This window comes from Lysobacter sp. Soil_C_59, from assembly GCF_057656415.1.
The window spans coordinates 55919-110013 of the sequence record NZ_JBDGKK010000012.1 but is presented as its reverse complement, the minus strand read 5'-3'; the positions used below and the strand labels follow the sequence as shown (position 1 = coordinate 110013).

Here is a 54095-nt window from a genome sequence, read left to right as displayed (position 1 = left end):
GGGACATGGATGTCCCGCGCCCCGCATCGGACAGGATGTCCGACTAAGGGGCGGAGCAATCCCCGGCCCGGCGGACGGCGCCCTTCCGAAGACCGATGCCTTACGCCGAACAGACGTCAGGCTTCGTCGGAGTTGTACAGGGCCTTGCGCGGGGCGCCGCTCAGTTCGGCGGCCAGTTTGGCGGCCTGCGAGGGCTTGAGGTGTTCGCTGAGCTTGGCGTACAGGCGCCGGCCCTCGGCGATGCTGGCGTCGGCGTCGTCGCCGGCACCTTCCACTATTACGACGAACTCACCCTTGCGCTGGTTGGGGTCGGCTGCCACGCGCGCCTTCAACTCGCCCAGGTTTCCGTCGAGGACGGTTTCGAACAGCTTGGTCAGTTCGCGACCCACCACTGCCACGCGCTCATTGCCGAACGCCGCCGCCAGGTCCTCGAGCGACTCCTCGATGCGGTGCGCCGACTCATAGAAGATGAGCGTGCGCGGTTCCCCGACCAGGCGCGACAGTCGCTCGCGCCGCGCCGATGCCTTCGCCGGTAGGAATCCCTCGAACACGAAGCGATCGCTGGGCACGCCGGCGACGCTGAGCGCGGCGATTGCCGCGCAGGCGCCGGGCACGGGCGAGACACGGATTCCGGCCGCGCGCGCGGCACGGACCAGGCGGAAACCCGGATCGCTCACCAGCGGCGTCCCTGCATCCGACACCAGCGCCAGGGATTCACCGGTACGCAGCCGCGCCACCAGCTGCGCCGCCTGCGCGTCCTCGTTGTGCTGGTGCAAGGCCAGCAACGGCCGGTCCAGGCCGAAGTGCGAGAGCAACTGGCGGGTGTGGCGGGTGTCCTCCGCACAGATCGCGCTCACCGTCTTCAGGGTCTCCAGCGCGCGCGCCGACAGATCGCCAAGGTTGCCGATCGGCGTAGCCACGACATGGAGGATTCCCGGAGGTGGGAGATTTGCTGCTTGGGACGTAGGCATCGTGCGTCTGCGGTGGGGCCGGGTAGAATCCTAACCGGTCCCTCAGGAACGCCGCGTCGCGGCGAATGCATGCCGATGAGCCTAGCTTCGAATCGATGGGCGATGAAATGGATCTTCGCCGCGGCAATGAGCACTGCCCTGCTCGCCGGTTGCGCCACGGTGAGCCATACCGGCACGACCTCGCAGGCCAGCCGCAACGCCACGATCATGCAGGCCGGCGAACTGGCCCGTAGCGGCGCCGCCCTGGTGGGACCGGCCCGCAGCGCCAACGATCGCCAGATCGAGCGCCTGCTGGCCCAGCTCGACAACGCCACCCTCACCCGCGAAGCCGCGGCCCTGGCCGCCGGCGACCCGCTCTACAACTACGTCGGGCAGGCGCTGATGCGCCGCGGCCTGCCGCTGCCGCGCCCGTTCGACCGCAGTGCGTGGCACTTCGACGCCGCCAACCGCCCGCCGGCCGACAGCGATGGCTACCGCCCGCCGGTGAAACTGGCGGTGCTGCTGCCGATGTCGGGCACCCTCGCCGTCCCGGCCACGCCGGTGCGCGACGGACTCCTCGCCGGCTACTACGGCGAAACCCGCCGCCGCCCCGACATCAGCTTCTACGACACCGCCGGCACCACCGGCGGCGCACTGGCCGCCTACGACCAGGCCGCCGCGGAAGGCAATGACTTCGTGATCGGCCCGCTCGGCCGCGACGAGGTCAACGCGCTGTTCGGCAAGGCATCGCTGCCGGTGCCGGTGCTCGCGCTCAACCGCGGTGATGCCTCCCCACCCGGCGGCAATGCCAGCTTCTCGCTCTCGCCGGAAGACGAAGGCATCGCCGCCGCCGAATACCTGTTGAGCCGAGGCGCGCACCGCGTGCTGGTGATCGCCAGCAGCGACGACACGCAGCAGCGCGCCGTCACCAGCTTGCGCGATCGCCTGGCCGAACGCGGCGGCGAAGTCACCGACGTGGTCAGCGAAGGCATCGCCGACCTGGGCCCGTATGCGCAGAAGGCCGGCGGCGTCGATGCCGTGTTCCTGGCGATCAAGGGCAGCAATGCGCGCACGCTGATGCCGAAGCTCGCCCTCGCAGGTCTCGCGGGCAAGCCGCGCGTCGCCACCTCGCAGGTGTTGTCGGGCACCGGCAAGCCGGAAGAGGATCGCATCCTCGATGGCATCGCCTTCCCGAGCGACATGTGGTCCACGCGCGGTGTCGCGGGCCTGCCGCCTGCGAGCAACGTCGGCGCGCAATTGAACAGCGCCAAGGGCCCGGCGGCACGACTGTTCGCCTTCGGCTTCGACGCATGGCAGATCACCGCCTACCTGCAGCGACTGGCGACCAGTGCCGACGGCAAGATCGACGGCGCCACCGGCACCCTGCGCCTGGATGGCTTCGGCAACGTCCTGCGCACGCCGGCCTGGTCGACGTTCAGCGCCGGCGTCGCCGTGCCGCTGACGAGCGCATCCCAGCGCTGACCGACGCTGATGCGGCCCAGCGCTGATCAGCGCAGCCGTGGCGCGGCGGTGGAAGCCGCCGCGCGCCAGTACCTCATCGATGCCGGGCTGCGCGACGTAGCCGCGAACGCCAACTACCGCGTTGGCGAACTCGATCTGGTGATGCTTGATGGCAGCACGCTGGTCTTCGTCGAAGTCCGGTTCAGGCGCAGTTCGCGCTTCGGCGGCGGCGCCGACTCGGTCGACGTGCACAAGCGCCGCAAGCTCGTTCGCGCGGCGATGGCCTTCCTGGTCCGGAACCGGCGCTTTGCCGATGGCGCCTGTCGCTTCGACGTGATCGAGGCCGAGGGCGACCCGCACGCACCGACATTCAACTGGCTGCGCGACGCGTTTCGCGCAGACGACTGCTGAAAGCCCGCTAGTTTTCCAGGGCCGGCCGCTCGCACGCGGCGACAGTTTCACGGTGCGATGGCGATGCCGATCGCGCCTGCCGGACTGCGTGCAGCAGGCCAGGCACATCCTCTTTCAACAGATAGGCGTGCACGCGCGATGCGGCGGCGAGCGCGGCCACGTCTTCCTCGAACGCTCCCGGCACGAGCACGAACGGGATCGTCGCGTCGAACTCGCGCACGATGGCCAGGGCGTCGAATCCGCTGAAGGCCGGCATCGACATGTCGGACAGGACCAGGTCTGCGCCGGACTGCATCGCGGCTCGCAGTTCCGGCGCTGATTGCACATGCACGAAGCGTGCGCGGATGCCGCCGTCGGTCAATTGCAGCGACACCAGTTCGGCATCGTCGGCATCGTCCTCCACCAGGACGATGCGCAATGCATCGGCGTTCGGGTCGGCAACCGATCCCATGTCAGTCCATCGCCGGCGGTTCGTTGATCACCGCCCAGAACTTGCCAAGCACCTTCACCGCCTGGAAGAACTGGTCGCCGTCGACGGGCTTGACCACGTAGGCGTTGACGCCCAGGTTCCAGCCGGCCGCCAGGTCGCTTTCCTCGCGCGAGGACGACAGGATCACCACCGGCAGGTTCCTGAGCTTTTCATCGCCGCGGATCTGCTGCAGCACTTCCAGTCCATCCATGCGCGGCATCTTGATGTCCAGCAGCAGCACCGCCGGATGGCCTTCGGCCCGGTCGGCAAAGCGACCCCGCCGTTGCAGGTAGTCCATCGCTTCGACGCCATCCTCGACGTGCACGATGGGGTTGACGAGCTTGGCATCGCGCAGCGCGTCGATGGCCATTTCGGCATCGGCGTGGCTGTCTTCTGCGAGAAGGATGGTGCGGAATTCGGTCATTGCATGGGCCCGGTGGTGGACGGCAACGCATCGAGCGCGGCCGGCAGGGTGAATCGGAAAGTGGCGCCCTGGTCGGGCTCGGATTCGGCGCTGATGCTGCCGCCGTGGCGTGCCAGCACGCGCTTGACGCTGGCCAGGCCGATGCCCGTGCCGGGGAACTCGCTGGATTTGTGCAGGCGCTGGAATACGCCGAACAGCTTGCCGGCATAGGTCATGTCGAAGCCGGCGCCGTTGTCGCGCACGCTGAACTCGTGGCTGCCATCCTCCAGGCGCCGATGCGACACCTCGATCTGGCTGCGTTCGCGGTGGCCGCTGTACTTGACCGCGTTGCCCAGCAGGTTGAGCCAGACCTGACGCATCATGTTCTCGTCGGCGAGCACGACCGGCAACGGCTGGATCTGCCAGGAGACCTGCTGCGAACTGCCGTCCGCGGCCAGGTTCGCATCGAGCATCGCCCGCGTCTCGGCGACCGTGGACTGCATGTCGACCGGCTGCAGGCGCAACGCGCTGCGACCCAGGCGCGAATACACCAGCAGGTCATCGATCAGCTGCGACATGCGCTTGGCGGAATTGCCGATGATGCCCAGGTAATGCAGGCTCTTCTCGTCGGCGTCCTCGCCCAGGTGGCGGGCGAGCTTGTCGGAGAAGCCCGCCACGTGGCGCAGCGGTGCGCGCAGGTCATGCGACACCGAGTAGCTGAATGCCTCCAGCTCGCGGTTGACCTCCGAAACCTGGTCGACCTTGCCTTCGAGCTGACGGTTGAGCTGGTTGATCTTGCGCTGCGTTGCCTTCTGCGCGGATACGTCGCTGACGGTCAGCAGAGCGACCTCGTCGTCGCGGTCAGGCAGGGCCATCCGGCTGGCGTTGATCAGCACGGTGCGCACGACACCGTCGGTCGTGGTCTGCACCTGCTCGAAATCCCACAGCTCGCGCCCACGCGCAAGCACATCGCCCAGGCGCTGCTGCAGGATGGGATCGGTCCAAGCGGCATTGACCGACAGCTCCTCGCCATCACCTGTCGTGCCATAGAGCTGTTCGAAGGCGGCGTTGTGCATGACCACACGCTGGTCCGCGTCGATCAACGCAATGGGTTCGCGAACCGTCTGCAATACCGCCAGGGCGCGCGCACTGGCCAGGCGCGACTGCCGCTCGGCGCTGATCCGCTTGGCAATCTGTCGCCCCAGCAACCACGTCACCAGTGCCAGCAGCAGCACCTGCACCAGCATCGAGCCCCAGCCCAGCCAGCGCGTCCAGGCACGCTGGCGCTCGGCGCTCCTGATGCGTTCGTCGAGCAGCACCTGCTCGTTGGCCAGCAACTCGCGAATGACGTTGCGGATGGGAAAGCGGGTAACCAGCGGGGTGACCACCGGCCCGGCGTCGGCGGCGCCGGTCCTGAGCAACTGATCGACCACTTCCAGGCGGCGTTCGATCAACTCGCTCAGGCGGCCGATGAGCAACTGCTGGCGCGGGTTGTCGGCAGTCAGTGCCGCCAGCCTGCTCAGTTGGCCGGGGATCTGCGCGCGGCCTTGGGCGATGCGTTGCCGGGTCAGCGGCAGGTCGGCGCCGAGCACCACCACCATCGACGCCGATTCGACCTCGCGCACGTTGAGCGCGAGGCCGGTGACGGCCGATTCCACTTCGTGCGTGTGCGCCACGGCATCGGCCGCGTCCAGGTTGTCCTGCGACAGGTTCTGCAGGAACAGGAACGGGACGACCACGATCACAAGAATGCCCGCGGCGATGGCGGGCACCCGCCATCGTCCCAAGCTGTCCCGGGTATCGGAAACGTCCATTTGCCCCCTGGTGCCAATTCCGCGATGGCCGGCGAAACATGCCATGACCGGCGGCGGCTGCCCCGGTCCAGCGGCCGATGCTATCCGATTTGCCGCGGCGAGCGGACGCGGGCACCAACATGAACGACCGAAGTGCGGCAGCGCGTCCCGCGGGGACTGAACGCCAAACGAGGACTGGAATGACTGGTGGTGCGAGCGGGCATGTTGTCGGCCCGCGCCGACCCGCATAGGCTCCACGCATCGCCGCCAGCCCTCCCCTGCACACTCAGAGGCATCCGCATGATCCGCATCCAGATTGGCACCCTCTCCGCCGCTCTTGCGTCCGCATTGCTGCTCGCCGGGTGCTCCAGTCCGCAGCCGGCCACTACCGACACCGCCGTTGCCACCGCACCTGAAGCTGCCACTCCATCGGTGGCAGTCCAGCCCGAGGCGAATCCGGATGCCTTCCGCTTCAGGATCGGCGCGCTCGACGCGGTCGCGCTGAAGGACGGCGACATCGACGTCGCCAACGACGGCAAGACGTTCGCCATCGGCCAGCCCAGTGCCGACGTCGCAGCGCTGCTGACCGCGGCGGGCGTGCCGACCGACACCCTGCACCTGAGCATCCAGCCGCTGCTGGTTCGCAGAGATGCGCGGATCATGCTGTTCGACACCGGCGCCGGCGGTGTGTCCTGGGCGCGCGCAGGACGCCTGCCGGCCTCACTGCGCGCCGCGGGCGTCGAGCCGTCGCAGGTCACCGACATTTTTCTGTCCCACCAGCACCAGGACCATACCGGTGGCCTGCTGGCGCGTGACGGCAAGCTGGCCTTTCCCAACGCTGCCATCCACCTCTCGGCTCCCGAGTGGGAATCACTGAAGAAGGACAAGGATGCTGCCGCGCTGGTGGCGGCGATGACGCCGAAGGTCGTCGCCTTCGTGCCCGGTGCCGCAGTCGTGCCGGGCGTGGTCACCGCCGTTGAAGTCACCGGCCACACGCCCGGGCACAGCGCCTACGAGATCCAGTCAGGCAACGAGCGCCTGCTCTATGTCGGTGATGCCGCGCATCACCATGTGATCTCGGTACAGCGACCGGAATGGACGGTGCAGTACGACCAGGACGCGCCAACGGCCCAGGCCAGCCGGCGTACGCTGCTGCAACGCGCCGCCGCCGGCAACCTGCGGATCTATTCGGTGCATTTCCCCTTCCCGGGGCTGGGGCACTTCACGGCCCAGGGCGACAGCTTCGCCTGGGTGCCCGAGGGCTGAACTCATTACGAGCAGTCATCAAAGCTGGCACGACGACCCGTCGTAGTCGGCAAGGCGTGCGCCGTCCACCTCGACCAGCCGGTCCAGGCGCAGCAGCTCGCCGCTGCCGATCAACAGGAATTCCTCGCCATTTCGGGCAAAGACATCCGTGATCACGGCATCGCATTGCTGATCGGCGCCGCTCTCGTCGCGAAAGCGGATATGCACGGACTTGCGCAGGGTCGCGAGGTCCTCGAGCCGGTCATGGAACTCGCAGCTGATGGGGTTATAGCGGTTGTCGTTGCTCATGGCGGTTGCCTCGGCGTTTGTTTCGAGCCCTAAGGGATGCCGGGCACGGCCGACCCAATGCGGGTCGGCCGGCCGGACGGTGGGTCACGACGTGATGACGTTCACGGCGACTTCGATGTTGCCGTGGACGGCCTTCGAGTACGGGCAGATCTCGTGTGCCGTGTGCGCAAGCTTCTCGGCGACGTCCTGCGCCAGGCCGGGGATGCGGACATCGAAGCGGGCGCCCAGCAGCCAGGCAGCGCCGGTCTGTCCGAGCACGATCTCGATGTCGACCGACAGGTCCTCAGGCAGCTTCACGCGCTTCTGCGCGGCCACCAGGCCGATCGCGGTGATGTAGCAGGACGACCACGCGCCGGCGAACAGCTGCTCGGCGGTCGGGTGCGGAGCCACGTCGGGGAACTCGAAGCCGGAGTGGCCCGGAGACGTCAGGGCCAGGTTGACGCTGCCGTGGTCGGCACCGGCCGCCGGGGCGTTGACGGTGGTGTGGGTCTTGCCGGTGAAGAGGACCTTGTCGATCTTGCTCATGGTGATTGCTCTCGTTCTGGATGAGGGGGATATCAACTGCATGCGTCCAGATCACATGCGCCGTATAAAGAAGGAATGTCGTCCAACTGCCTTGGGAAGTGCCTCAGTCCCTGGGCTCATTTCGTCTCGCATTCGATTGCATCGCATGCGATGGAGCGCACTGTAGGGAGATGCCCCGGGGGCGTCAACCGGCGAGATGAGCGTGATTCAGACTTCGTTCATCGCATGCGATTGCCTCGCACGCGATTGTTAAGCCTGAATGGGGATTGGAGATGGGACCTGCGGCCAGGACTTGAAGTTGGCGATTCCGACCGGCCTCCGACATCCCCGACCGCAGACTTCCGGCTTTAGCGTCTTCAGGCGATTTCCGCGGTGGTTTCCTGGACTTCGATCGATCTGGCCCGGTACCTGGCGACCACCGTGTGCCTGGCATGGATCGCATTTGCGATCGCGCGATCGCACAAGCCCCTGCTTGTGTCCGGGCACGGCTGGCTGTGGGTGGCGCTGACGGCCGCCACCGCGCTGTGCCACTGGCCGATCAACTTCTGGCTGAGCAATCCGCTGATCTGTCCGATCGTCGTGTCACTGCTCTACCTGGTGTCACTCGTCGGCCTGGCGCCTGACGACACCGTCATGACCGCGGAGGCCACGCCTGTCTCCCGGTGGTTCCAGCGCGGCCTGGTGGCAGCCATGGCGGGAACCGCCAGCGGCGTGATGGTCTGGGCGCTGCTGCTCTAGGCCGGCTTCCCCTCGTGTTGGCGATGTGAACGTCGCCGCCTGCGCGAAGCCTATGATGGCGACCGAAGCCCGCCCACACCGGCCACCATGGCCGGCGGCGAACCCGGACGTCTTGCGATTGGAGTACACCAATGCGCATTTCCGCACGTCACGTTCCACTGGCCTTGCTGCTGTTCGTGGCCGCCGCCGGCGCCACCCCCCAGGCCGTTGCGCCAACCGCACTACAGGTTGCCTCCACTGCATCCTCCGATGCCTTCAGCGCCGAACAGCTCGACCAGATGATGGCGCCGCTGGCGCTGTACCCGGACTCGCTGCTCGCCCAGGTACTGATGGCATCCACCTACCCCGGCGACGTCGCCGATGCGGTCAAGTGGTCCAAGGCCCATCCCGACGCCAAGGGCGACGACGCCGTCCGCCAGGTCGGCAGCCAGTCCTGGGACCCGAGCGTGCAATCGCTGGTGGCGTTCCCGCAGGTGCTGGACACACTGGGCAAGGATCCGGCCTGGGTGCAGCGCATGGGTGATGCATTCCTGGCCCAGCCCGATGAAGTCATGGACTCGGTGCAGCGACTGCGCCGGCAGGCGCAGTCCGCCGGCAACCTGAAGTCGAACGAACAACTCAAGGTCAGCACCGAACCGGCAGCGGCCACGACGACCACAGCCGCGCCGGCCTCGTCGACGATCATCATCGAACCGGCCGACCCGCAGGTGGTGTACGTGCCGGCCTACAACTCGACCACGGTCTACGGCCCCTGGCCGTATCCGTCCTACCCGCCGTACTACTACCCGCCTTCGCCTTACTACTACCCCGGCAGCGCGCTGTGGGCGGGGTTGGCGTTCGGCACCGGCGTGGCGATCACCGCTTCGTTGTGGGGTAACTTCAACTGGGGCCACGGCGACATCGACATCGACGTCAACCGCTACAACAACATCAACAGCAACCGCCAGATCAACCGCGGCGACAACACGTGGCGCCACAACTCGGCCAACCGCGACGGCGTGCCCTACCGCGACCGCAGCAGCCGCGAGCAGTTCGGCCGGCAGAAGGATGGCGCCGCGCAGCGCGACAACTTCCGTGGCCACGATCCGGCACGCTCCGCCGATCGCGAACGCGCGCGCCAGTCGATGTCGCAGCGCGGTTTCGACACACCCGCCGCGAGCAACCGCGAGGCGCGCGATCGCGCCGGCCAGGCCTCGCGGCAGATGGACCGGCAACAGGCAGGCACGCGCGATGCCGCGTCGCGCCAGGGCGCGCAGAACCGCGCCACGCAAGGCAGTACGCAGCGCAATGCGCAGGCCCGCCAGGGCACGCGCCAGCAGTACCAGGGCAACCGCGGTGGCCAGAACAACGCGTTTTCCGGCGCCAGCAATCCGGGCCAGGCGCGCGCATCGTCCAATCGCGGCCACGGCAGTTATTCCGCATCCCAGCGGCCATCCAGCGCACGCGGCGGTGGCCGGCAGATGTCGCGCCCGGCGCGCTCGGGTGGCGGTGCACGGCGTCGTTGAGAGGAGACGAAGATGATCACCGCCGTCCGCTTTGTCGCGATGACATTCGCGATGACCTGCCTGGCCCTGTTCGCTCCGCTGGCGAGCGCGCAGGAAGCGTTCCCGACCAAGGAAGCCGCCGCGGAGGCGCTGGTGGCCGCGCTCGGCACGACCAAGGCCGACGAGGCGCGCCTGGGCGCCGTCCTCGGGCCCGACTGGCAAACATTCGTGCCCACCGGCAGCGTCGACCGCAGCGACGTCGATGCCTTCCTCGCGCGCTACCGCGAGAAGCATTCGTTCCAGACGCCAGCGGCGAACCGCGCCATCCTTGCCGTCGGCAAGGACACCTGGACCCTGCCGGTGCCGATCGAGAAGAAGCCGGGGGGCTGGGCATTCAACGTCAAGGCAGGCGAACCGGAAATCCGTGCACGCCGGATCGGCCGCAACGAACTCGATGCGGTCCAGGCCGTCCTCGCCTACCACGACGCGCAGATGGACTATGCCTCGGTCGACCGCGACGGCGACGGCGTGCTCGCGTACGCGCAGAAGTTCCTCAGCACAGACGGCGAGCACGATGGCCTGTACTGGCCCGAGGAAGACGGCGTCGACGACAGTCCGCTGGGACCGCTGTTCGGTGACGACACGCCCGACGGCGTGTGGCACGGATACAAGTACCGGATCCTCACCGCACAGGGGCCTTCCGCGCCTGGCGGCGAATACGACTACATGCTGGGCAAGGCGATGAGTCGCGGCTTCGCCGTGATCGCATGGCCGGCCAAGTACGCCGACACCGGGGTGATGAGCTTCATGATCAGCCACGAAGGCGACGTGTTCGAGAAGGACATGGGGCCCGAAAGCGAGAAGCTGGCCGAGGCGATGACGCGCTTCGACCCCGACAGCAGCTGGAAGGAAGTACCGACGGACGCATCGGCGGCAGCACCGAAGGCGTCGGCCAGGTAACGGCGCATGACGCGCGGCCGGGAGGGTCGCGATGAGGAAGGCGGTTGCCGTCGCAGTGTTGATCGTCGCAGGGTGCAGCTCCACGCCGTCGAAGGTGGAGCCGCCGCCCGCCACGCAATCGGAGGCGGACAGGGCCGTGGATGCCGGACGCGGCGAGTTCACCGTCGCAGCAGGCATGAACGACACATGGAACGCGGTGGGACAGATCCTGATCCGCCTGGAGGGTGTCAACTACGAGATGCGCGCGCAGATGCTGGGCATCTACACCGTGCGCTACCGTGGCGAGCGTTTCATCATCCTCACCCGTGCGCTGCTGGCGACGAACGATCGCAAGAGCCTGGCCACCGAAGTCGGCGCGCTGTGGCTGGACGGCAAACCCAACAACAGCGCTGCAGCACGTGACCTGCTCAAGCAATTGCAGCAGCGACTGCCGGCCGAGCTGGCACTGATCGCGGCCGGTGGCCGGGGCAAGCCGAAGCATTGAACGCCACCGGTGCCGGCCAGGCAGCCGCGTTATCCTTCGCAGCGATGAGCACCCTCCCGACGAGCCTTGCCAGCCTCGATGCCGACATGACGGCGCTGCTGGGCGATGGCTGGCGCACCGATCCCAGCGAACGCCTCGCGTACGCCTACGACAACTCGCGGCGGCAATCGCTGCCCGATGCCGTGGCGCTGCCGACGACACGCGAGCAGGTCGTCGCGCTGGTGCGCGCCTGTCGTGCCCACCGCGTGCCGGTGGTCGCACGCGGACGCGGCACCAACACCACCGGCGCAGCGGTGCCGGTCGCAGCCGGCGTGGTGGTTTCGTTCGAGCGCATGAACCGCATCGTCGACATCCGTCCCGGCGATCGCTGCGCGGTGGTCGAACCCGGTGTCCTCAACGGCGACCTGCAGGCGGCGTTGAAGCCGCATGGCCTGTTCTGGCCACCCGATCCCACCAGCGCCGGATGCAGCACCGTCGGCGGCAACCTGGCCTGCAATGCCGGCGGTCCGCGCGCGGTGAAGTACGGCGCCAGCCGCGACAACGTGCTGGCATTGACCGCGGTGACGGGCACCGGCGAACTGATCCACTGCGGCACCGCCACCACCAAGGGCGCGACCGGTTACGACCTGCAGCGCCTGCTGGTCGGCAGTGAAGGCACCCTGGCGCTGATCGTCGAGGCCAGCCTGCGCCTGACGCCGGCGCCGAAGGCACGGCGGGCATTGCGCGCGATCTACCGCGACGTATCGAGCGCGGCGCAGGCCGTTGCGCGACTGATGGCGCAACCGGTGACGCCTTCGATGCTCGAGTTCATGGATGCCGACGCGGTGCGGCTGGCGCGCGATGTCGGCGGCGCCGACCTGCCTCACGAGGCCGGTGCGCTGCTGATGGTCGAGGCCGATGGCGATGCGCAGACGCTTCCGCACGACATCGAAGCCCTGATGCGCGCCGCAGAAGGCAACGGGCTGATCGCGATCGACGATGCCGCCGACGAGTCCGCGCGCGAGAAGCTGTGGGCCGCGCGCAAGGCGCTATCGCCGTCGTTGCGCACGCTTGCGCCGGGCAAGATCAACGAGGACGTCGTCGTGCCGGTGTCGCGCATCCCGCAACTGGTCGATGGCGTGCAGGCGCTGTCGCGCGAGTTTGCATTGCCGATCGTCTGCTTCGGCCATGCCGGCAACGGCAACCTGCACGTCAACCTGCTCTACGATCCCGCCGACGCATCGCAGAACGAGCGCGCGCACGCGGCGATGGGACGGGTGTTCGCGCTGACGCTTTCGCTGGGCGGCACCTTGTCGGGCGAGCACGGCATCGGCCTGGCCAAGCGTGAGTTCATGCCGCAGGCGATCGATGCGCCGACGCTGGCGATGATGCGGGCGGTGAAGGCGGCGTTCGATCCGGACGGGATACTGAATCCGGGGAAGTTGTTGCCTGACGGGTAATCGTCATCCCGGCGAACGCCGGGAACCAGGCCCGTGAGCAGTCCGCCCTATCTCGTCATCCCGGCGAAAGCCGGGATCCGTTGGTTTTGCGTTTGGGTGGCGCAACGACGCTGGGTCCCCGCCTGCGCGGGGATGACGGGGCAAGGACGGGAACCGGGGGATCTGTGAGCGTGAGGGCCTGGGTCCCGGCGTTCGCCGGGACGACGGGGGCTATCCGAAGTGCTCGTAGCCCTTGCGCGGCGGTTGCCATTCCAGTGCATCCGCGTCGAAGGCGCGCACGCCTTGCTTCGCGGTGATGCGGCCGACCCAGCTGAGTTGCACGCCGACGCTGTCGGCCAGGCGCTGGACGTCCTCGAGGCGGTTGGACGGCGCGGTGAAGCACAGTTCGTAGTCGTCGCCACCGGCCACCTGCAACGACCTGCGTGCGTCACCGTCGGCGAATGCCATCAGTGCATCTGAGGCGGGCAGCGAATCCAGGTCGAGGTCGGAACCGGTGCCACTGCCGCGGCAGACGTGGCCCAGATCGGCAAGCAGTCCGTCGGACAGGTCGATGCAGGCATGCGCCATGCCGACCAGTGCCCGGCCCAGCGCGACACGCGGCACCGGGCGGTCGAGCCGGGTGCGCAGTCGTGCATCACCTGCTTCCCCCGCACGCCATTGCTCCAGTGCTGCTGCGGCATCGCCGAGCGTGCCGCTGACCCAGACGTCGTCACCGACTCGCGCAGCATCGCGGCGCAATGCGCGTCCCGGCGCGATGAAGCCATGCACGGTCACGCTGATCGAGAGCGGGCCGCGCGTGGTATCGCCGCCGACAAGCGCGATGCGGTGCTGCGAGGCCAGGTCGAGGAAACCATCGAGGAAACCGTCGAGCCAGGTTTCATCGTTGTCCGGCAGCGACAGCGACAGCGTGCACCACGCCGGCTCCGCGCCCATCGCCGCCAGGTCGGAGAGATTGACGGCGAGCGACTTCCAGCCGATGTCGGCTGGGGTGGTTTCCGGCGGGAAATGCACGCCTGCATTGAGCGTGTCGGTGGCAACGACGAGTTGCATGCCGGCCGGGACCTGCAGCACGGCGGCATCGTCGCCAATGCCGAGGATGACGTCGTCGCGATGGGCGACGCGCGACTGGATGCGGGCAATCAGGTCGAACTCGGCCATGGTGTTGTCCCTGCACTCATCCCGACCCTCTCCCGCATGCGGGAGAGGAAGCAAAGCCTACTTGCCGCGCGGCGCCTGCACTTCGGTCGCGCGCCATGCCGCGGCGGCATGGTCGAGCACGCCGTTGACGTAGGTGTGGCCGTGCTCGGCGCCGAAGCGCTTGACCGACTCGATGGCCTCGTTGATCACCACGCGGTACGGCACGTCCGGACGCAGGCGCAGCTCGTAGGCGGCGATGCGCAGGGCTGCGCGCTCGATCGCGTCGACCTGGTCGATCTCGCGGTCGAGGAACGGCTGCAGTGCTTCGTCGAGGTCGTTGCAGTGCTGGTCGACGCCACGCACCAGGTCCTCGAAGTACTCCAGGTCGGCGACTTCGTGTGCCTGCTCGTGGGCGAACTGCGAGATCACGTCCGGCGCGGTGGCGCCCGACATCTGCCAGGCATACACGGCCTGCAAGGCGCGACGACGCGCACGCGAGCGGGCTACGGGATCGATTCCATCGTTGCGACGGCGGTTCATGGCAGTTGTCCCAGCAGGTGACTCATTTCCAACGCGGCCAGTGCCGCCTCTTCGCCCTTGTTGCCATGGCTGCCGCCTGCGCGGGCCTCGGCATCTTCGTGGCGCTCGACCGCGAGCACGCCGTTGGCCACGGGCAGGCCGTAGTCCAGCGATACACGCATCAGGCCGTCCGAACAACCGTCGGCGACCTGTTCGTAATGACGCGTGTCGCCGCGCACGACACAACCCAGCGCGACCACGGCGGCATGCTGCCCGGCGGCGCCCAGGCGCGCGGCGACGAGCGGGATCTCCCAGGCGCCGGGGACGCGGATCACGTCGACCGCCGTTTCGGCGACGCCGTTGTCGGTGAACGTCTTGCGCGCGCCGGCGACCAGCGTATCGGTGATGCGCGGGTTCCAGCGACTGGCGATGATCGCGAAGCGCGCGCCCTCGGGGCTGCGCAGGTCGCCTTCGTAATGGGGCATGGGGGATTGTCCGGAGTGGGCGGGCATTTTAGCGCGTTAAGGGTGTGCCCTCCCCCTGCGGGCGGGGGGAGGAGCCAAGCGTCAGTGCGGCAGCTCGACGTACTCGACCACTTCCAGGCCGAAGCCGGCCAGGCCGACCTGGCGGCGCGGGGTGCCGAGCACGCGCAGCTTGCCCAGGCCGAGGTCGGCCAGGATCTGGCCGCCGGCGCCATTGCGACGCCATTCGGCGAGGGCGTGACCCGCAGTCGCCGCGGCCGGCGTGGCGTCAGCGTCGGCATGCAACGGCTCGCGCACGCGTGCCAGCATCGCCTCGGCGTCGGCACCGTCGGCCAGCAGCACCAGCGCGCCGCTGCCCTGGCTGGCAATCGCCTTGAGCACGTCGCCGACCGCCGGGCCGAAGTCCGGACGACGCCAGTGCAAGGCATCCGCCAGCGGATTGAGCATGTGCACGCGCACCAGCGTCGGCTCTGCCGGATCGGGCTCGCCGCGACGCATCGCGAAATGCAGGCCGTGGCTGAGGCGGTCGCGGTAGGTGAACAGCTGGAACGGGCCGTGCTCGGTCTCGATCTCGCGCTCGTCGATGCGCTCGACGGTGTGTTCGGTTTCGAGGCGGTAGCGGATCAGTTCTTCGATCGAACCAATCTTCAGGCCGTGCTCGGCGGCGAACTCTTCCAGCTGCGGGCGACGCGCCATGCCGCCGTCGGGGTTGAGGATCTCCACCAGCACGCCGGCCGGCTCCATGCCGGCCAGCAGCGCCAGGTCGGCAGCCGCCTCGGTGTGGCCGGCGCGGTTGAGCACGCCGCCGGGCTGGGCCTGCAACGGGAAGATGTGGCCGGGCTGCGAAAGATCGCTCGGGGCCGCGTCAGGGCGCACCGCGGTGCGGATGGTGTGCGCGCGGTCGTAGGCCGAGATGCCGGTGGTGACGCCTTCGGCCGCCTCGATGCTGACGGTGAAGTTGGTCTGGTAGGGCGAGGTGTTGTCGCGGACCATCGGCGGCAGGCCGAGCTGGCGGCAACGTTCGCGCGTGAGCGACAGGCAGACCAGGCCGCGCGCGTGGGTGACCATGAAGTTGATGTCCTGCGGGCGCACGAGTTCGGCGGCCATGATCAGGTCGCCTTCGTTCTCGCGGTCTTCGTCATCGACGATGACGACCATGCGGCCGTTGCGGATTTCTTCGAGCAATTCGGGGATGGGGCTGAAAGGCATGGGTGTTCCTTATTTCGCCAGCAGGCGCTCGACGTAGCGCGCGACCAGGTCGATCTCGAGATTGACGGCATCACCGACGCCGGTTTGTGCAAACGCGGTGTTGGCCACCGTGTGCGGGATCAGCGCGACTTCGAAGCCATCGGCATCGACTTCGTTGACGGTCAGGCTGACGCCGTCGACGCAGATCGATCCCTTCCTGGCGATGTAGCGCAGCAGCGGCGCCGGTGCGTTGAAGCGCCAGCGTTGGGCGCGCGCATCCTCGGTGACGGAAGCGACGCTGCCGAGCCCGTCGACGTGGCCGCTGACCAGGTGACCGCCGAGGCGATCGGTCGGGCGCATCGCCCGTTCCAGGTTCAGCACCGCGCCAGTCTTGAGCGCGCCGAGCGTGGTCAGCGACAGGGTTTCGTTGGAGGCGTCGGCGGCGAACGAGTTCGCGTCGAACTCGACCACGGTCAGGCACACGCCGTTGACGGCGATGCTTTCGCCCAGCTTGACCGAATCGAACGCGAGCGTGCCGACGTCGACGGTCAGGCGAACGTCGCCGCCGCGGCTCTCGGAATGTGCGAGGCGGCCGACGCCTTCGATGATGCCGGTGAACATCAGCGCACCTCCGGCAGGGAGGCGACGCAGGCAGAAATGAAGATGGACATGAAACGTTTCCCGCAAAGGTGAGCGAAAAACGCCTCAAGGCATGAGGCAGGCACACGGCCGCGAGACCGTGGGCAGCTGTCTTCTTTCATCCGGACTGTGAGCGGCGCCATGGCTGGCTCCGCTGGACCGTCGGCTCCGGCATCTGACCGGATCTGCTGACCCTCCGGTGTGGCCGGAGGCGCTCGCGGGCTCGTGCAGACTGGCCTGGGCTGGCCTGCACCTACCGCCGGTGGGGAATTTCGCCCCGCCCTGAAGACGTCGTGTTGTGGTTGCCGGTGGGTTGGCGCGGCGATTCTAGCATCCGGGTCCGCAGCGGCCTCCGGGCCGTGCGGCGGACGCAGTGTTCCACCGGTTCGGGTTGGCCTAAGCCTTGCGGCGCAGGTGCAGGAACAGCGGCCACTGGATCAGGCGGGTGTCGCCCTCGCCGCCCCAGGCCGCGGCCAGCGCCGGACCGTGGCGGGCGACCGGGTCCTCGCCGGTGTCGGCGGCGCAGCGGGCCACCGCCGACATGCTCGACAGGTAGCGCAGGAACTGGCCCAGGCCCCACTCGACCTCCAGCCACAGCTCCGGCGCCGGCAGCGCCGGGAAAGGCCAGTCGTAGCCGGCGTAGCGGGCATCGATCTGCGCGCGTTCGGGCGGCCAGTACGGTTCGATGCGGGCGCGGAAGGCTTCCACGGCATCGATCATCCCTTCCGGCGCGATGAAGTCGCCGTAGCCCCAGGCCGCCAGCACGCCACCTTGGGTGAGCACGCGCTCGCACTCGCGGAAGAAGGGTTCGCGATCAAACCAGTGCAGCGCCTGCGCGACCGCCACCAGCTGCACGCTGCCATCGCTGAGCGTGGTGCGTTCGCCCGGCTCGATCGCGAGGCTGACATTGCCGTGCCCGCCCTGCGCCCAGTGCTGGGCCAGCTGCCTGGCGCTGGGTTCGGTGGCATGCACGTGGGCGAAGCGGGCCGCCAGTCCGCGCGTGGCCTGGCCACTGCCGCAACCCGGCTCCCAGACGTTGGCGCTGGCGGGAACCACTGCGGCGATCGCGTCGAACAACGCGTCTGGGTATTCCGGACGGGCCTGCGCATAGGCGTCGGCGACGCCGGAGAAGTGGTCCTTGAAGGTGGATTGCGTCGATGCCGGGTCCGTGGTCATGACTGCCTCCGCCGCGTGGAGTGTTTCGCTAGCCGCCTGCTGCGGTCGCCAGTTGGGGCCGCATCAGCAGCCGCACGTCCTGGCCAATGTAGCGCGACTCGACAATGGCCATGTTGAGCTTCTGTGACATCGTGTCGATGGCGAGGCCGTCGAACATCGGTCGCGCGCGCTCGCCCAGCAGCACCGGCGCGACGTACAGCAGCACTTCGTCGACCAGCCCTGCAGCGAGGAACGCGCCTGCCAGCGTGGCGCCGGCTTCGAGCTGGATCTCGTTGACGCCGCGCTCCGCAAGCAGGCGCAGCACCGCTTCGAGGTCGAAACGCCCTTCGCGCACGGTCACGGCAGCCAACTGGGCCTGGATGCCGCGCGGCGGTTTGGCATCGGGCGCGTGGATGTAGAGCGTCGGCGCGTCGCCTTCGCGCACGCGGCCGCGCGCGACCGTGGCCAGGCCCGGATCGAGCACGACACGCAGCGGTGCGACGAACGGCGTGTCGTCTTCCAGCCGCGCCGTCAGCGACGGGTCGTCGGCGAGCACGGTGCCAGCGCCGGTCACGATCGCGCCGGCGCGGGCGCGCCAGTGCTGCACGTCCAGGCGCGAGGCTTCGCCGCTGATCCACTTCGACTCGCCACTGGCCAGCGCACTGCGTCCGTCGAGGCTGGTCGCCAGCTTCACGCGCAGCCACGGCCTGCCGCGCTCGACGCGCGACAGGAAGCCGCGGTTGAGCGCGCGCGCCTGGGTTTCCATCAAACCAGATTCAACCGCTATCCCGGCGGCCTTCAGGCGTTCGAAACCGGCGCCGTCGACCTGCGGAAACGGATCGCGCATGGCCGCCACCACGCGCGCGACGCCCGCGGCAATCAAGGCATCGGCGCACGGGCCGGTGCGTCCGGTGTGTGCGCATGGCTCAAGCGTTACATAGGCGGTCGCACCGCGGGCGCGCTCGCCCGCCGCACGCAAGGCGAATACTTCGGCGTGCGGCTCACCCGCACGCTGGTGCCAGCCTTCGCCGACGATTTCGTCGCCGTGCGCGACCACACAACCCACCATCGGGTTCGGCTTGGTGGTGTAGGCGCCGCGTTCGGCCAGGCGCAGGGCCTGGGCCATCATCGCGTGGTCGGTCGCGGTGAATGCCATCAGCGTTTCCTGCCGCGTGGCGCCGGCTCGGGTTCGCCTTCCAGCAACGGCAACTGGCCTTCGGCGGAGCTGTCGCTTTCGAGACGGTCGAGTTCCTCGCGGAAGTCGGCCACGTCCTGGAACGCACGGTAGACCGAGGCGAATCGCACGTAGGCGACGTGGTCGAGCTTGCGCATCTCGGCCATGACGAACTCGCCGACCCGGCGCGACTGCAACTCGCGCTCGGCGGTCATGCGCAGCTGGTGCACGACCGCGCGCACCGCCGCTTCGATCTGCTCCTCCGCCACCGGTCGCTTCTGCAGCGCGCGGTCGAAACTGGCGCGCAGCTTGCGCGCGTCGAACGCCTCGCGGCGACCGTCGCTCTTGATCACCAGCGGCAGCTTGAGTTCGATGGTTTCGAGCGTGGAGAAGCGTTCGCCGCACGCTTCGCAGACGCGACGCCGGCGAATCGTGGCGCCATCGTCAGACACCCGCGAGTCGATCACGCGGGTGTCGTTGTGTTGGCAGAAGGGGCAATGCATGGCGCTATTGCCTGACCATCCTCAGCCGTACACCGGGTACTTGCGGCACTGCACGGTGACCTTCTCGCGAACCTCGGCGATGACCTTGTCGTCGCCCGGTGCATCGAGCACGTCGCAGATCCAGTTGGCCAGTTCGATGCAGTCGGCTTCCTGGTAGCCGCGGGTGGTCACGGCCGGGGTGCCGATGCGCAGGCCCGAGGTCACGAACGGCTTTTGCGGATCGTTCGGCACGGCGTTCTTGTTGACCGTGATGTGGGCCTTGCCAAGAGCGGCCTCCGCGTCCTTGCCGGTGACGCCCTTGCCGATCATGTCGATCAGCATCAGGTGGTTCTGGGTGCCGCCGGAGACGATCTTGTAGCCGCGCTTGATGATGGTCTGCGCCATCACCTGGGCGTTCTTCACGACCTGCTGCTGGTAGGTGGTGAACTCCGGTTCCAGCGCTTCCTTGAAGGCAACCGCCTTGGCCGCGATCACGTGCATCAGCGGACCGCCCTGGATGCCCGGGAAGACGATGCTCTGCAGCTTCTTGACCAGGTCCTCGGACGGGTCCTTGGCGACGATGATGCCGCCGCGCGGGCCACGCAGCGTCTTGTGCGTGGTCGAGGTGACCACGTGCGCGTGCGGTAGCGGGTTCGGGTAGACGCCGGCGGCGACCAGGCCGGCGACGTGGGCCATGTCGACGAACAGGAAGGCACCGACCTTGTCGGCGATGGCGCGGAAGCGCGCCCAGTCGATGTGCTGCGAGTAGGCCGAGAAGCCGGCGACTACCATCTTCGGCTTGTGCTCCAGGGCGAGCTTCTCGACTTCGTCGTAGTCGATCATGCCCTGGTCGTTGACGCCGTACTGGACGGCGTGGAACAGCTTGCCGCTGGCATTGACCTTGGCGCCGTGGGTGAGGTGGCCGCCGTGGGCCAGCGACATGCCCAGGATGGTGTCGCCCGGGTTGAGCAGGGCGAAATACACGGCCTGGTTGGCCTGCGAGCCCGAATGCGGCTGGACGTTGGCGTAGTCCGCGCCAAAGAGCTGCTTGAGGCGGTCGATGGCGAGCTGCTCGGCCACGTCGACGTACTCGCAGCCGCCGTAGTAGCGCTTGCCGGGGTAGCCTTCGGCGTACTTGTTGGTCAGGACGCTGCCCTGGGCCTCCATGACGCGCGGGCTGGCGTAGTTCTCCGAGGCGATCAGTTCGACGTGATCTTCCTGGCGGCGGGCCTCGTTGGCGATGGCCTGGGCCAGTTCATCGTCGTAACCGGCGATACGGGCAGAGCTGGGGAACATTCGCGAAAACCTCGAACGGTGGGGTCAGGGACCAGGGAGGGGTGGCGCAATCAGACCCCGGATGGTAGCCCAGGGCTTAAAATGCAGCCAGCAATGTGCCCCCTGACCCCCAGGTGGCCTGACCTGCCCTCCAATTCCCCACCCCACAGGGAACCCGATCGTGAAATGGCTTTTCGTCTTCCTGTTCCTCGCCAGCGCGGTCTACGTGCACTTCCGCGGCAAGGTACGGCACCGCCTGGGCCGGCAGCTGCTGGACCATTCCACGTTCATGGCGCCGGTCAACGTGCTCATGTACGCGTTCTCGCGCGTGCCGACCACGGCCTTCATCCCTGAACCGGGCGACCACTTCCCGGAGCTGGAACCGCTGCGCGCCAACTGGCAGACGATCCGCGAGGAGGCCCGCCGCCTGCGCGAGCTGCAGCACATCAAGGCCGCCGAGGGCTACAACGACGTCGGCTTCAACTCGTTCTTCCGCCGTGGCTGGAAGCGCTTCTACCTGAAGTGGTACGACGACGCCCACCCCTCCGCGGCCGAACTGTGCCCGCAGACGACGGCCCTGCTGCGGCAGATCCCCAGCGTCAAGGCGGCGATGTTCACCGAACTGCCGCCGGGCGGCGAGCTGCGCCCGCACCGCGACCCCTTCGCCGGCTCGCTGCGCCTGCACCTGGGGCTGGAGACGCCCAACGACGACGCCTGCTTCATCGAGGTCGACGGCAACCGCTACAGCTGGCGCGACGGCCAGTGGACGATGTTCGACGAGACCTTCATCCACAGTGCCCGCAACGACACCCAGAGCAACCGGATCATCCTGTTCTGCGATGTCGAGCGGCCGATGAAGTACCGCTGGGCGCAGGCGCTGAACCGCTTCATCGCGCGCAACCTGATCGCCGCCGGCGCCTCGCCGAACATGGAAGGCGACAAGACCGGCGGCATCAACCGGCTGTTCAAGTACTTCTACGTGCTGCGGCTCAAGGCCAAGGGGCTGAGGGAACGCAACAAGAGCCTGTATTACGGGCTGAAGTACGTGGCGGTGGTGCTGGTGGCTGCGTTCATCATCTGGATCTGAGCCGCCCCCCTCTCCCTGGCTGCCTTCGGCAGCCTGTCCCTCCCCCACAAGGGGGGAGGGTTCATGCGTTTGCCCTCTCCCCTTGTGGGAGAGGGACAGGCCGCGCAGCGGCCAGGGAGAGGGGGGAAGCAGTCGCCCCGAACCCGTATAATCACCGCTTCCCCGCCCTGCCCCAGGCCTCCCGGCCCGGCTCGGCGCGTCCCGCGTTCCGGAGTGCCCATGTCGCAATACATCTACACCATGAACGGTGTCAGCAAGACCGTTCCGCCGAAGCGCCAGATCATCAAGGACATCTCGCTGTCCTTCTTCCCCGGCGCGAAGATCGGCCTGCTCGGCCTCAACGGCGCGGGCAAGTCGACGGTGCTCAAGATCATGGCCGGCGTCGACACCGACTTCGTCGGCGAAGCGCGTCCGCAGCCGGGCATCAAGGTCGGCTACCTGGCCCAGGAGCCGCAGCTCGATCCGACCCACACCGTGCGCCAGGCCGTCGAAGTCGGCGTCGGTGACGTGCTCAGCGCGCAGGCCGCGCTCGATGCCGTCTACGCCGCCTACGCCGAGGAAGGCGCCGATTTCGACAAGCTCGCCGCCGAGCAGCAGCGCCTGGAGGCGATCCTCGCCACCGGCGACGCGCACATGCTCGAGCAGCAGCTGGAAGTGGCCGCCGACGCGCTGCGCCTGCCGCCGTGGGACGCGGTGGTCGGCAAGCTGTCGGGTGGCGAAAAGCGCCGCGTCGCGCTGTGCCAGCTGCTGCTGCAGAAGCCGGACATGCTGCTGCTCGACGAACCGACCAACCACCTCGACGCCGAGTCGGTGGAATGGCTGGAGCAGTTCCTCGCGCGCTACACCGGCACCGTGGTGGCCGTCACCCACGATCGCTACTTCCTCGACAACGCAGCCGAGTGGATCCTCGAGCTCGACCGCGGTCGCGGCATTCCGTGGAAGGGCAACTACACCGACTGGCTGACGCAGAAGGAAGAGCGCCTCAAGCAGGAAGAAGGCCAGGAGAAGGCGCGCCAGAAGGCGATCCACAAGGAACTCGAGTGGGCCCGCCAGAACGCCAAGGGCGGCCGCTCCAAGGGCAAGGCGCGCCTTGCCCGCCTCGACGAGCTGCAGTCGGTCGACTACCAGCGCCGCAACGAGACCAACGAGATCTTCATCCCGCCGGGCGAGCGCCTGGGCAACTCGGTGGTCGAGTTCAAGAACGTCAGCAAGAAGTTCGGCGATCGCCTGCTGATCGACAACCTCAGCTTCCTCGTGCCGGCCGGCGCGATCGTCGGCATCATCGGCCCCAACGGCGCCGGCAAGTCGACGCTGTTCAAGATGATCACCGGCCAGGAAAAGCCGGACTCCGGCGAGATCACGATGGGCTCGACGGTCAAGCTGGCCTATGTCGACCAGAGCCGCGACAAGCTGGAAGGCAACCACAACGTCTTCCAGGAAGTCTCCGGCGGCCTGGACATCCTCAACATCAACGGCGTCGAGATCCAGTCGCGCGCGTACATCGGCCGCTTCAACTTCAAGGGCCAGGACCAGCAGAAGCTGGTCGGCACGTTGTCGGGTGGTGAGCGCGGTCGCCTGCACATGGCCAAGACCCTGCTGCAGGGCGGCAACGTGCTGCTGCTCGACGAACCGTCCAACGACCTCGACATCGAGACCCTGCGTGCGCTGGAAGATGCGCTGCTGGAGTTCCCGGGCAACACCTTCGTCATTTCGCATGACCGCTGGTTCCTGGACCGCATCGCCACGCACATCCTCGCCTTCGAAGGCGACTCGCACGTGGAGTTCTTCCAGGGCAACTACCGCGAGTACGAGGAAGACAAGAAGCGTCGCCTGGGTGCGGAAGGCGCGCAGCCGCATCGCCTGAGGTTCAAGGCGCTGAAGTGACGCATCTGCCCGGCCGCGCTTCGCGCGGCCGGCTTTGCCGATGCGTCATCCCGGCGGAAGCCGGGATCCAGTTTGATGTTGATGTTGTCGTTGCCCTCGCAGTAGCTCGTCATCCGCGAAGGCGGGAACCCAGTAACTTGCACAGTGCAGAGCAACGTCCATGGATTCCCGCCTTCGCGGGAATGACGGCTTTAAGACGCTGGGTTCCCGCCTGCGCGGGAATGACGGATCAAAGCGGAGAAACACGTGACCTTCATTACGTCCCTGAAGCAACGCTGGACCCAGGCCGACTCCCTTGTCTGCGTCGGCCTCGATCCGGAGCCGGCGAAGTTCCCGGCGCGCTTCAAGGGCGACCCGGACGCGGTGTTCAACTTCTGCCGCGCGATAGCCGATGCGACTGCTCAGTACGCCTGCGCGTTCAAGCCTCAGATCGCCCACTTCGCCGCACTCGGTGCCGAGGACGCTTTGCAGCGCCTGGTTGCGCATATCCATGCCGCGCATCCCGGCATCCCGGTAATCCTCGACAGCAAGCGCGGCGACATCGGCAGCACGGCGCAGCATTACGCCAGCGAAGCCTTCGACCGCTACAGCGCCGACGCCGTCACCGCCAATCCGTACCTCGGCCGCGATTCGCTGCAGCCGTTCCTCGACCGCGCCGACCGCGGCGTGGTGATCCTGTGCCGCACCTCCAACCCGGGCGCCGCCGACCTGCAGGATTTGGTGGTCGCCGACGGCCGCCCGCTCTACCAGCACGTCGCCGAGAAGGTCGCGCGCGAGTGGGACAGCCATGGCAACTGCGCGCTCGTCGTTGGCGCGACCTGGCCGGAGCAGTTGCGCGAAGTACGCGCGATCGTCGGTGACATGCCGTTCCTGGTGCCCGGTGTCGGCGCCCAGGGTGGCGATGTCGAGGCGGTGGTGAGCAATGCCAGGACCGCCGACGGCACCGGCCTGATGGTCAGCAGTTCGCGCGCGATCCTGTATGCCTCGTCCGGCGATGACTTCGCCGAAGCGTCGGCGCAGGCGGCGCGTGAGTTGCGCGACGAGATCAATCGTCACCGCTGATCTCACGATGTGATCCTCTCCATGTGATCCTTTCCATGTGAACCTGGCCATGCGCGCCCTAGAATCGTTGTTCAAACTGCGCGAGCACGGCAGCGATGTCCGAACCGAACTGGTCGCGGGCCTGACCACGTTCCTGACGATGTCCTACATCGTCTTCGTCAACCCCAGCATCCTCGGCGACACCGGCATGGACGTCGGCGCGGTGTTCGTCGCGACCTGCCTGGCTGCCGCGATCGGCTCGCTGGTGATGGCCTTCGCTGCCAATTACCCTGTCGGCATGGCGCCGGGCATGGGCCTCAACGCGTTCTTCGCCTTCACCGTCGTCGGCGCGATGGGCTACAGCTGGCAACAGGCGCTGGGTGCGGTGTTCATCTCCGGCATCGTGTTCCTGCTGCTCACCATCACCGGTGCGCGCGCATGGCTGATCGCCGGCATACCGCATTCGCTGCGCAGTGCGATCACCGCCGGCATCGGCCTGTTCCTGGCGATCATCGCGCTGCAGAAGTCCGGCGTGATCGTCGGCAACCCGGACACGCTGGTGTCGCTGGGCGACCTGCGCGAACCCGAGCCATTGCTGGCCGTCGCCGGCTTCCTGCTGATCGCAGTGCTGGAAGCCTGGCGCGTGCGCGGCGCGATCCTGATCGGCGTGCTGGTGGTCACAGCCGCGGCGCTGCTGCTCGGACTGGTCCAGTACAACGGTCTGATCGACCTGCCGCCGAGCCTGGCGCCCACCTTCATGCAGCTCGATATCCGCGGCGCCCTCGGCGGCGGCGCCGGATTGTCGTTGTCGGCGATGCTGCACGTGGTGATCGTGTTCGTGCTGGTGGAGGTGTTCGATGCCACCGGCACGCTGATGGGCGTCGCCCGCCGCGCCGGCCTGCTGCCGACCGACGATGCCTCGCCGGCGCAGCAGAAGCGCTTTGGTCGCGCCCTGTTTGCCGACAGCAGTGCGATCCTGGCCGGTTCGCTGCTGGGCACCAGCAGCACCACGGCCTACATCGAAAGCGCATCGGGCGTGCAGGCCGGCGGTCGCACCGGCCTGACCGCGCTGGTGATCGCCGCGTTGTTCCTGCTGGCGCTGCTGTTCTCGCCGCTGGCGTCGGTCGTGCCGCCGTATGCGACCGCGCCGGCGCTGCTGTTCGTGGCCGGCCTGATGCTGCGCGAACTGGGCGACGTGCACTGGGACGACCTCAGCGAGTCGGTTCCGGCGGCGCTGTGCACGCTGGCAATGCCGTTCACCTACTCCATCGCCAACGGCCTGGCCTTCGGCTTCATCGCCTACGCGGTGCTGAAGCTGTTCACCGGGCGCGCACGCGAGGTGCACTCGGCGGTGTGGGTGGTGGCGGTGTTGTTCGTGCTGCGCTTCGCGCTGGCCTGAACAGCGCCGCATTGTAGGAGCGAGCTTGCTCGCGATAGCCCACAGGCGCGGAAAGGCATTTCGCGAGCAAGCTCGCTCCTACCAGGTACGAAGGCGCGCTCGCGCATAGGCGAGCGGAAAGCGCAGCCAGATCGCAGTGAACACGCCCAGGCCGACCCACAGGCTGCGCCGGGGCGCCTCGAACTTGCGGAAGTAACGCCACAGGCCGCGGTGCTTGTGCCACTCCACGAAAAACGGGCGCGAGCGGCTCGACACGCCGCGCACGTGCAGCACGCGGATGTGGTTGGCGACCGCGATCGTCGCCCCGCCCTCGCGCGCGCGGCGACACAGGTCCAGGTCCTCGGCGTGCAGGCGATAGCCTTCGTCGAAGCCGCCGATGCGCGTGAACAACGTACGCGGCATCAGCATCAACGCGCCGGAGATCGCCTCCACCGGCTGCAGCGCCTGCGTGTCGTCGATCGGCAGTTCGAGTTTCGCCGCCGGAGTGCCGCCGAGCGCGCCTGCAAGCATCGCCGAGAAATCCGGATCGCGTCGACGCGTGGCGCCGTCGCGATGACCCTGCTCGTCGATCAGGTCGGTACCGAGCAGGATGTCGCCACGCCCCTGCGCCAGTGCGCGCAGCCGCGACAGCGTGTCGCGCTCGACCAGGCAATCGGGATTGACGAAGGCCAGCCACGCCGCATCGCCATTGGCATCGCGTGCGCCCTGGTTGCAGGCGACGGCGAAGCCGGGATTGTCCGGGTTGGCGATGAAGCGCACGCGCGCATCGGCCATCGCATGGCGCTGGACGATCTCCAGGGTGTCGTCATCGGACTGGTTGTCGACCACGCGGATCGCCGCCACGCCGTCGGCCCCGCGCAGGCGCTGCAGGCAGTCGTCGATGGTCTCCGCGCTGCGGTAGGTCACCACCACGACGGCGATGCCGTCCCGGCTGGTTGCGGCGACGGAGGAATCAGGCGAAGAGATCACGTTGCGGTTCCGGTGGGCCAATGCTGTCGAGCAGTACTGCCAGTTGCGTGCGCGACGCCCGTAGCGGGTCCTGCATGAGGAAGTTTGCCAGTCGCGGGTGCCAATCGGGCCAACGTGCGGCCAGCGCATCCATGTCGCCATCGAACGGCACGCCTTCGCCGCGACGGCCGACGAAGGCCGTATCGCACAACACATTGCGCCAGCCCAGCCCGGCCAGGCGCAACGACAGGTCGATCAGGGCCGCGTACCACGACCCATAACTGCTGGCGTCGAGGCCGCCGACGCGGCGACGGGCGCTGCCGCGGATCAGCACCGCATGGGTCACCGCCGCCGGCAGTTCCGGGTGCAGCGCCGGCATCCCGGCCGCCGCGCGCGCGAGCCGCTCGAGGTCATGCGGGATGGCGTCTATCTCGCCGATGCGTGGCCAGGCGGCCGCCTCGCCGGCATTGCTCCAAGGCGTCGCGGTGGCGATGGCACCGTCGCTGGCAAGGCCGGCGGACAGGCGCGCCAGCCAGCCCGGCGCTGGCGCCGCGTCGGGAGCGAGCACGGCGACATCGGCATCGCCGCACGCCGCCAGCACTTCATCCAGATGCGCCACTTCGCCGACGCTGCGCTGCCGACGTGTGTAGTCGGCCTTCAGCGCGGTGCGCGCGACCCAGCGTTCGATGATGGCGTAGGCACGGGGACCGGCCTGGGCGTCGTCGGCCAGCCACACCTGCGTACCAGGTGCGGTGGCGGCATCGAGCGCGGCCAGACAGCCATCGAGCGCCTCATCGTCGCTGCCGACCGGCACCACGACGATCGGCAACGCACCGTGCACTGACGTCACTGCTGTCCGGGCCGGCGGGGTTTGCTCTGCAGCGGCTCCATGCCACGGAATCGGCGACCGTACTCGTCGGTGAGGTCGCGGGCTTCCTGCGGGTTCTGCACGATGGTCGGCGTCAGCAGGATGATGACTTCATTGCGAGTCGTGCGTGAGCTCTGCGTGCCAAACAGCGCGCCGATCACCGGGATGCGGCTCAGGCCAGGCAGGCCCGACGCTCCGCGCGTGACGCCATCGCTGATCAGGCCGGCCAGCATCACCGTGTCGCCGCTCTGCACCGCGGCCTCTGTCTTGAGCCTGCGCGTGTCGATGCGCACGTTGCCGTTGCGATCTTCCTCGGTGCCGGGCGTGCTGACTTCCTGGACGATATCCAGGAACACCACGCCGTCCTTGGCCACGCGCGGACGAACCTTGAGGATGGTGCCTGTGTCGAGATACTGGACCTGGCTGTAGGTATTGCTGGTATCGACACCCGGGTTGACCGTCACCGACGAGATCGGGATGCGGCTGCCGACGTTGAGCGTGGCTTCGGCGTTGTTGCGCACCATCACCGACGGCGTCTGCAGCAGTTGCAGGTCGGTGATGCTGTCCAGCGCGCTGATGACAGCCGCTGCATCGTTCTTGAACAGCGACCAGACCAGACCGCTGCCGCTGACGCCGCCGATGCTTGCGCCCAGCGTGCTCCATTTCGCCGGAATATCGGTACCGCGCGAGGTCACGTCGGGAAAGCCGTTTTCGAGCGCGGCGTTCTCGAGGAACCAGCTCACGCCGTAGCGCAGCTCGCCCTGCAGCTGCACTTCAACGACCTGCGCCTCGATGTGCACCTGCATCGGCATCACATCGAGCCGCTCGATCACGTCGCGGATCGACTTCCACGCAGACGGGCTGCTGCGCACGATCAGCGAGTTGGTTTCCTCCACCGCCGACACGCCGACGCGGTCGCCATCAACCTCGAGGGTCAGCGCGGCGTTGCCAGCCTGCCTGGCGTTGAGCGAGAGCGAGCCCTCACCGAGGCCGCCGCTACCTCCATTGCTGCCAGAGTCGCCAGTGTCGCCGCCACCGAGGGTCGCGGTGCTGCCGTAGCCGCTGTCCTGGAGCTCCACCGACTCCAGCCCGGGCATCAGCGACGGCGCACCATTTCCACCGCCGCCACTGCTGCCGCGGCCGCTGCCGAAGACATCGCCGAGGCGATCGGCCAGGTCCTTGGCCTTGATGTACTTCAGTTCGTACGAATACAGCTGCACGCTGCCGCCGGCGTTGTCGATCCGGTCGAGCCACTGCTGGATGTCGTCGAGGTAATTGGCCTGCGAGGTGATCACCAGCACCGCGTTGGCGCCTTCCAGCGGCATGAAGCGGAACATGCCCGCCACCGGCGACTTGCTCTGCTCGCCGAACACCTTCTCCAGGTCGGCCACGACCTTGGTCGCCTTGCCCGACTGCAGCGGGAACACGCCCACCGACATGCCGCTCAGCCAGTCGACGTCGAACACCTGGATGGTGCGCAGGTAGTTCTCGAGTTCGGCGCGGCTGCCGCCAACGGTGATGACGTTGCGCGAGTTGTCGACGTTCACTATCGCGTTGGGACGCGCATACGGCTTGAGGATCTTTTCCATCTCGGTGGCCGAGACGTACTTCAGCGGCACCGTGCGCACTTCGAAGCCGCGCGCGTTGCTGGCGCCGCCGGTGCGGGCCGCGACATTACCGGCCAGTGCTTGGTCGGCCGCCACCACGTTGTAGCGTCCGCCGGTGTAGACCAGCCGCGCGTTGTTCCAGCCCAGCACCATCTCGAGCAGGTTCAGCGCTTCTGCGGGACTGACGGGCTTGGGCGTGGCAAGCGTGACGGTGCCCTGCACGCCCGGTGCGATGACGTAGTTCTGGCCGAGCATGTCGCCGAGGATGGCCTTGACCACTGCGTGCAGCGACTCGCCCTCGAAGTTGAAGGTCGCCGAGCCACTGGTCGCGCCCAGGTTCGGTGGCGGCGCGGAGCCGGCGCTCTGGTTGATGACCTGGCCAGTGCCGCGACGGATCTGCGGACGGGCATCACCGCCCGTGGTCGATTCGGGCAGCGGCTGCGCGGTGGTTCCGGCTGCGCCGGCACCGGCGGTTTGCTGCGCGGCACCGGGCTGGCCGTCGCGCCTGACCTTGGGCACCGGTGCAGTCGCGCAGGCGGCCAGCAGGCTGGCAATGGTGGTGGTGACGATCGCCTGGGTGGCGAATCGGCGAGCGGCGAGCTTCCGGGCGCTGGGCTTCATGCGTTCACTCTAAGGCGTCTTGGCCGGGGGTTGCGCGGCCTGCTGCTGCCGCATCTGCGCACGTCGCGCTTCGATCCGCTTGCGGATCGCTTCCATCTGCGCCTCTGGTGTCATCGGCGCATCGTCATTGACCGGTTCGGACGGTCGCGGCGTCGCTTGCCCGGGGGCATTGGCACCGGATGTGGCGCGAGCCGCGTTGGCGGGCGGACGCGCAGCCGGCGGGATCTTCGGTTGCGGCGCTGCCTGCAGCGACGTGCCGACCGGTTGCTGCAGGCCTGCCGGCAACGGTTGAGGCGGCAACGCATTGAGCGCGGTCGGCGGTTGCCCGCCTTGTCCATCGAACACGCGCAAGGTCATTTCGCGCCGACCTTCGGGACCTTCGAACACGGCGCTGCGCGCGTCGAGCGCGGTCAGCCTCCATGCCGGATGCGAATCGGGCACCTCGCCCAGCTTCACCCGCACCGACTCGCTGCCGTCTGCCGGCTGCAGGATCGCCATGTGCAGGTTGGGCGTGATGAGCACGCTGGTCAGCAGGTAGTCGAATGCGCTGTCCTTGCTTTCGCCCTCGCCCTGCCCCTGCAGGAAAAACGGCTTGGGCTGGCGATCGGTCGAGAACAACGGGCGCGCGCCGATCTGCGTGTACTGCGCAAGCGGACCCAGGCGTTCGGCCGCTTGTGCGCGCGTGGTCGGCAGCGGCCGCAGCAGGCTCGGGTCGGCGTCGAGCTCCGGCGCGTGCCGTCCCATCCCGGCCAGGGCGAGCAGCCAGGCCAGCACGGCCCAGCCGGCAACGGTGGCGAGCAGCCAGGTGCGCGGGCCGGCATCGTCAAGGCGCACGCGTCACCTCCGTGCCCGTGGCGCCCGGTCGCAGGTAACCGGACAGGTCGAAGCTGACATCGAGGCCGCCATCGCCGCCGGGCTGCGCGTTGCCGGGCAGGAAGTAGCCGCGCGACGACAGGATGTTGAGATTGTTGACGAACAGTCGCGGCGCGCCGCTTTCCAGCGCATGCAGCACCGCGGCCAGTTCCGGACTGCCGCAGCGCATGCGCACCTGCACCACCACGCGTGCGTAGCGATCACGCCTGGGTTCGCTCAACGGCGAACGGTTGCTGATCGCGCAACTGCGATTGCCCGGGCTGGCCTGGGCGACGACGGCCTCCAGTCGCTGCACCAGTCCGGCGGTAGCGAGTTCGGCGCTGCTCTCGGGCAGGAAGCCCGGCTGCCCCGCTTGTCGCGTGCGCAACTGCTGCAACCGCTGCGCCACGAGCGGCGCCTGCTGCAACTGCATGCGCTGGCGCAGCTCGCGTTCCTGCAGCGTCTGCAAGCGCTCGCCGGCTTCGATCATCGGCACCGTCCACCACGGATGCACCAGCACCAGGTAGGCCAGCGCCAGTGCCGCCAGGAACAACCCCAGCGCCAGCCAGCGATCGCGGTCGATGCGGGCGGCGCCGGTGCGCGAAATTGCCTTCGCGTCATTGGCGGTCATCGGACTCCTCCGCTCGCGGCGCGGCCGCAGGACGTGGCGCCGCAGCCGGCCCCAGTTCGGCCGTCAGGGTGAAACGGTCGCGGCCGCTGGCCGGGTCTGGCATCAGCGCGCCGGTCAGTGCCGGCGCGCGCCACAGCGGCGAGCCCTGCAGGCGCTGGATCAGCGACGGCGCCTCGCGGCTGAGGCCGATCATGGTGATGCTGGTGTCCTCGATGGCGAGCTTTTCCAGGTACGTGTTGTCGGGCAGTCGACGGGTCAGTTCGTCGATCACTTCCAGCGAGGTCGGGCGCTGCGCGCGCGCACGGTCGATGAACGCCTGGCCTTCGGTCAGTTCGATCAGTGCCTGCCGCTGCGACGCCGCGGCACGCGCGGCGGCGGCGTGGCGGGCGATGGTCTGTCCGAGGTCGTCGGCGGCGGCGCGACGGTTTTCCAGCAGTTGCCACATCGCCGCGGCCACGGCCAGCAGGGCAACGGCGATCAATGCCAGGTTCCAGTAGCGGAACGGGTCGCCATGGTGGCGGCGCTGCTGGACCACCAGCAGGTTCACGCCGAGCGGTACGCCGCCGCTACCGGCGACATCGATGCCGGCCAGCGTCCGCGCCAGCGGGCCGAGTGCGGCCAGCTGCGGATCCAGTCCCTGGCGCGGCACCACCACCAGTTCGGTATCGAGCATGCCGTCGCTTTCGCGGCGGCCGAGCACGCGCGCGTCGAAAGCGACGGTGTCGGCGGTGAACGGGGTCTGCCGGTCGATCTCGAAACCGACCACATCGCGCAGGCGATCTGCTGCCGCGGCGGGGAGTGCAAGGCGGCGGCGCAGTCCGGCCGATGCCGGCAGCAACAGCCAGCGCGGCAGATCGGCCAGCCGCGGCGGCAACAAAGGCGCCAGCGCGTCGCCCACGGAATCGGTCTCCAGGGCCAGCGAAGGCACCGAACCCAGGTCGTGCAGCTGACCGCCCTGCTGCAGGCGCAGCTGCAAGGTCTCGCCGTGCAGTTGCAGGAGCAGGCGACCGCGATCGAAGCCGAGCACGCGACGCACGCGCGTCGGCAGCCAGGCGGCGAGGTGGTGACCCCACCAGCCCAGAAAGCCGCCCGCGCCCGGGGCCAGCCGCGCGCCTATGCGCCGCAACCGGTCCTGCGCCCAGTCGGCTCCCTGCCGTGTCTGGCTGCCTGCATTCATCGTGGTGAAGCTCCCTCCTCCCAGCGCAGCGGAGTGTAGGCCATGCCGGGCAAAGCCCCACCCCCGGCGCGGACAACGACCCGCAACAACGACTCGCGACCATCCGTGAGTCGCGCACGGCTGTCGATACTATAGGTGCCACTGCCGCCGCCGGCCACGCCGACGATGTCTCCCGGCACGCCCTGCGCCAGGCCGTTGGCATCGGCGCCGCGCCGCTGCGCGACCAGGTCGTTGCCATTGAGGCCCATCGCATCGAGCACCGGCCCGGCAGCGAAGGCCGCATCCGGGCGGGCACGACCGCTGTAGACGGTCAGGTAGGGTTCCAGCCGCGCGTACAGCTGCGGGGTGAATCCGATCACCTGTTCGAGTTCGGCGACGCTCTCGAAGTCGGCGTCCTTTGCGCCGTAGGGCAGCCCGGCCGAGGCATAGTCGGCGTCTTCGCCGCCACCGGCGGGCTGGGTCAACGGGTCGGGGTCGCGCCAGTCGATGATCGCCGCCGCCAGGCGCGCCGCCTGCGAGGGGTCCATCCGGCCGCCACGTTCCGACGATGCCACGCGCTGGATCAGCGCGGCCAGCATCTGTGCGTCGGCCTGGTTGAGGTCGACCTTGCCGCTCTCGTCGGTCATCTGCACCTCGACATCGGCATCGCCATAGCGCCAGCGATAGGCGCGTCCGTCCGGCCGCCATTTCAGGCGCGGGTCGCTGAGCGCGACACGGGTCAGTGCGTATTCCACTCCGGCACGCGCCGCGCCGGAGGCGACCAGGCCGCGCACCAGCACGCGTCCCTGCATGCTCTCGATGCGTGCCAACAGCGCGAATGCGCCGATCACCGAGGTCAGCAGCACGATCAGCCACAGCACCAGGATCAGCGCCGTGCCGCGCATGTTCGAGCAGGGCGCGGTCATAGCTGCTGCACCGTCAAGCCGGCGCCGTCGAGCTGCGCGGCCAGTGGCAGCGACACCACCAGCGGCGGCCAGGCCTTTCCGTCGCGATCGATCAGCGTCACCTCGACCAGCAGCGGCAGTCGCTCGCTCACGTCCCACTTGTCCTGCCAGTCGCCCAGGCGTCCTTCCTCGTCCAGCGCCCGATAGCGGAAGTGCGCTTGGCGCAGGCCCTCCACCAGCAATTCCGGCGGGCGCGGCTGCGGCTCCTCGATGGTCTGGCCGGCCAGCACCATGTTCAGGGCGATCGAGATGCGCGTGTTGTCGCCGTCGCCCTCGATCGTCAGGTCGTGCAGGTAGGGACCGCCACGACCGAGGTAGTCCGGCAAATCGGCGACGAAGCGCATGCGGTCCGGCTCGCCGACGAAGCGGATCGGCGTGCCCTTGCTTTCATCGATGGCGAACGCGATCGGTCGCGTTCCCGTCAGGCGACTGCGCAGGAAGCCGGCGACGGCGCGCATGTGTTCGCTGCGATCGGCCATCGCTTCGCCACGGATCGCCGTGCGGTTGGCAGCGCCAAGCGTGGTGAATGCCAGCGCCAGCCCGGCCACCAGCAGCACCGTCGCCAGCAGCACTTCGATCAGGGTGAAACCGCGCGCGCGCCTCATGGCAATGGCGCCTCGGCGCCGGCGGTGGCCGTGCGCAGGGATCGCAATTGCAGGCGCTGGCCAGGCCCGGCGTCGCCCCACTGCACCGCCAGGGTGACCTCGAGCAGGCCCGCGGCATTGGGATCGACCTGCTGCCTGGCCGCCGCAATGGCCGGGTCGCGCCATGGCGCGATGCGCAGTTGCCAACGGTAGCGGCCGTCCTCGAACTCGCCGTCGCGCTGGCCGGGCGCGATCACTTCGCCGGCACCGACCTGTGCCAGCAACGACTGCGCATACAGCGCCGCGCGCGCGGCATCGCTGGAGCCGCGCACCTGGCGCGCCGCGCCGGAAAGAATGCCCAGCAGCAACGTCAGTGCCAGCGCCAGCAAGGCGAAGGCGACGATGACCTCGAGCAGCGTGTAGCCGCGCTGGCGCTTCATGGCGGCGGCGCCCCCGCTGCGCGGCGCAAGCGCACTTCACCGGTCAGCCACGCCACGTCGATGTTCCAGGCCGCGCTGCGGGCACTGAGCTGGACGCGGCCGCCGGTGCTGGCGCCGTCGGCGAAGAACACGATCGCACCTTCGCCGCGTCGCGGTTGCACTTCGCGTGCACCGGTGAAGGTCACGCGCAGGGCCTGAGCGATCTCGCCCTTGCGCCCGTTGGGAGCGGTCCAGGCGTGCGCGGCCGGATCGAGGGTGAAGCGTTGCGGCTTGCCGGTGGCGATGGCGTGCGTGCGTGTGTAGCGCAGTTGCGCCGCCACCGACTTGGCGGCCGAGCGCAACTGCATGCCCTGGATGCCGCCGCCCAGCGCCGCCGCGGCAAGCACGCTGATCGCCGCGATCAGCGCGATCACCAGCAGCATCTCCAGCAACGATGCGCCGCGGGCAGGATGCTGCATTGGGCCAGGTCCCCGATGGCTGCCTTGTGCGCTTACCCGGCCGTCACTCGTACTTGATGTCGGCGTCGACGCTGGTGCCGCCGACCTTGCCGTCCTTGCCCAGCACGACCAGGTCGAACGGGCCGCCCTCGCCCGGTGCGCGGTACTCGATCGGGTGGCCCCACGGGTCCTTCAGCTCGGCCGGCTTTGCGTACGGGCCAAGCCAGCCGTTGACGTCGGTGGGCTGGGTGACCAGTTCCTCCAGCGAGGTCGGCAGGCGGCCGGTGTCCATCTGGAACGCCTCGACCTTGCCCGCCATGGTCTGCACCTGGGCCTTGGCGATGTTGTAGTCACCGCGGTCCTTGCCACCGAGCACGCGGCTGCCGACGAAGGCCAGCACCGCGCCGATGAGCACGATCACGATGATGATCTCGATCAGGCTCATGCCGCGCTGGCGGGCAGCGGACGGTGAACGGGTCAGAGAACGACGGTTACGCATTGGGGGATCCTTGTCGATTTTGCGGTGACGATGACGGGATGTTTACCCGAAATGGGCGGCAAAAGGGCTGACTGCGCGAGGTTGCATTCAGTTCCCTGCCGCTAGCCGATCGCATTGGTCAGGTCATACAGCGGCGTCAGCACCGCCAGCACGACCATGCCCACGACCGTGGCCAGCACCACCGTGACCAGCGGCACCATCGCCGCCAGCATCCGGTCCAGCGCCAGCGCGGTTTCCTGTTCGAACGTCTCGGCGGTCTTGACCAGCATCGTGTCGAGCGTGCCCGACTCCTCGCCGACCTGGATCATCTGCAGCGCCAGCCGCGGGAAGCGCTTGCCGCGCCCCAGCGCGGTCGACAGCGCGACGCCGTTCTTGACCTCCTCGGCGGCGGCGGCGACGTCGGCGGCGAGCACGCGGTTGCCGAGCACGTTGCGGCCGATGCCGAGCGCGGCCATCAGCGGCACGCCATTGCGCACCAGCGTGCCGAGGGTACGTGCAAGGCGCGCCGTCTCGACCTTGGCCACCAGCGCACCGGCGAAGCGGCGCCGCAGCAGCCAGGCATCGAAGGCCTCGCGGAACACCGGATCGCGGCGCTTGCGATCGAACCACCACAGCGCCAGCGCCGGCACCACCAGCAGCACGATCCACCAGTCGCGAACGAACAGGCCCACGCCGAGCACGATCTGGGTGAACAGCGGCAGCTGTGCATCGAGGCTTTCGTACATCGCCGCGAACTGCGGCACCACGTAGCCGAGCAGGAACAGCAGGCTCAGGCCGACCATCACCAGCAGGATCGCCGGATAGATCAACGCGTTGATGACGCGGCCCTGCAGCGCGCGCGTGCGTTCCATGTAGTCGGCCAGACGCGCGAGCGTCTCGTGCAGGCTGCCGCCGGCTTCACCGGCGCGGACCATGTTGACGTACAGGCGCGAGAACGTGCCGTGCTGGCGTTCCAGTGCCGAAGACAGCGAACTGCCGCCGCGCACGGCATCGCGCACGTCGCCGATGGTGCGGCGCGCGAGTTCGTCTTCGGGCAGTTCCAGCAGGATGGTCAGCGCGCGATCGAGCGGCTGGCCGGCGCCGAGCAGCGTCGCCAGCTGCTGGGTGAACTGCACCAGGCGCGCGCCGGCGAAGGGCCGGGTCTTGAACAGCCCCTTCCACACCGACGCCCCGGACGCTTCGCTGGCCAGCTTGGCTTCGACCGGCAGGTGTCCCTGTTCCTGCAGGCGCGCCACCACCTCGGCATTGCTGGCGGCTTCCATCTGGCCGTCGAGCAGCTCACCGCGGGGGTTGAGGGCTTTGTAGTGGTAAAGCGGCATGTGGACCTTGCTCGAATGCAACGGATGGATCGTCAGTAACCCGTCATTCCCGCGAAGGCGGGAACCAAGTGACTTCGCTACTCCTCAACCGCATATGTCAGGCCACAGATCATTCCAGTACGGGTTCAGTTGTTCAATCAGTCGAATCTTCCAGGCGCGATTCCACTTCTTGAGCCGTTTCTCGCGCGTGATCGCCGAGTCCATCGTCTCGTGCTGCTCGTACCAGACCAGCAACATGATTCCATGAGCACGCGTGAATCCTGCGACGAGATGCTGCCGGTGCTGCCAGATCCGTGCAACCAGGTCGCTGGTAACCCCAATATAGAGCGTGCCGTTGCGACGGCTCGCCAGTATGTAGACCGCCGGCTGCCTTTCCATGGCATCGAGAATCCAAGTCGCTGGGTTCCCGCCTTCGCGGGAATGACGGGTTGTGAAGGATGGCGGCTAGTTACGCATCCTCCGTCACCCGCAGCACTTCCTCGATCGTCGTCTCCCCCGCCAGAGCCTTGATGATGCCGTCCTCGTACATCGTGCGCATGCCCGACTGGCGCGCGATCTGCTCGATCTCGCCCATGCCGGCGTGGCGCATCACCGCGCGGCGCAGCTCGTCGTTCATCACCAGGAACTCCATGATCGTGGTGCGGCCGAGGTAGCCGTTCGGCGCGATCGCCGACGGGCGCGGATGGTAGAGGTAGATGTCGCCGCTTGGCTGGTAACGGCGCAGGTTGAACTTCTCGATCTCTTCCGGCGACGCCAGGTACTTCTCGGCATGGGTCAGCTCCAGCTTGCGCACCAGGCGCTGGCCGAGGATGCCGTTGATGGTGGACGTCAGCAGGTAGTCCTCCACGCCCATGTCGAGCAGGCGGGTGATGCCGCCGGCGGCGTTGTTGGTGTGCAGCGTCGACAGCACCAGGTGGCCGGTGAGCGCCGACTGGATCGCGATGCGGCAGGTCTCCAGGTCGCGCATTTCGCCGATCATGATGATGTCGGGGTCCTGGCGGACGATGCTGCGCAGCGCGTGGGCGAAATCCAGGCCGATCTGCGGCTTGGCCTGGATCTGGTTGATGCCCTCGATCTGGTACTCGACCGGGTCTTCGACCGTGATGATCTTGACGTCGGTGGTGTTGAGCTTGCTCAGCGCGGTGTACAGCGTGGTGGTCTTGCCCGAGCCGGTCGGACCGGTCACCAGCAGGATGCCGTGCGGCTGGTCGAGCACCTTCTGGAACTGCGGCAGGAAGGCGTCGGTGAAGCCCAGGCGCTTGAAGTCGAACACCACCGTCTCGCGGTCGAGCAGTCGCATCACCACGCTCTCGCCGTGCGCGGTCGGCACCGTGCTCACGCGCAGGTCGAGCTCCTTGCCCTGCACGCGCAGCATGATGCGACCGTCCTGCGGCAGGCGGCGCTCGGCGATGTTGAGCTTGGCCATGATCTTGACGCGGCTGATCACCGCGGCGGTGAGATTGGCCGGCGGGCTTTCGCCTTCGGTCAGCACGCCGTCGACGCGGTAGCGCACCTTCAGGCGGCTCTCGAACGGTTCGATGTGGATGTCGGACGCGCGCAACTCGACGGCGCGCTGAATGATCAGGTTGACCAGGCGGATGACCGGCGCTTCGGAGGCCAGGTCGCGCAGGTGCTCGACATCGTCCAGGTCACCACTCCCCTCGCCTTCGGCCGTCTCGACGATTGCGCCCATCGCGCTGCGGCCCTGGCCGTACCAGCGTTCGACCAGGTCGCCGATCTCCGAGCGCAGCGCCACCGCCGGGCGGATGTCGCGGCCGGTCGCCAGGCGCAGGGCGTCGATGGTGTACAGGTCCTGCGGGTCGGCCATCAGCACGTCGACCGCGGTGTCGCTTTCGCCGACCGGGCAGACCGCGAACTGCTTCATGAAGCGCGCCGACATCGCCACGCCCTCGGGCGGCAGCTCGGGCGCATCCTTGACGTTGACCAGCGGCAGGCCGAGCACTTCGGCGCAGGTTTCGGCGTGATCGCGCTCGGACACCAGGCCCAGGCGCGCCAGCAGGGCGAGCAGGCCGCCGCCGGTTTCCTCCTGCAGGCGGCGGGCGCGAGCGAGGTCGGCATCCTTCAGCCGGCCCTTGGCCAACAGGGCCGCGACGATGCGGTCATCTAGACTGGCTTGGCCGGTGTCGTTGGCGACTGCGTTCACGCCGTCCTCCGTGGCTGTCAGGCTTCGGACTTTAGCAGCTTGAGCGTTGTCGGCAGGGGCGGGAATGGTGAGGCGGGAGTGAGCCACGGCGCCCTCCAGTTCCCCATTCCCCATTCCCCATTCCCGCTTCACCACTCCCGCCGCTGGCACCGCGGCCCGACCCTCACCCCACCCAGACCCGCGCGTTGCGGAACATCCGCAGCCACGGCGAATCCTCGCCCCACTCCGCCGGTGCCCAGCTCAGGTTGGCGCTGCGCAGGGTGCGCTCGGGGTGCGGCATCAGGATCGTGGCGCGGCCGTCGTCGCTGGTCAGGCCGGTGATGCCGTCGGGCGAGCCGTTCGGGTTGAGCGGATAGCGCGTGGCAACGGCGCCGTTGCCGTCGACATAACGCAACGAGACATGCGCCGCGTTCTGGTCGAGCGCGCTGTCGAAGTCGGCGCGGCCTTCGCCGTGCGCGACCGCGACCGGGATGCGCGAGCCGGCCATGCCGCGGAAGAACAGCGACGGCGACTCGACCACTTCCAGCAGGCCCAGGCGTGCTTCGAACTGCTCGCTGGCGTTGCGCAGGAATTTCGGCCAATGGGTCGCGCCGGGGATGATCGGCTTGAGCTGCGACAGCATCTGGCAGCCATTGCACACGCCCAGCGAGAAGCTGTCGTCGCGGGCGAAGAACTGTGCAAACGCGTCACGCAGCGCGCTGCGCTCCAGCACCGAGGTCGCCCAGCCGCGGCCGGCACCGAGCACGTCGCCGTAGCTGAAACCACCGCAGGCGGCGATGCCCTTGAAATCGGCCAGCGAAACGTTGCCGGCGATCAGGTCGCTCATGTGCACGTCGAAGGCTTCGAAGCCGGCGCGGTCGAACGCCGCCGCCATCTCGATCTGGCCGTTGACGCCCTGCTCGCGCAGGATCGCCACCTTCGGCCGCACGCCAGTGTTGATGAACGGCGCGGCGACATCCTCGGCCGTATCGAACGACAGGCGCGGCTTCAGGCCCGGCGCGTTGAAGTCGCGTGCCAGCGCGCGCTCCTGGTCGGCGCACTCGGGGTTGTCACGCAGCTTCTGCAGGGCATGGCTGGTCGACCACCAGGCGTCGAAGAGTTCGTCCCAGCGCCATTCGGCCAGGGTCTGGCCTTCGTCGCGGACACGGATCGCCGGTGCCGTGGTCGGTCGCGCGATGCGTTGCGCACAGTCGATCAGGCCGTGGCGCGAAACCATGTCGGCGAAGATGGCGCGGTCCTCGTCGGCGACCTGCACGATCGCGCCGAGTTCCTCGTTGAACAGCGTGCGGAACGGATCGTGTCCCCAGCCGTCGAGGGTGATGTCCAGGCCCAGTCGCGAGCAGAACGCCATCTCGCACAGCGCCGCCCACGCGCCGCCGTCGGAACGGTCGTGGTAGGCACGCAGCAGACCTGCCTCGCGCGCATCACGGATGAGCTCGAAGAAATCGCGCAGGCGCTGTGGGTTGTCGAGGTCGGGCACGCCGAGCGAACCGGCGAACGCCGGCAGCTGCGTGTCATTGTTCTTTGAAACGGCGTCCGGATGGCACTGCGCCAGCACCGAACCGCCCAGGCGTTGCTTGCCGGCACCCAGGCCGATCAGCCACAGCTCCGACTCTTCGTTGCGATCGAGCAGCGGGGTCAGCTGCTGGCGCACGTCGACCACCGGCGCGAACGCGGTGACGATCAGCGACACCGGCGACACCGACTTCGACGCGACGCCATCGCTGTGCCACTGCGCCTGCATCGACAGCGAATCCTTGCCGACCGGGATGCTCAGCTCCAGCTCCGGGCACAGCTCCATGCCGACGGCCTTGACCGCGTCGAACAGTCGCGCGTCCTCGCCCGGATGACCGGCGGCGGCCATCCAGTTGGCCGACAGCTTGATGCGGTTGAGCGATTCGACCGGTGCGGCGCACAGGTTGGTGATGGCTTCACCCACCGCCATGCGCGCGGCGGCGGCGGCATCGATCAGCGCCAGCGGCGTGCGCTCGCCGAGCGACATCGCCTCGCCGACGAAACCATCGAAACCCGACAGCGTGATCGCGCAGTCGGACATCGGCAGCTGCCACGGACCGATCATCTGGTCGCGCGCGGTCAGGCCGCCGACGGTGCGGTCACCAATGGTGACCAGGAAGTTCTTCGACGCGACCGACGGATGCGCCAGCACGCGCAGTGCCGCCTCGCGCAGGTCCAGGCCGTTCCACTCCAGCGCCGGCCACGGCGCCGGTGGTGGACGACGCGCATCGCGGTGCATCTTCGGCGGCTTGCCGAACAGCACGTCCATGGGCAGGTCGATCGGCCAGTCATGGCCGCCCTGGCGGGCGTTGTCGACGGTGGCGCCGTATCCGACGACCAGGTGTTCCTCGGCGGTGGCGTAACCGACCACCGCGAACGGGCAACGCTCGCGCGCGCAGATCTGCGCGAACTCGTCGACGCGGTCGGCTGGCAGGCCGAGCACGTAGCGTTCCTGCGATTCGTTGCACCACAGCTGCATCGGCGACAGCGACGGATCGTCGCTGGGCACCTTGGCCAGGTCGATGACGCCACCCAGGCCGGAGTCGTGCAGCAACTCGGGGATGGCGTTGGACAGGCCGCCGGCACCGACGTCGTGCGCGGTCGCGATCGGATTGTCCAGGCCGCGTGCGATGCAGCGGTCGATCACTTCCTGGCAGCGACGCTCCATTTCCGGGTTGTCGCGCTGGACGCTGGCGAAATCGAGTTCTTCGTGGCTGTCGCCGGACGCGACCGAGCTGGCGGCACCGCCGCCCAGGCCGATCAGCATCGCCGGTCCACCGAGCACGATCACCGCGTCGCCGGGCTTCATGCCCAGCTTGGTGACCTGCACGCGATCGATCGCACCCAGGCCGCCGGCGAGCATGATCGGCTTGTCGTAGGCACGCGCGTGCGTACCCTCGTCGAGCTCGAAGCTGCGGAAGTAACCGGTCAGGTTGGGGCGACCGAACTCGTTGTTGAACGCGGCCGCGCCGATCGGGCCGTCGAGCATGATTTCCAGTGCCGAGGCCATGCGCGGGTTGAGCGAACGCTCGCGCTCCCACGGCTGCGGCAAGGTCGGGATGCGCAGGTGCGAAACGCTGAAGCCGCACAGGCCGGCCTTGGGACGGCCACCACGGCCAGTCGCGCCTTCGTCGCGGATCTCGCCGCCGTTGCCGGTGGATGCGCCCGGGAACGGCGCGATCGCGGTCGGATGGTTGTGCGTCTCGACCTTGATCGCGAACGCCGAGTCGACCTGCGCCTCGGCGCGATAGCCGCGCGTGACCGGATCCGGACGGAAGCGACGGCTGGCATAGCCTTCGACCACGGCCGCGTTGTCGCTGTACGCCGAGAGCGTGTGCTCGGGCGTGGTGGCGTGGGTGTGCTTGATCATCTTGAACAGCGACTGTTGCTGTTCGGCGCCATCGAGCGTCCACGAGGCGTTGAAGATCTTGTGCCGGCAATGCTCGGAGTTCGCCTGGGCGAACATCATCAGTTCGACGTCGGCCGGCTCGCGGCCGAGCACGCTGAAGCGCTCGCGCAGGTAGGCGATCTCGTCTTCTGCCAGGGCCAGGCCGAGGCGGACGTTGGCGTTCTCCAGATCGGCCAGCGGTATGCGTTCGAGCTGACCGCGCGCGGGCGTGGCGAACAACGCCGCGGCGTCGTCGCGCGCTTCCAGCAGCGACTGCGTCATCGGATCGTGCAGGACCTTGGCCAGCGCGCCCTGGGTGGGGGCGTCGGCCGGCCATCCGGTCAGGTCGTAACGGGTACCGCGCTCGACGCGCTTGATCGGCAGGCCGGCGCCGCGAAGCAGCTCGGTCGCCTTGCTCGCCCACGGCGACAGGGTGCCCAGTCGCGGCGTGACAAAACGGGAAACGGCGCCTTCCGCGCGCGCGGCCTCGCCCGGCTCGGCCTGGAGGATGCGGCGCAGTGCGTCTGCGTCCGGGGTCGCACCAGTCTCGGGCTCGACCCAGTAGACGGGCCAGGCACCAAGGACTCGGACAGACGGATGGAGGGCTTGCAGGCGGGCTTGGAGCCGCTCGCGGCGGAACGGCGACAGGGCGGATGCGCCCTCGAGGACGATCATGTCCGGGGAACCGTGCAACGTCGGGCCCGACATTGTAGCCGAGCCGCGCAGCCCCTGCCCGTACCCCTACTGTCCCGGATGCAGCAAGGGCGCCATCAGGCGCCCGGCTTCACCGCGGCGGTCTGGGCGCGCTCGGCCGCCAGCTTGTCGAGCGTCTCGCGCAGGGCCGCCGGCGGGAGGTAGCCGCCGAGCTGGATGCCTTCGGCACTGAGGATCATCGGCGTACCGGTCAGGCCGACACGCTGGCCGATGTCGTACTGCTGGTTCACCGAGCTCTTGCAGTTGGTGTACTGGGGCGTGCGGTCGTTCTTGGCGTCGGTCAGCGCCTTGCGCCGGTCCGGCGCGCACCACACCGACACCATCTTCTTGTAGTCGTCGCTGCCCAGGCCCATGCGCGGGAACGCCAGGTACTCGATGGCGATGCCCTGACGGTTGTACTCGGCGATTTCGCTGTGCAGCTTGCGGCAGTAGCCACACTCCACGTCGGTGAAGACGGTGACCGTGTACTTGGGCTTGGCCGGGGCGAAAACGATGCGCTCGCTGACCGGGATGGTGTCGATCAGCTGCTTGCGCACGGCCGCCATCGCATCCTCGCTGAGGTTCTTCCTGGCGTTTACGTCGAACAGGGCGCCGCCGGAACCGGGCAGGAACAGGTATTTGCCGTCATCGCTGACATAGACCACCTGCCCGGCCACGATCGCCTCGCGGAAGCCCGGAAGCGGCGCCGCGCCGACCCGGTCGACCTGGACCTGCGGATTGAGCAGGCGCACCGCCTCGACCGCGCGCGCATCGGCGGTGCCGGCCTTGGGCTTGGCGGCGGCCAGGGCGGCTACGGCCGGCTTGGCGCTGCCTTGCGCCTGCGCGGCGCCGTCGGGCGCTTGCGCACAGGCGGAAAGGCTGATGGCGCCGAGCGCGGCGAGGAGAATTCGCTTCATCTGTGATTCCTGACAGGGGCCACCGAGCGGCGGCCCATATTGGGGGGATGCCCGGATTGTGGCACGAGAGCCGGGTGCGGCCAGTGCCCTTGGTCCCGGAAGGATTCACCTTGGGTTGCCTGCCGGCGGGGAATCGCCGTTACCCGCGCGGGTGATGCCTGGAGTGGAGCTGCTTGAGCTGCTCGCGCGCCACCAGGGTGTAGATCTGCGTGGTCGACAGCGAACTGTGGCCCAGCAGCATCTGCAGCGCGCGCAGGTCGGCGCCGTGGTTGAGCAGGTGCGTGGCGAAACTGTGGCGCAAACCGTGCGGGCTGATCCGGGCCGGGTCGATGCCGGCGAACCCCGCGTAGCGCTTCACCAGCACCCAGAACTGCTGGCGCGTCGGCGCCTCGCCTGCTGAAGTGAGGAACAACGGCGCCAGTGCGCGCTTTCCCGCCAGCTGCGGGCGCGCCGTGGCGAGGTATCGCTCCAGCCAGTGCTGTGCCTCCTCGCCCAGCGGCACCAGCCGCTCCTTGCTGCCCTTGCCCATCACCCGCAACACGCCCTGGCGCAGGTTGACCGCGGTCGCCGGCAGGTTGACCAGTTCGCTAACGCGCAAACCGGCTGCGTACATCAGCTCGAGCATGGCGCGATCGCGCAGGCCATTGGCATCGTCGATGTCCGGGGCCTTGAGCAGGGCCTCGATCTGGCTCTCGGCCAGCGCCTTGGGCAGGGACCGCGGCAGCTTGGGCGGTTCCAGCAGCGCGGTCGGGTCGTCATTGCGTTCGCCACGGCGCACCTGCCAGGCATAGAACGCGCGCAACGCCGACAGCAGCCGCGCGTTGCTGCGCGGCGAGTAGCCGTGCTGCGAACGCCAGGCCAGGTAGTCGAAAAGGACGGCGCGATCGGCACCGGCCAGGCCGCCACCACAATCGCGCCAGCGCGCGAGCAGCTCCAGGTCGCGGCGGTAGCTGTCGAGCGTCGGCTGCGCCAGGCCGTTCTCGGCCCAGATCGCATCGAGGAAAGCGGCAATGGCGCCGCCATCGGCGTCGCGCAATGGCGGCAAGGCCATCGCCACGCCACGGCGATCAGCAGGCGTTCGAGCACTCATGCACGCAGCTTAGCGGCCGTGCAGCGCAGCGGCTATCCTGATGCGATGGCATCGACCTCGCCCACACCCCGCTCCACCGCACTGATCGGCTGGCGCCTGCTCGCACTGCTCTACGACCTGTGGCCGGTGGTTGCGCTTTGGATGCTGGCCTCGGCGGTCTTCACCTTCGCCTACACCTTCAGCGGCCATGACAGCCACGAGAACATCCCGCCCTTCAGCCTGCTGCAGTGGCTGCTGTGGCTGGTGTGCTGGCTGATCGGCGCCTTCTATGCGGTGCTGAGCTGGCGACGCGGCGGACAGACCCTTGGCATGCGCCCGTGGCGTCTGCAGGTGATCGGCGCCGATGGCACCGCACCGGCATGGCGCGCACTGCTGATGCGTTACGCCGTCGGCACGCTCTCGCTGCTGCTGGCCGGCCTGGGATTCTGGTGGGCCTGGTTCGACCGCGACCGGCTGACGTGGCACGACCGCGCAAGCGGAACACGCATGGTGCGGCTGCCGAAGCGTCCGAAGTAAGGCGAGAAGCAACGTCCATGGATCCCCGCCTTCGCGGGGATGACGGTGACCCGGGATGCCGGGCCAGCGCTAGCCGCTGCGCTTCTTGAACAGGAACGCCGACACGCCCAGCATGATCAACGTCGGCAGCAGATAAGCGATGCGGTAGTCGAACTTGTACACCGTCGCCAGCTTCACGAACTGCGTCTGCAGCAACCAGAAGCCCAGCGCGAAGACGATGCCGATGAACAGACGCTTGCCCATGCCGCCACTGCGCAGCGTGCCGAATGCGAACGGCACCGCCGCCAGGCACAACGCCAGCACGTTGATCGAATAGAACCACCGCCCCCAGTAGTGCTCCTCGAACTCGGACGCATCCAGGCCATTGCGCTGGCGGTACTGGATGGCGGTGCGCAGGTCCATGGCCGACAGGTAGCGCGGCCGCTCCGTGCCTGCAGACAACGCGGCCGAGTCGAGCTGCGAATCCCAGCGCTCTTGCGGCACCTGCTCGCGACGCACCGAACGGTCATTGAAATACGTTCGCGTCACATCTCGCAGCAACCAGCCACCGGGACGGTGCTCGGCCGTCCGCACGAAGGCCAGCGACTTCAGGCGGCCATCGTCGGCGAACTGGTACAGGGTGACATCGCGAAGTTCGAGCCAGCGGTCACCGTTGAGTTCGCGCTCCTGCCCGCCCTGGGCATTGAGGATCGTCTCGCCCTCACGCGCCCATAGACCGCTGTACTGCGCGACCACCGCGTTGCCGGACTTCGCCGAGGACTTGAGGGCATCGGCGCGCTGCTGCGTCCACGGCGACAGGCTCTCGCCGCTCAGCACCATCAGCGCGGTGAGGATCGCCAGCGCACCGGCGACGGCCAGGCCGAGGCGGCGACGCGACAGGCCCACGGCACGCAACGCGGTCAGTTCGGAGGTTGCCGCCAGTTGCCCCAGCGCCATCAGCGAGCCGATCACGGCCGCATAAGGAAACAGGTAGTACATGCGCCGCGGCACGCTCAGGCCGATGTACGCGAAGGCTTCGACCAGGCCGTACTTGCCCTTGCCGATGTCGCCGAACTCGCTCACCAGGGCCAGCATCACGTCGAGGCCGCCCAGCACCGCCCAGGTCAGCAGCACCGTGGCGAGCACGGTCTTGCCTACATATATGTCGTGGATCTTGGGGAGCAATCTCATGCCTTCAGCCTCATGACCTCAGCCTCGCCGTCGCGAACGCCTGCCGTGGCCCTGACAGTCGGCCGTCACTGAAGTACATCCAGCAGGCCACGGCCATGACCGGCAGCACCAGCCACCACAGGCCCAGCCAGATCGCGATCTTGCCGCTTTCCAGCCAGCCCAGGCCGGCGGTCATCAGGTTCTGGCCGATCAGGTAGGCCAGGAAGCCGACCAGGATCCGGCCATAGCGCGCCTGCCGCGGCATGCTGCGCGCGAGCGGCACTGCCATCAGGGCGAACGCCAGCGCCAGCAGCGGTGGCGCCAGGCGGTAGTGCAGCTGGGCCCTGGCCTCGCGCCGGTCGTCGCCAAGCAGGGCCAGCGTCGTCTGCATTTCAGGCGCATCGGGGTCGAATTTGAGCTCGTTGGCCGGCAACAGGATCTGGTTGCTGGCGTAGCGAAGCAGACGGAAATCCTTGGCGCCGGCCCGCTCGCCTTCGATCTGGAAGCCGCCGGACAGGGTCAGGTAGCGGTTGCCGGCCCCGTCGACCGTCAGCTCGCCGGTATTGGACGTGGTCACGTCGATGCGCCCCTCGCCGGCATCGCGGTACACGAACACGCGCTGCAGCTGGCTGCCATCCTTGGACATGTTGGCCACGTAGACGACGCCGCGGCCGTTGGGGATGCCGACGAAGGCACCTGGCTCCAGCCCGGCCATCAGCAGGTTGCGGTTGGCGTCGTTGATCATCTGCTTGGACAGGCGGTCCGCCCAGGGTCCCAGCCACAGCGAGCAGGCCGCCACGACCAGCACCAGCGGCCCGACCACCAGCATCAGCGGCTTGAGCATGCGCCTGGGACCGACGCCAATGGAGGAGATGACGGGCATTTCCGAGTCCCGGTACAGCCGCCCGACCCCCATCATCAGGCCCAGCATCAGCGCCAGGGGCAGGATCAGCGGCAGCCACTTGATCAGCACAAGGCCCAGCTGGGCCAGCATCAGGCCGGCCGGAACCCGGCCCCGGGCGATGTCCTGGAGCACGTCGGTGAAGGCGCCACCGACCATCACGATCAGCAATACCACCAGGGTGGCGAAGATCGCCTGGGCGAATTCGCTCAGCAGGTAACGGTCAAGCTTGGGCATCGATTTAGGCTTCGGGGCGGCTTGATCTGGGAAGTTGATCTAAAATCGAGGAATTCGTCCGAGGGCGTGAGGTGGCTGCGCGATGCGCGGCCGGGGACATTGCATCCCCCTCACAGCCTCTCGATTGTACGGAGTTTGGTTGGACGTCTGCCCACTGTTTCTGACAGACGTGCCTGGCCAGCTCTTTTTTGGACTGCTCTGGGAATCTGTTGGATGGCCCTCGAATTCGACCTGAACCGCGACGCGCCTGCCGCCGCCCTCACTGATTGCATCGTCGTCGGCGCCTTTGCCGACAACACTCTCACGCCCGCCGGCAAGGCCCTGGACGAGGCCAGCGGCGGTCGCCTGGCGGCCCTGCTCGAGCGCGGCGACGCCAGCGGCAAGACCGGCAAGACCGCCGTGCTCTACGACGTTCCGGGTGTCACAGCGCCGCGCGTGCTGGTCATCGGCCTGGGCGATGCCGGCAAGTTCGGCGTGCCGCAGTACCTCAAGGCGGTCGGCGATGCCGCGCGCACGCTGCGCAACGGCCCGGTCAGCAACGCCTTGTTCACCCTGTCGGAAGTGCCGGTTGCTGGCCGCGATACCGCCTGGGCGATCCGCCAGGCCGCCATCGCCGCCGACCATGCCTGCTACCGCTACACCGCCACGCTCGGCACCAGCAAGAAGAAGGAAGAGCCGGGCCTGCGCAAGCTGAGCATCCACGGTGACGACGCCGTTGCCCTGGCCCATGGCCAGGCAATCGCCGCCGGCGTGCAGTTCTCGCGCGAGCTGGGCAACCTGCCGCCGAACGTCTGCAACCCGGCTTACCTCGCCCAGCAGGCACAGGAATTCGCCGGCCGCTTCGACACCACCTCGTGCGAAGTGCTCGACGTCGCGCAGATGACCGAACTGGGCATGGGCTCGCTGCTCGCGGTCGGCCGCGGCTCGGCCAATCCGCCCAAGCTCATCGTCCTCAAGTACAGCAACGGCGGCGACGCCAAGCCTTACGTGCTGGTCGGCAAGGGCATCACCTTCGACACCGGCGGCATCAACCTCAAGACCCAGGGCGGCATCGAGGAGATGAAGTACGACATGTGCGGTGGCGCCACCGTCATGGGTACCTTCGTCGCCGCCGTCGGCATGCAGTTGCCGGTCAACCTCGTCGTCATCGTGCCGGCCGTGGAGAACATGCCCGACGCCGATGCCTACCGCCCGTCCGACGTGCTGACCAGCATGTCCGGCAAGACCATCGAGGTCGGCAACACCGACGCCGAAGGCCGCCTGATCCTGTGTGACGCGCTGACCTATGCGCAGCGTTTCGAGCCGCAGGCACTGGTCGACGTCGCCACGCTCACCGGCGCCTGCATGGTCGCCCTGGGCAAGTTCGCCTCGGGCCTGATGAGCAAGCACGACGACCTCGCCGCCGAACTCCTCGATGCCGGCGAGAACGTCTTCGACCGCGCCTGGCGCCTGCCGCTGTGGGACGAGTACCAGACGCTGCTGGAGTCCAGCTTCGCCGACGTCTACAACATCGGCGGCCGCTGGGCCGGCGCGATCACCGCCGGCTGCTTCCTCGGCCGCTTCGCCGAAGGCCAGCGCTGGGCGCACCTGGACATCGCCGGCAGCGCGTCGGACGAAGGCAAGCGCGGCATGGCCACCGGTCGCCCGGTCGGCCTGCTGAGCCAGTGGCTGCTGGATCGGGCTGCGTAACAACGACAGCGGGAATCGGGAATGATGAAGCGGAAATCGGGAACGAAGCCTTGCTGGGGTCCGGACGCACCGGCCACCTCGACCGATCGTTCCCCATTCCCTGCTCCCCATTCCCGCTCTTGAAGACCCCCATGCCCCGTGCTGACTTTTACCTGATCCAGAAAGAGCGATTCCGCGAGGAACCGCTGCTGCTGGTATGCGAGCTCGCGCGCAAGGCGCACGATGCCAACCTGTGGACGCTGGTGCTGGTGCGCGACGAAGAACAGGCGCAACGCCTGGACGAGTTGCTGTGGGAGTTCGACGAGAACGCCTACATCCCGCACCAGATCGCCGGCGACGACGAGGACGAACTTGCGCCGGTGCTGATCGCCACGCCCGATTCGGACACGCCGTTGCGACCGGTGGTGATCAACCTGCGCGACGCGCCGGTGGCGGGCAGCTTCGAGCGCGTGCTTGAAGTGGTGCCGGCCGACGACTCGGCACGCGGCCCGCTGCGCGAGCGCTGGAAGCAGTACCAGGCGCGCGGGCTGGATCTGAAAAAGCACGACATGTAACGCAACGAAAAAAGAGAAAAAAGCAAAACCCCCATGACCGACACCCTCGCCTCCAGCTACGACCCCAAGCAGTTCGAAACCCGCCTGTACGAAGCGTGGGAGCGCAGCGGTGTATTCAAGCCCAGCGGCAAGGGCGAGCCCTATACCATCCTGCTGCCGCCGCCGAACGTCACCGGCACGCTGCACATGGGACATGCGTTCCAGCACACGCTGCAGGATGCGCTGATCCGCTACCACCGCATGCGTGGCTACGACACGCTGTGGCAGATGGGCACCGACCACGCCGGCATCGCCACCGAGATGGTGGTCGCGCGCAACCTCGGTCGCGATGGCCTGACCCGCGACGACCTTGGCCGCGACGGCTTCATCGAGAAGGTGTGGGAGTGGAAGCAGCACTCCGGCGACACGATCGAGCGGCAGATGCGCCGCCTGGGCACCTCCGGTGACTGGTCGCGCAGCGTCTTCACGATGGACCCGATGGCCGCGCAGGCGGTGATCGAAGCGTTCGTGCGCCTGCACGAGGAAGGCCTGATCTACCGCGGCCAGCGCCTGGTCAACTGGGACCCGGTGCTGAAGACGGCGATCTCCGACCTGGAAGTGGTCAACGAAGAAGAAGACGGCTTCCTGTGGTCGATCAGCTACCCGCTGAGCGACGGCAGCGGTGAGCTGACCGTGGCGACCACGCGTCCGGAAACCATGCTCGGCGACGTCGCGGTGATGGTGCATCCGCTCGACGAGCGCTACACCCACCTGATCGGCAAGACCGTCACGCTGCCGCTGAGCGATCGCGAGATCCCGATCATCGCCGACGACTATGTCGACCGCGAGTTCGGCACCGGCGTGGTCAAGGTCACGCCTGCGCACGACTTCAACGACTACGCCGTCGGCCAGCGCCACGGCCTGCCGCTGATCAACATCTTCACCCACGTCGCGGCGGTCAACGGCAACGCGCCGGAGAAGTACCGTGGCCTGGACCGTTACGAAGCGCGCAAGGTCGTGCTGGCCGATCTTGAAGCCGCCGGCCGCCTGGTCGAGACCAAGCCGCACAAGCTGCAGGTGCCGCGCGGCGACCGCACCGGCCAGGTGATCGAGCCGTACCTGACCGACCAGTGGTTCGTGAAGATGGACACGCTTGCCGCGCGCGGCCTCGAGCTGGTGGAGCAAGGCGACGTCAAGCTCGTTCCGTCGAACTGGATCAGCACCTACCGCCACTGGATGGAGAACATCCAGGACTGGTGCATCAGCCGCCAGCTGTGGTGGGGCCACCGCATCCCGGCGTGGTACGACGACGACGGCAACATCTTCGTCGGCCGCAACGAGGAGGAAGTGCGCGCGCGCCATTCGCTCGACCACACCGTCAAGCTGTCGCAGGACAGCGACGTGCTCGAGACCTGGTTCTCCTCGCAGTTGTGGCCATTCAGCACGATGGGCTGGCCCGAGGAACAGGCGATGGCCGACCGCGGCTTCGACCGCTACGTGCCGTCGAGCGTGCTGGTCACCGGATTCGACATCATCTTCTTCTGGGTCGCGCGCATGATCATGGCGACCGACCATTTCACCGGTCGCGTGCCGTTCAAGGACGTCTACATCACCGGCCTTGTCCGCGACAAGGACGGCCAGAAGATGTCGAAGTCGAAGGGCAACATCCTCGACCCGCTCGACCTCATCGACGGCATCTCGCTCGACGACCTGCTGGCCAAGCGCACCGCCGGCCTGATGCAGCCGAAGATGGCCGAGAAGATCGAGAAGGCCACGCGCAAGGAATTCCCCGAAGGCATCCCGGCGTTCGGCGCCGACGCACTGCGTTTCACCATCGCCGCCCTCGCCACCCACGGCCGCGACATCCGCTTCGACCTCGGCCGCGCCGAGGGCTACAAGAACTTCTGCAACAAGCTGTGGAACGCCACGCGCTTCGTGCTGATGAACACCGAAGGTTTTGAGCCCTCCCCTTCAAGGGAAGGGTTGGTCGGGGATGGGTTTGCGCCGCAGCCGAAAACCGACCCGGAGCGCTGGATCCTTTCGCGCCTGACCAAGGTCGCCGCAGAGGCCGAGACGCACTTCGCCAGCTACCGCTTCGACCTGCTCGCACAGGCGCTGTACGAGTTCGCCTGGAACGAGTTCTGCGACTGGTTCGTCGAGCTGGCCAAGCCGGCGCTGCAGGGCGATGACGCTGCCGCGGCGGAAAGCACGCGCCACACGCTGTTGTTCGTGCTCGAGCGCCTGCTGTCGCTGCTGCACCCGCTGGTGCCGTTCGTGAGCGAGGAACTGTGGCAGCAGGTCGCGCCGAAGCTCGGCCTGGCCGACACCACCATCATGCTGCGCCCGTACCCGCAGGCATCGGACTTCGCCGCGCAGGACTACACCGCCGCCGAGGCCGACGTCGAATGGCTCAAGTCGATGGTCAGCGCGCTGCGCAGGATCCGCAGCGAGCTCAATGTCGCGCCGTCGAAGACGATCCCGTTGCTGCTGGCCGGCTGCACCGCGGACGATCGCGACCGCGTCGGCCGCTTCGACTCGCAGCTGCGTTTCCTGACCCGTCTGGAATCCATCGTCATCCTCGATGACGCCGCGGCCGCGCCCGCCGCGGCCACCGCACTGGTCGGCGAACTCAAGCTGCTGGTGCCGCTGGAAGGCCTGGTCGACCTGGGTGCCGAGCGCACGCGCCTGGACAAGGAGATCAAGCGCGTCGAAGGCGAGATCGGCAAGTGCCACAACAAGCTGGCCAGCGAGACCTTCGTTGCCAATGCACCGCCGGCCGTGGTCGAGCAGGAGCGCAAGCGCCTGGCCGACTGGAACCTGCAACGCGAGGCACTGGCGTCACAGCGCGCCAAGCTGGGCTGATCGCCCGGCAGGCGGATTTCAGTCACGTTGGTTGGGATCCCGGCGGCGCACGCCGCCGGGACGACTGTCAGTCCTTGGCAAACACGTCGCGCGCATAAGCGTTGACCGGCTTGCCGTTGCGCGAGCGGTCTTCCAGGTCGGCCACCGACACCGGCTCGAGCGGGCACTGTGCCAGCGCCTCCGGCGACAAATGGATTGCGGCACCGCGCAACTTCACGAACACCGGCTTGCGGCTCTTCCTGCCGTTGTGGGTGAAGTACACGCCCTGATGCCAGCGCAGCACGACCGCATTGGCGCCCTTGTCGCGGGCGGCCTTGGCGAGCCTGGCCATGGCGAGGCCGTACTCGACGGTGGGCACGTTCGGATCCTGGGTGATCTCGCTGACACGCTCGCCAGCGGTGACCTCCACCGAGCCGAGCTTGTCGTGCTCGCAGCCCGGCGATTCCAGGACCACCGGCACGTACCGCTCACCCGGATCCGTGGTGACCGGCACCCCTTCCAGGGTGGTTATCTCACCGGCCTGCAGCTCAGCGGCCCGCAGCTCAGCGGCATGAATTGGCACGACCAGCGCCAGTGCAACCAGCAACGACCCGTACGACAGCACGCGCATGCCCCGCTCCTTGTGGTGAGTTGCCGTGTCCCCGGGCGACCCGACCGCTGCGGGAGCCCCTCCCTGTTCGCGAGCATGCCAGTCCTGCGCATGCGCGCCTAGCCAGGGTCACTGCTCCGGCGGCAGAAGCTCGATCGCCATCACCAGTGCGTCCTCGCGGCCATCGCGCGCCGGGTAGTAGCGCGGCCGGCGACCGATCTCGTTGAAGCCTTCGGAATGGTAGAGCGCAATCGCCCCGGCATTGGAGGGCCGCACTTCCAGGAACACGCGC

Annotated in this window: 51 protein-coding genes, 1 pseudogene and 1 riboswitch (1 of these 53 cut by a window edge); of the genes and pseudogenes, 16 read left to right on the top strand and 36 right to left on the bottom strand. The window is 68.1% G+C overall.

Annotated elements, in window-relative coordinates; translation table 11 throughout:
• Positions 1–116: 116 nt before the first annotated feature.
• Positions 117–971 carry a 16S rRNA (cytidine(1402)-2'-O)-methyltransferase gene (gene rsmI, locus AC3A3Q_RS17560; RefSeq protein WP_487587449.1) on the bottom strand — a complete coding sequence of 285 codons (855 nt, stop codon included), beginning with the start codon at positions 969–971 and terminating at the stop codon, positions 117–119.
• A 213-nt stretch (positions 972–1184) separates the two neighbouring features.
• Here rsmI and AC3A3Q_RS17555 point away from each other — a divergent pair.
• Together AC3A3Q_RS17555 and AC3A3Q_RS17550 are read left to right on the top strand one after the other, a co-directional pair.
• Positions 1185–2432: pseudogene (locus AC3A3Q_RS17555) on the top strand (penicillin-binding protein activator); the annotation flags it as partial.
• A 9-nt stretch (positions 2433–2441) separates the two neighbouring features.
• A complete protein-coding gene (locus AC3A3Q_RS17550) occupies positions 2442–2822 on the top strand; it encodes a YraN family protein (protein ID WP_487587448.1) in 381 nt (126 codons plus the stop codon).
• A 7-nt stretch (positions 2823–2829) separates the two neighbouring features.
• On the opposite strand, the gene AC3A3Q_RS17545 is transcribed toward AC3A3Q_RS17550, so the two are convergent.
• The 3 genes from AC3A3Q_RS17545 to AC3A3Q_RS17535 are packed head-to-tail and all read right to left on the bottom strand — an operon-like array spanning position 2830 to position 5508.
• On the bottom strand, positions 2830–3273 hold the full coding sequence (locus AC3A3Q_RS17545) for a response regulator (RefSeq protein WP_487587447.1): 444 nt from the start codon (positions 3271–3273) through the stop codon (positions 2830–2832).
• Position 3274: 1 nt separating this feature from the next.
• A complete protein-coding gene (locus AC3A3Q_RS17540) occupies positions 3275–3715 on the bottom strand; it encodes a response regulator (RefSeq protein ID WP_487587446.1) in 441 nt (146 codons plus the stop codon).
• Complete coding sequence (locus AC3A3Q_RS17535; protein WP_487587445.1) at positions 3712–5508, bottom strand: sensor histidine kinase; 1797 nt, start codon at positions 5506–5508, stop codon at positions 3712–3714. The genes AC3A3Q_RS17540 and AC3A3Q_RS17535 overlap by 4 nt, the downstream gene beginning before the upstream one ends.
• 279 nt (positions 5509–5787) lie before the next feature.
• On the opposite strand from AC3A3Q_RS17535, the gene AC3A3Q_RS17530 reads away from it, so the two are divergent.
• The gene (locus AC3A3Q_RS17530) at positions 5788–6753 is read left to right on the top strand and encodes an MBL fold metallo-hydrolase (RefSeq protein WP_487587444.1); all 966 of its coding nucleotides are present in this window, start codon (positions 5788–5790) and stop codon (positions 6751–6753) included.
• Positions 6754–6771: 18 nt separating this feature from the next.
• Here the strand turns inward: AC3A3Q_RS17530 and AC3A3Q_RS17525 are convergent, their stop codons facing one another.
• Positions 6772–7041 (bottom strand): hypothetical protein, encoded by a 270-nt coding sequence (locus tag AC3A3Q_RS17525; RefSeq protein WP_487587443.1) that lies wholly within the window; start codon positions 7039–7041, stop codon positions 6772–6774.
• Between the two features lie 84 nt (positions 7042–7125).
• On the bottom strand, positions 7126–7566 hold the full coding sequence (locus AC3A3Q_RS17520) for an Ohr family peroxiredoxin (protein ID WP_487587442.1): 441 nt from the start codon (positions 7564–7566) through the stop codon (positions 7126–7128).
• 372 nt (positions 7567–7938) lie between these two features.
• On the opposite strand from AC3A3Q_RS17520, the gene AC3A3Q_RS17515 reads away from it, so the two are divergent.
• The 5 genes from AC3A3Q_RS17515 to AC3A3Q_RS17495 all read left to right on the top strand — a co-directional run bounded on the left by AC3A3Q_RS17515 (position 7939) and on the right by AC3A3Q_RS17495 (position 12671).
• Positions 7939–8304: a hypothetical protein gene (locus AC3A3Q_RS17515; protein ID WP_487587441.1), complete on the top strand. Its 366-nt coding sequence runs from the start codon at positions 7939–7941 to the stop codon at positions 8302–8304.
• Positions 8305–8435: 131 nt separating this feature from the next.
• Positions 8436–9809 carry a DUF3300 domain-containing protein gene (locus AC3A3Q_RS17510; protein ID WP_487587440.1) on the top strand — a complete coding sequence of 458 codons (1374 nt, stop codon included), beginning with the start codon at positions 8436–8438 and terminating at the stop codon, positions 9807–9809.
• Positions 9810–9821: 12 nt separating this feature from the next.
• Complete coding sequence (locus AC3A3Q_RS17505; protein WP_487587439.1) at positions 9822–10748, top strand: DUF2950 domain-containing protein; 927 nt, start codon at positions 9822–9824, stop codon at positions 10746–10748.
• A 31-nt stretch (positions 10749–10779) separates the two neighbouring features.
• Positions 10780–11232 (top strand): hypothetical protein, encoded by a 453-nt coding sequence (locus AC3A3Q_RS17500; RefSeq protein WP_487587438.1) that lies wholly within the window; start codon positions 10780–10782, stop codon positions 11230–11232.
• 44 nt (positions 11233–11276) lie between these two features.
• Complete coding sequence (locus AC3A3Q_RS17495; RefSeq protein ID WP_487587437.1) at positions 11277–12671, top strand: FAD-binding oxidoreductase; 1395 nt, start codon at positions 11277–11279, stop codon at positions 12669–12671.
• Positions 12672–12881: 210 nt separating this feature from the next.
• On the opposite strand, the gene thiL is transcribed toward AC3A3Q_RS17495, so the two are convergent.
• The 9 genes from thiL to glyA all read right to left on the bottom strand — a co-directional run bounded on the left by thiL (position 12882) and on the right by glyA (position 20743).
• Complete coding sequence (thiL, locus tag AC3A3Q_RS17490) at positions 12882–13829, bottom strand: thiamine-phosphate kinase (protein ID WP_487587436.1); 948 nt, start codon at positions 13827–13829, stop codon at positions 12882–12884.
• Between the two features lie 57 nt (positions 13830–13886).
• The gene (gene nusB / locus AC3A3Q_RS17485; RefSeq protein ID WP_200606821.1) at positions 13887–14348 is read right to left on the bottom strand and encodes a transcription antitermination factor NusB; all 462 of its coding nucleotides are present in this window, start codon (positions 14346–14348) and stop codon (positions 13887–13889) included.
• Complete coding sequence (gene ribH / locus AC3A3Q_RS17480) at positions 14345–14812, bottom strand: 6,7-dimethyl-8-ribityllumazine synthase (protein ID WP_158733423.1); 468 nt, start codon at positions 14810–14812, stop codon at positions 14345–14347. The genes nusB and ribH overlap by 4 nt, the downstream gene beginning before the upstream one ends.
• Before the next feature lie 81 nt (positions 14813–14893).
• Positions 14894–16018 (bottom strand): 3,4-dihydroxy-2-butanone-4-phosphate synthase, encoded by a 1125-nt coding sequence (ribB, locus tag AC3A3Q_RS17475; RefSeq protein ID WP_487587435.1) that lies wholly within the window; start codon positions 16016–16018, stop codon positions 14894–14896.
• A 9-nt stretch (positions 16019–16027) separates the two neighbouring features.
• Positions 16028–16618: a riboflavin synthase gene (locus tag AC3A3Q_RS17470; RefSeq protein ID WP_487587434.1), complete on the bottom strand. Its 591-nt coding sequence runs from the start codon at positions 16616–16618 to the stop codon at positions 16028–16030.
• Positions 16619–16742: 124 nt separating this feature from the next.
• Positions 16743–16930, bottom strand: a riboswitch (FMN riboswitch).
• Between the two features lie 102 nt (positions 16931–17032).
• Positions 17033–17812, bottom strand: coding sequence for a class I SAM-dependent methyltransferase (locus tag AC3A3Q_RS17465; protein ID WP_487587433.1), 780 nt, complete (start codon positions 17810–17812; stop codon positions 17033–17035).
• 28 nt (positions 17813–17840) lie between these two features.
• Complete coding sequence (gene ribD / locus AC3A3Q_RS17460; protein WP_487587432.1) at positions 17841–18947, bottom strand: bifunctional diaminohydroxyphosphoribosylaminopyrimidine deaminase/5-amino-6-(5-phosphoribosylamino)uracil reductase RibD; 1107 nt, start codon at positions 18945–18947, stop codon at positions 17841–17843.
• Positions 18947–19468, bottom strand: a complete 522-nt coding sequence (gene nrdR / locus AC3A3Q_RS17455; RefSeq protein ID WP_200606827.1) for a transcriptional regulator NrdR — start codon at positions 19466–19468, stop codon at positions 18947–18949. The genes ribD and nrdR overlap by 1 nt, the downstream gene beginning before the upstream one ends.
• Positions 19469–19489: 21 nt before the next feature.
• Complete coding sequence (gene glyA / locus AC3A3Q_RS17450) at positions 19490–20743, bottom strand: serine hydroxymethyltransferase (RefSeq protein ID WP_487587431.1); 1254 nt, start codon at positions 20741–20743, stop codon at positions 19490–19492.
• 157 nt (positions 20744–20900) lie between these two features.
• On the opposite strand from glyA, the gene lpxO reads away from it, so the two are divergent.
• From lpxO to AC3A3Q_RS17430, 4 genes are all read left to right on the top strand, one after another.
• On the top strand, positions 20901–21809 hold the full coding sequence (gene lpxO / locus AC3A3Q_RS17445) for a lipid A hydroxylase LpxO (protein ID WP_487587454.1): 909 nt from the start codon (positions 20901–20903) through the stop codon (positions 21807–21809).
• 219 nt (positions 21810–22028) lie between these two features.
• The gene (gene ettA / locus AC3A3Q_RS17440) at positions 22029–23693 is read left to right on the top strand and encodes an energy-dependent translational throttle protein EttA (RefSeq protein WP_200606829.1); all 1665 of its coding nucleotides are present in this window, start codon (positions 22029–22031) and stop codon (positions 23691–23693) included.
• A gap of 246 nt (positions 23694–23939) precedes the next feature.
• Positions 23940–24755, top strand: coding sequence for an orotidine-5'-phosphate decarboxylase (pyrF, locus tag AC3A3Q_RS17435; protein WP_487587430.1), 816 nt, complete (start codon positions 23940–23942; stop codon positions 24753–24755).
• Between the two features lie 49 nt (positions 24756–24804).
• A complete protein-coding gene (locus AC3A3Q_RS17430) occupies positions 24805–26133 on the top strand; it encodes an NCS2 family permease (RefSeq protein ID WP_487587429.1) in 1329 nt (442 codons plus the stop codon).
• A gap of 78 nt (positions 26134–26211) precedes the next feature.
• On the opposite strand, the gene AC3A3Q_RS17425 is transcribed toward AC3A3Q_RS17430, so the two are convergent.
• From AC3A3Q_RS17425 to xerD, 17 genes are all read right to left on the bottom strand, one after another.
• The gene (locus tag AC3A3Q_RS17425) at positions 26212–27054 is read right to left on the bottom strand and encodes a glycosyltransferase family 2 protein (protein WP_487587453.1); all 843 of its coding nucleotides are present in this window, start codon (positions 27052–27054) and stop codon (positions 26212–26214) included.
• 31 nt (positions 27055–27085) lie between these two features.
• On the bottom strand, positions 27086–27922 hold the full coding sequence (locus AC3A3Q_RS17420; RefSeq protein ID WP_487587452.1) for a glycosyltransferase family 2 protein: 837 nt from the start codon (positions 27920–27922) through the stop codon (positions 27086–27088).
• A 5-nt stretch (positions 27923–27927) separates the two neighbouring features.
• Positions 27928–30177: a type II secretion system secretin GspD gene (gene gspD, locus AC3A3Q_RS17415; protein WP_487587428.1), complete on the bottom strand. Its 2250-nt coding sequence runs from the start codon at positions 30175–30177 to the stop codon at positions 27928–27930.
• A 9-nt stretch (positions 30178–30186) separates the two neighbouring features.
• Positions 30187–31011: a type II secretion system protein XpsN gene (locus AC3A3Q_RS17410; RefSeq protein WP_487587427.1), complete on the bottom strand. Its 825-nt coding sequence runs from the start codon at positions 31009–31011 to the stop codon at positions 30187–30189.
• Entirely contained in the window at positions 31001–31660 is a 660-nt protein-coding gene (gspM, locus tag AC3A3Q_RS17405) for a type II secretion system protein GspM (protein WP_487587426.1), read from the bottom strand. The genes AC3A3Q_RS17410 and gspM overlap by 11 nt, the downstream gene beginning before the upstream one ends.
• Positions 31647–32837, bottom strand: a complete 1191-nt coding sequence (locus AC3A3Q_RS17400) for a PilN domain-containing protein (protein WP_487587425.1) — start codon at positions 32835–32837, stop codon at positions 31647–31649. Before AC3A3Q_RS17400 ends, gspM begins: the two co-directional genes overlap by 14 nt.
• Positions 32834–33742: a type II secretion system minor pseudopilin gene (locus AC3A3Q_RS17395; RefSeq protein ID WP_487587424.1), complete on the bottom strand. Its 909-nt coding sequence runs from the start codon at positions 33740–33742 to the stop codon at positions 32834–32836. The genes AC3A3Q_RS17400 and AC3A3Q_RS17395 overlap by 4 nt, the downstream gene beginning before the upstream one ends.
• Positions 33739–34392, bottom strand: a complete 654-nt coding sequence (locus AC3A3Q_RS17390) for a prepilin-type N-terminal cleavage/methylation domain-containing protein (protein ID WP_487587451.1) — start codon at positions 34390–34392, stop codon at positions 33739–33741. Before AC3A3Q_RS17390 ends, AC3A3Q_RS17395 begins: the two co-directional genes overlap by 4 nt.
• Positions 34383–34805 carry a type II secretion system protein XpsI gene (gene xpsI, locus AC3A3Q_RS17385; RefSeq protein WP_487587423.1) on the bottom strand — a complete coding sequence of 141 codons (423 nt, stop codon included), beginning with the start codon at positions 34803–34805 and terminating at the stop codon, positions 34383–34385. Before xpsI ends, AC3A3Q_RS17390 begins: the two co-directional genes overlap by 10 nt.
• On the bottom strand, positions 34802–35263 hold the full coding sequence (gene xpsH / locus AC3A3Q_RS17380) for a type II secretion system protein XpsH (RefSeq protein ID WP_487587422.1): 462 nt from the start codon (positions 35261–35263) through the stop codon (positions 34802–34804). The genes xpsI and xpsH overlap by 4 nt, the downstream gene beginning before the upstream one ends.
• Before the next feature lie 43 nt (positions 35264–35306).
• The gene (gspG, locus tag AC3A3Q_RS17375; RefSeq protein WP_487587421.1) at positions 35307–35741 is read right to left on the bottom strand and encodes a type II secretion system major pseudopilin GspG; all 435 of its coding nucleotides are present in this window, start codon (positions 35739–35741) and stop codon (positions 35307–35309) included.
• Positions 35742–35842: 101 nt separating this feature from the next.
• Positions 35843–37060, bottom strand: a complete 1218-nt coding sequence (xpsF, locus tag AC3A3Q_RS17370; protein ID WP_487587420.1) for a type II secretion system protein XpsF — start codon at positions 37058–37060, stop codon at positions 35843–35845.
• Between the two features lie 84 nt (positions 37061–37144).
• Entirely contained in the window at positions 37145–37438 is a 294-nt protein-coding gene (locus tag AC3A3Q_RS17365) for a GIY-YIG nuclease family protein (RefSeq protein WP_487587419.1), read from the bottom strand.
• Positions 37439–37508: 70 nt separating this feature from the next.
• Positions 37509–39224 (bottom strand): type II secretion system ATPase GspE, encoded by a 1716-nt coding sequence (gspE, locus tag AC3A3Q_RS17360; RefSeq protein ID WP_487587418.1) that lies wholly within the window; start codon positions 39222–39224, stop codon positions 37509–37511.
• 163 nt (positions 39225–39387) lie between these two features.
• Positions 39388–43302, bottom strand: a complete 3915-nt coding sequence (gene purL / locus AC3A3Q_RS17355; RefSeq protein ID WP_487587417.1) for a phosphoribosylformylglycinamidine synthase — start codon at positions 43300–43302, stop codon at positions 39388–39390.
• A 95-nt stretch (positions 43303–43397) separates the two neighbouring features.
• Positions 43398–44237 carry a DsbC family protein gene (locus tag AC3A3Q_RS17350; protein ID WP_487587416.1) on the bottom strand — a complete coding sequence of 280 codons (840 nt, stop codon included), beginning with the start codon at positions 44235–44237 and terminating at the stop codon, positions 43398–43400.
• A gap of 139 nt (positions 44238–44376) precedes the next feature.
• Positions 44377–45327: a site-specific tyrosine recombinase XerD gene (gene xerD, locus AC3A3Q_RS17345; protein WP_487587415.1), complete on the bottom strand. Its 951-nt coding sequence runs from the start codon at positions 45325–45327 to the stop codon at positions 44377–44379.
• A gap of 45 nt (positions 45328–45372) precedes the next feature.
• On the opposite strand from xerD, the gene AC3A3Q_RS17340 reads away from it, so the two are divergent.
• Positions 45373–45843 carry an RDD family protein gene (locus AC3A3Q_RS17340; protein ID WP_487587414.1) on the top strand — a complete coding sequence of 157 codons (471 nt, stop codon included), beginning with the start codon at positions 45373–45375 and terminating at the stop codon, positions 45841–45843.
• Between the two features lie 69 nt (positions 45844–45912).
• Here the strand turns inward: AC3A3Q_RS17340 and lptG are convergent, their stop codons facing one another.
• Entirely contained in the window at positions 45913–47013 is a 1101-nt protein-coding gene (lptG, locus tag AC3A3Q_RS17335; protein ID WP_487587413.1) for an LPS export ABC transporter permease LptG, read from the bottom strand.
• Between the two features lie 10 nt (positions 47014–47023).
• Entirely contained in the window at positions 47024–48130 is a 1107-nt protein-coding gene (lptF, locus tag AC3A3Q_RS17330) for an LPS export ABC transporter permease LptF (RefSeq protein ID WP_487587412.1), read from the bottom strand.
• A gap of 213 nt (positions 48131–48343) precedes the next feature.
• Between lptF and AC3A3Q_RS17325 the strand changes: the two genes are divergently transcribed.
• The 3 genes from AC3A3Q_RS17325 (at position 48344) to AC3A3Q_RS17315 (ending at position 53214) form a co-directional block, all read left to right on the top strand.
• Positions 48344–49819: a leucyl aminopeptidase gene (locus tag AC3A3Q_RS17325; RefSeq protein ID WP_487587411.1), complete on the top strand. Its 1476-nt coding sequence runs from the start codon at positions 48344–48346 to the stop codon at positions 49817–49819.
• Between the two features lie 131 nt (positions 49820–49950).
• A complete protein-coding gene (locus AC3A3Q_RS17320) occupies positions 49951–50373 on the top strand; it encodes a DNA polymerase III subunit chi (protein WP_487587410.1) in 423 nt (140 codons plus the stop codon).
• A gap of 33 nt (positions 50374–50406) precedes the next feature.
• Positions 50407–53214 (top strand): valine--tRNA ligase, encoded by a 2808-nt coding sequence (locus tag AC3A3Q_RS17315; RefSeq protein WP_487587409.1) that lies wholly within the window; start codon positions 50407–50409, stop codon positions 53212–53214.
• Positions 53215–53281: 67 nt separating this feature from the next.
• On the opposite strand, the gene AC3A3Q_RS17310 is transcribed toward AC3A3Q_RS17315, so the two are convergent.
• Entirely contained in the window at positions 53282–53824 is a 543-nt protein-coding gene (locus tag AC3A3Q_RS17310) for a hypothetical protein (protein WP_487587408.1), read from the bottom strand.
• Positions 53825–53932: 108 nt separating this feature from the next.
• Positions 53933–54095, bottom strand: partial view of a ribosomal protein S18-alanine N-acetyltransferase gene (gene rimI, locus AC3A3Q_RS17305; protein ID WP_487587450.1) — the end only. Its footprint extends 275 nt past the window's final position; the window shows 163 of its 438 coding nt (coding positions 276–438); its start codon lies beyond the right edge, outside the window; its stop codon occupies positions 53933–53935.

What these genes read in the sequence shown, in the direction of transcription:
- rsmI (WP_487587449.1), bottom strand. Translation starts at nt 971, where the DNA reads ATGCCTACGTCCCAAGCAGCAAATCTCCCACCTCCGGGAATCCTCCAT.
- AC3A3Q_RS17550 (WP_487587448.1), top strand. Translation starts at nt 2,442, where the DNA reads ATGCGGCCCAGCGCTGATCAGCGCAGCCGTGGCGCGGCGGTGGAAGCC.
- AC3A3Q_RS17545 (WP_487587447.1), bottom strand. Translation starts at nt 3,273, where the DNA reads ATGGGATCGGTTGCCGACCCGAACGCCGATGCATTGCGCATCGTCCTG.
- AC3A3Q_RS17540 (WP_487587446.1), bottom strand. Translation starts at nt 3,715, where the DNA reads ATGACCGAATTCCGCACCATCCTTCTCGCAGAAGACAGCCACGCCGAT.
- AC3A3Q_RS17535 (WP_487587445.1), bottom strand. Translation starts at nt 5,508, where the DNA reads ATGGACGTTTCCGATACCCGGGACAGCTTGGGACGATGGCGGGTGCCC.
- AC3A3Q_RS17530 (WP_487587444.1), top strand. Translation starts at nt 5,788, where the DNA reads ATGATCCGCATCCAGATTGGCACCCTCTCCGCCGCTCTTGCGTCCGCA.
- AC3A3Q_RS17525 (WP_487587443.1), bottom strand. Translation starts at nt 7,041, where the DNA reads ATGAGCAACGACAACCGCTATAACCCCATCAGCTGCGAGTTCCATGAC.
- AC3A3Q_RS17520 (WP_487587442.1), bottom strand. Translation starts at nt 7,566, where the DNA reads ATGAGCAAGATCGACAAGGTCCTCTTCACCGGCAAGACCCACACCACC.
- AC3A3Q_RS17510 (WP_487587440.1), top strand. Translation starts at nt 8,436, where the DNA reads ATGCGCATTTCCGCACGTCACGTTCCACTGGCCTTGCTGCTGTTCGTG.
- AC3A3Q_RS17505 (WP_487587439.1), top strand. Translation starts at nt 9,822, where the DNA reads ATGATCACCGCCGTCCGCTTTGTCGCGATGACATTCGCGATGACCTGC.
- AC3A3Q_RS17500 (WP_487587438.1), top strand. Translation starts at nt 10,780, where the DNA reads ATGAGGAAGGCGGTTGCCGTCGCAGTGTTGATCGTCGCAGGGTGCAGC.
- AC3A3Q_RS17495 (WP_487587437.1), top strand. Translation starts at nt 11,277, where the DNA reads ATGAGCACCCTCCCGACGAGCCTTGCCAGCCTCGATGCCGACATGACG.
- thiL (WP_487587436.1), bottom strand. Translation starts at nt 13,829, where the DNA reads ATGGCCGAGTTCGACCTGATTGCCCGCATCCAGTCGCGCGTCGCCCAT.
- nusB (WP_200606821.1), bottom strand. Translation starts at nt 14,348, where the DNA reads ATGAACCGCCGTCGCAACGATGGAATCGATCCCGTAGCCCGCTCGCGT.
- ribH (WP_158733423.1), bottom strand. Translation starts at nt 14,812, where the DNA reads ATGCCCCATTACGAAGGCGACCTGCGCAGCCCCGAGGGCGCGCGCTTC.
- ribB (WP_487587435.1), bottom strand. Translation starts at nt 16,018, where the DNA reads ATGCCTTTCAGCCCCATCCCCGAATTGCTCGAAGAAATCCGCAACGGC.
- AC3A3Q_RS17470 (WP_487587434.1), bottom strand. Translation starts at nt 16,618, where the DNA reads ATGTTCACCGGCATCATCGAAGGCGTCGGCCGCCTCGCACATTCCGAG.
- AC3A3Q_RS17465 (WP_487587433.1), bottom strand. Translation starts at nt 17,812, where the DNA reads ATGACCACGGACCCGGCATCGACGCAATCCACCTTCAAGGACCACTTC.
- ribD (WP_487587432.1), bottom strand. Translation starts at nt 18,947, where the DNA reads ATGGCATTCACCGCGACCGACCACGCGATGATGGCCCAGGCCCTGCGC.
- nrdR (WP_200606827.1), bottom strand. Translation starts at nt 19,468, where the DNA reads ATGCATTGCCCCTTCTGCCAACACAACGACACCCGCGTGATCGACTCG.
- glyA (WP_487587431.1), bottom strand. Translation starts at nt 20,743, where the DNA reads ATGTTCCCCAGCTCTGCCCGTATCGCCGGTTACGACGATGAACTGGCC.
- ettA (WP_200606829.1), top strand. Translation starts at nt 22,029, where the DNA reads ATGTCGCAATACATCTACACCATGAACGGTGTCAGCAAGACCGTTCCG.
- AC3A3Q_RS17430 (WP_487587429.1), top strand. Translation starts at nt 24,805, where the DNA reads ATGCGCGCCCTAGAATCGTTGTTCAAACTGCGCGAGCACGGCAGCGAT.
- gspD (WP_487587428.1), bottom strand. Translation starts at nt 30,177, where the DNA reads ATGAAGCCCAGCGCCCGGAAGCTCGCCGCTCGCCGATTCGCCACCCAG.
- gspM (WP_487587426.1), bottom strand. Translation starts at nt 31,660, where the DNA reads ATGACCGCCAATGACGCGAAGGCAATTTCGCGCACCGGCGCCGCCCGC.
- AC3A3Q_RS17400 (WP_487587425.1), bottom strand. Translation starts at nt 32,837, where the DNA reads ATGAATGCAGGCAGCCAGACACGGCAGGGAGCCGACTGGGCGCAGGAC.
- AC3A3Q_RS17395 (WP_487587424.1), bottom strand. Translation starts at nt 33,742, where the DNA reads ATGACCGCGCCCTGCTCGAACATGCGCGGCACGGCGCTGATCCTGGTG.
- xpsI (WP_487587423.1), bottom strand. Translation starts at nt 34,805, where the DNA reads ATGAAGCGCCAGCGCGGCTACACGCTGCTCGAGGTCATCGTCGCCTTC.
- xpsH (WP_487587422.1), bottom strand. Translation starts at nt 35,263, where the DNA reads ATGCAGCATCCTGCCCGCGGCGCATCGTTGCTGGAGATGCTGCTGGTG.
- gspG (WP_487587421.1), bottom strand. Translation starts at nt 35,741, where the DNA reads ATGCGTAACCGTCGTTCTCTGACCCGTTCACCGTCCGCTGCCCGCCAG.
- xpsF (WP_487587420.1), bottom strand. Translation starts at nt 37,060, where the DNA reads ATGCCGCTTTACCACTACAAAGCCCTCAACCCCCGCGGTGAGCTGCTC.
- AC3A3Q_RS17365 (WP_487587419.1), bottom strand. Translation starts at nt 37,438, where the DNA reads ATGGAAAGGCAGCCGGCGGTCTACATACTGGCGAGCCGTCGCAACGGC.
- purL (WP_487587417.1), bottom strand. Translation starts at nt 43,302, where the DNA reads ATGATCGTCCTCGAGGGCGCATCCGCCCTGTCGCCGTTCCGCCGCGAG.
- AC3A3Q_RS17350 (WP_487587416.1), bottom strand. Translation starts at nt 44,237, where the DNA reads ATGAAGCGAATTCTCCTCGCCGCGCTCGGCGCCATCAGCCTTTCCGCC.
- xerD (WP_487587415.1), bottom strand. Translation starts at nt 45,327, where the DNA reads ATGAGTGCTCGAACGCCTGCTGATCGCCGTGGCGTGGCGATGGCCTTG.
- AC3A3Q_RS17340 (WP_487587414.1), top strand. Translation starts at nt 45,373, where the DNA reads ATGGCATCGACCTCGCCCACACCCCGCTCCACCGCACTGATCGGCTGG.
- lptG (WP_487587413.1), bottom strand. Translation starts at nt 47,013, where the DNA reads ATGAGATTGCTCCCCAAGATCCACGACATATATGTAGGCAAGACCGTG.
- lptF (WP_487587412.1), bottom strand. Translation starts at nt 48,130, where the DNA reads ATGCCCAAGCTTGACCGTTACCTGCTGAGCGAATTCGCCCAGGCGATC.
- AC3A3Q_RS17325 (WP_487587411.1), top strand. Translation starts at nt 48,344, where the DNA reads ATGGCCCTCGAATTCGACCTGAACCGCGACGCGCCTGCCGCCGCCCTC.
- AC3A3Q_RS17320 (WP_487587410.1), top strand. Translation starts at nt 49,951, where the DNA reads ATGCCCCGTGCTGACTTTTACCTGATCCAGAAAGAGCGATTCCGCGAG.
- AC3A3Q_RS17315 (WP_487587409.1), top strand. Translation starts at nt 50,407, where the DNA reads ATGACCGACACCCTCGCCTCCAGCTACGACCCCAAGCAGTTCGAAACC.
- AC3A3Q_RS17310 (WP_487587408.1), bottom strand. Translation starts at nt 53,824, where the DNA reads ATGCGCGTGCTGTCGTACGGGTCGTTGCTGGTTGCACTGGCGCTGGTC.